General features: G+C 53.6%; 29 protein-coding genes, 1 rRNA gene and 1 riboswitch (1 of these 31 only partly in view). Of the genes, 9 read left to right on the top strand and 21 right to left on the bottom strand.

Features of this window, described 5'->3' with window-relative positions:
- Positions 1-169 (bottom strand): 16S ribosomal RNA (locus G497_RS0104750); the annotation flags it as partial.
- A gap of 515 nt (positions 170-684) precedes the next feature.
- Positions 685-1782 (bottom strand): response regulator, encoded by a 1098-nt coding sequence (locus tag G497_RS0104740; protein ID WP_027187289.1) that lies wholly within the window; start codon positions 1780-1782, stop codon positions 685-687.
- A gap of 396 nt (positions 1783-2178) precedes the next feature.
- Here G497_RS0104740 and surE point away from each other — a divergent pair, with 396 nt between their 5' ends.
- From surE to gap, 3 genes are all read left to right on the top strand, one after another.
- Positions 2179-2928, top strand: coding sequence for a 5'/3'-nucleotidase SurE (surE, locus tag G497_RS0104735; RefSeq protein WP_027187288.1), 750 nt, complete (start codon positions 2179-2181; stop codon positions 2926-2928).
- Between the two features lie 227 nt (positions 2929-3155).
- On the top strand, positions 3156-4079 hold the full coding sequence (fba, locus tag G497_RS0104730) for a class II fructose-1,6-bisphosphate aldolase (RefSeq protein WP_027187287.1): 924 nt from the start codon (positions 3156-3158) through the stop codon (positions 4077-4079).
- 17 nt (positions 4080-4096) lie between these two features.
- Positions 4097-5098, top strand: coding sequence for a type I glyceraldehyde-3-phosphate dehydrogenase (gene gap / locus G497_RS0104725; protein ID WP_027187286.1), 1002 nt, complete (start codon positions 4097-4099; stop codon positions 5096-5098).
- 134 nt (positions 5099-5232) lie between these two features.
- Here the strand turns inward: gap and gdhA are convergent, their stop codons facing one another.
- Positions 5233-6588, bottom strand: coding sequence for an NADP-specific glutamate dehydrogenase (gene gdhA / locus G497_RS0104715; RefSeq protein WP_027187285.1), 1356 nt, complete (start codon positions 6586-6588; stop codon positions 5233-5235).
- 187 nt (positions 6589-6775) lie between these two features.
- Positions 6776-7162 (bottom strand): 6-carboxytetrahydropterin synthase QueD, encoded by a 387-nt coding sequence (queD, locus tag G497_RS0104710; RefSeq protein ID WP_027187284.1) that lies wholly within the window; start codon positions 7160-7162, stop codon positions 6776-6778.
- A 222-nt stretch (positions 7163-7384) separates the two neighbouring features.
- Here queD and purU point away from each other — a divergent pair, with 222 nt between their 5' ends.
- The gene (purU, locus tag G497_RS0104705) at positions 7385-8236 is read left to right on the top strand and encodes a formyltetrahydrofolate deformylase (protein ID WP_027187283.1); all 852 of its coding nucleotides are present in this window, start codon (positions 7385-7387) and stop codon (positions 8234-8236) included.
- A 139-nt stretch (positions 8237-8375) separates the two neighbouring features.
- Here purU and G497_RS0104700 read toward each other — a convergent pair whose 3' ends face one another.
- The 5 genes from G497_RS0104700 to G497_RS0104675 all read right to left on the bottom strand — a co-directional run bounded on the left by G497_RS0104700 (position 8376) and on the right by G497_RS0104675 (position 14127).
- Positions 8376-9092 (bottom strand): OmpA/MotB family protein, encoded by a 717-nt coding sequence (locus tag G497_RS0104700; RefSeq protein WP_027187282.1) that lies wholly within the window; start codon positions 9090-9092, stop codon positions 8376-8378.
- A gap of 139 nt (positions 9093-9231) precedes the next feature.
- Positions 9232-9954 (bottom strand): OmpA/MotB family protein, encoded by a 723-nt coding sequence (locus G497_RS0104695; protein ID WP_027187281.1) that lies wholly within the window; start codon positions 9952-9954, stop codon positions 9232-9234.
- 167 nt (positions 9955-10121) lie between these two features.
- Positions 10122-10967, bottom strand: coding sequence for a flagellar motor stator protein MotA (gene motA / locus G497_RS0104685; RefSeq protein WP_027187280.1), 846 nt, complete (start codon positions 10965-10967; stop codon positions 10122-10124).
- Positions 10968-11055: 88 nt separating this feature from the next.
- Positions 11056-13041, bottom strand: a complete 1986-nt coding sequence (gene dxs, locus G497_RS0104680; RefSeq protein ID WP_084515986.1) for a 1-deoxy-D-xylulose-5-phosphate synthase — start codon at positions 13039-13041, stop codon at positions 11056-11058.
- Positions 13042-13209: 168 nt separating this feature from the next.
- Positions 13210-14127 carry a polyprenyl synthetase family protein gene (locus G497_RS0104675; protein ID WP_034636639.1) on the bottom strand — a complete coding sequence of 306 codons (918 nt, stop codon included), beginning with the start codon at positions 14125-14127 and terminating at the stop codon, positions 13210-13212.
- A 475-nt stretch (positions 14128-14602) separates the two neighbouring features.
- On the opposite strand from G497_RS0104675, the gene G497_RS0104670 reads away from it, so the two are divergent.
- The gene (locus G497_RS0104670) at positions 14603-15520 is read left to right on the top strand and encodes an ArsR/SmtB family transcription factor (protein WP_027187277.1); all 918 of its coding nucleotides are present in this window, start codon (positions 14603-14605) and stop codon (positions 15518-15520) included.
- A gap of 89 nt (positions 15521-15609) precedes the next feature.
- Positions 15610-17055: an adenosylhomocysteinase gene (gene ahcY, locus G497_RS0104665; protein ID WP_027187276.1), complete on the top strand. Its 1446-nt coding sequence runs from the start codon at positions 15610-15612 to the stop codon at positions 17053-17055.
- 506 nt (positions 17056-17561) lie between these two features.
- Here ahcY and G497_RS0104660 read toward each other — a convergent pair.
- Together G497_RS0104660 and thiC are read right to left on the bottom strand one after the other, a co-directional pair.
- Positions 17562-18992 (bottom strand): catalase, encoded by a 1431-nt coding sequence (locus G497_RS0104660; protein WP_027187275.1) that lies wholly within the window; start codon positions 18990-18992, stop codon positions 17562-17564.
- Between the two features lie 364 nt (positions 18993-19356).
- Entirely contained in the window at positions 19357-20628 is a 1272-nt protein-coding gene (thiC, locus tag G497_RS0104655) for a phosphomethylpyrimidine synthase ThiC (RefSeq protein WP_027187274.1), read from the bottom strand.
- 76 nt (positions 20629-20704) lie between these two features.
- A riboswitch (TPP riboswitch) is annotated at positions 20705-20829 on the bottom strand.
- A 111-nt stretch (positions 20830-20940) separates the two neighbouring features.
- Between thiC and G497_RS20760 the strand changes: the two genes are divergently transcribed.
- Positions 20941-21162, top strand: a complete 222-nt coding sequence (locus tag G497_RS20760; RefSeq protein WP_369327237.1) for a YHYH domain-containing protein — start codon at positions 20941-20943, stop codon at positions 21160-21162.
- Between the two features lie 40 nt (positions 21163-21202).
- Here G497_RS20760 and G497_RS18975 read toward each other — a convergent pair whose 3' ends face one another.
- On the bottom strand, positions 21203-21592 hold the full coding sequence (locus G497_RS18975; RefSeq protein WP_051257844.1) for a VOC family protein: 390 nt from the start codon (positions 21590-21592) through the stop codon (positions 21203-21205).
- 402 nt (positions 21593-21994) lie between these two features.
- Positions 21995-22882 carry a pyridoxal 5'-phosphate synthase lyase subunit PdxS gene (pdxS, locus tag G497_RS0104640; RefSeq protein ID WP_027187273.1) on the bottom strand — a complete coding sequence of 296 codons (888 nt, stop codon included), beginning with the start codon at positions 22880-22882 and terminating at the stop codon, positions 21995-21997.
- Between the two features lie 161 nt (positions 22883-23043).
- Between pdxS and G497_RS0104635 the strand changes: the two genes are divergently transcribed.
- Positions 23044-24447: an aminotransferase-like domain-containing protein gene (locus G497_RS0104635; protein ID WP_027187272.1), complete on the top strand. Its 1404-nt coding sequence runs from the start codon at positions 23044-23046 to the stop codon at positions 24445-24447.
- Positions 24448-24573: 126 nt separating this feature from the next.
- Here the strand turns inward: G497_RS0104635 and G497_RS20065 are convergent, their stop codons facing one another.
- The 6 genes from G497_RS20065 to G497_RS0104605 form a co-directional block, all read right to left on the bottom strand.
- The gene (locus G497_RS20065; RefSeq protein ID WP_051257843.1) at positions 24574-38706 is read right to left on the bottom strand and encodes a VCBS domain-containing protein; all 14133 of its coding nucleotides are present in this window, start codon (positions 38704-38706) and stop codon (positions 24574-24576) included.
- Between the two features lie 79 nt (positions 38707-38785).
- Positions 38786-40300: a PAS domain-containing protein gene (locus tag G497_RS0104625; protein ID WP_027187271.1), complete on the bottom strand. Its 1515-nt coding sequence runs from the start codon at positions 40298-40300 to the stop codon at positions 38786-38788.
- Between the two features lie 12 nt (positions 40301-40312).
- The gene (locus G497_RS0104620; protein ID WP_245576344.1) at positions 40313-41728 is read right to left on the bottom strand and encodes an HlyD family type I secretion periplasmic adaptor subunit; all 1416 of its coding nucleotides are present in this window, start codon (positions 41726-41728) and stop codon (positions 40313-40315) included.
- A complete protein-coding gene (locus tag G497_RS16760; protein WP_051257842.1) occupies positions 41721-43991 on the bottom strand; it encodes a type I secretion system permease/ATPase in 2271 nt (756 codons plus the stop codon). Before G497_RS16760 ends, G497_RS0104620 begins: the two co-directional genes overlap by 8 nt.
- 745 nt (positions 43992-44736) lie before the next feature.
- Entirely contained in the window at positions 44737-45039 is a 303-nt protein-coding gene (locus tag G497_RS0104610; protein WP_027187269.1) for a DUF6506 family protein, read from the bottom strand.
- A gap of 178 nt (positions 45040-45217) precedes the next feature.
- A complete protein-coding gene (locus G497_RS0104605) occupies positions 45218-50518 on the bottom strand; it encodes a beta strand repeat-containing protein (protein ID WP_027187268.1) in 5301 nt (1766 codons plus the stop codon).
- 337 nt (positions 50519-50855) lie between these two features.
- Here G497_RS0104605 and G497_RS0104600 point away from each other — a divergent pair, with 337 nt between their 5' ends.
- On the top strand, positions 50856-51608 hold the full coding sequence (locus tag G497_RS0104600) for a hypothetical protein (protein WP_027187267.1): 753 nt from the start codon (positions 50856-50858) through the stop codon (positions 51606-51608).
- A 224-nt stretch (positions 51609-51832) separates the two neighbouring features.
- Here the strand turns inward: G497_RS0104600 and G497_RS20685 are convergent, their stop codons facing one another.
- Positions 51833-52126, bottom strand: a complete 294-nt coding sequence (locus G497_RS20685) for a putative hemolysin (RefSeq protein ID WP_027187266.1) — start codon at positions 52124-52126, stop codon at positions 51833-51835.
- A 40-nt stretch (positions 52127-52166) separates the two neighbouring features.
- Positions 52167-53083, bottom strand: partial view of a cardiolipin synthase gene (gene cls, locus G497_RS0104590; protein WP_027187265.1) — the 3' portion only. It continues 658 nt past the right edge of the window; 917 of the gene's 1575 nt are visible here — the last part of the coding sequence; the start codon falls outside the window, past its right edge; it ends in the stop codon at positions 52167-52169.

The following is a 53083-nucleotide window of genomic DNA, read 5'->3' as shown; positions in this document are numbered from 1 at the left end:
GGTATTGTCAGCCGTTTCCAGCTGGTATCCCGATCTCGTGGGTAGATTATCCACGCGTTACTCACCCGTGCGCCGCTAATCCAGGAGCAAGCTCCCTTCATCGCTCGACTTGCATGTGTTAGGCACGCCGCCAGCGTTCAATCTGAGCCAGAATCAAACTCTCCAGTTAATAAAAACTGTAGCGTCGATCTTGCCGATCAACAAACTAGCTGAATCTCTGTTGAACTCCCAATTACTCGGGAATTCGTTTTTCCTTCCATTCGCTCTTCACTTGTCAATGAACCCCACGGTCAACCGTGGTTCATGCCGCTCGTGTTCCTTGCGGCGAAGCGGGAATATGCACCCACTCGGCCTTGTTGTCAACATCTTTTTTTTTAATTTCTTAAAAAACTTTTTCGACAACCTGCTGGAATCACTCCCGGCACGCCACCCGTTTCCGTGCGGCGAAATGAGAAGATGTATTGAAAACTTCAAAATGTCAAGTGGAAGTTTTCAATACATCAAAAAAAATGGCAATATCAAAGCCTTCCCGGCTTGAAGCTTTGGGGCAGCTAATAGATTTTGCTAACGAAGTTTTGCCAGTGCAGTGGTCTGCCTGCCATTTACAGGGATTTTTTTGACCCTTGCTGTGCGATGGAGGCACCACATGGAGCTAAGAAACCGTCGGTCCGTTAACGCAAAAACTTAGTTATCCTCACGGAATTGTTCTGCAATAGCGATGAACTGGCTATTGATTTTGACAAAGGCATCCACAACTTCTGGCTGGAAATGGGTTCCTCTGCCTTCAAGAATAATGTTCATGGCAGTTTCGTGGGGGATAGCGTCTTTGTAAATACGTTTGGTAATAAGGGCGTCGTACACGTCTACCAGGGCCATAATGCGGGCAGAAAGAGGAATTTCTTCACCTTTAAGAGCACATGGGTAGCCGTTTCCGTCCCATTTTTCATGGTGACAGTAGGCAATATCGCGTGCAGCCACAAGGAAACTTTCCGGCACGTCCAAGCTTTTTTCGGCAGCAATAATAGCATCCCTGCCATAAATGGTGTGCCGTTTCATTTCTTCAAATTCTTCTGGGGTCAGCCTGCCAGGTTTAAGCAGAATCCTGTCAGGCACACCCACTTTGCCAATGTCGTGGAGTGGGGCAGACTTGTAGAGTGTTGCCACATATTTATTGGTAATTTCCCCTGCAAATTTCACGTCACGTTGTAGTTCCAACGCCAAGGCTCGCGCATAATGCTGCGTGCGGCGAATGTGGAAGCCCGTGTCGTTGTCTCGCGTTTCAGCAAGGGAAGCCATGGCGATAATAATGGCGTCTTGCAGGGCGGCCAGTTCCTTGGTGCGCTGTTCCACCTGTTCTTCCAGCACTTCATTCTGCTTTTCCAGGCTTTTGTGGGCTTCCTGCAGAGCAATGTGTGTGCGTACCCTGGCCATAAGGATGGGCGGGTTGATGGGTTTTGTTATGTAGTCAACGGCACCGAGTTCGAACCCTTTGGTTTCATCCCCTTCCTGCGTTTTTGCTGTAAGGAAGATTATGGGAATATGTTTGGTGCGCGGGTCGGCCTTAAGCTGCCTGCACACTTCGTAGCCATCCATCTCAGGCATCATAATGTCGAGCAGAATGAGGTCAAGGTCTGGGTTGGTTTCAGCAATTTTCAGGGCTTTTGGCCCATTGGTGGCTACTTTGTTTTTATATTGTTCGCCAAGAAGGGAGCAGAGCAGAGTGATGTTGTCTGGGGTATCATCAACCACAAGAATAGTTGGTTTTTCCGGCTTTTGATCCACAGGGGTGCACCTTGGTTTCGATATCTTTTAGAGAAGCTGAACACGTTGTTGTTGGCCGTTTTTGAACACAGTCTTTTATATATAGGCATTATCTTTGTTCTTGGCAATGCTTTTTGTGCTGTCTCCCGTATAGGCCGATAAATAAGCAAAGCTACACTTGGCCTTGCCTTGACGCAAGCCATACGGAAGGCTATTTTGACCCGCACTTCCCAAATTGTATCGCCTGCGTTTGGCATAGGGGGGGGGCTTTGTCCTGATCATTTTTTTCTGTGCATATTTGTACCGTGCAAGTGCCTTTTGATCTAGCTCACTGCGCGTTAAGGAAATGCTATGTAATCAGTTGGTCTTTACGAAACTGATGGTGTTACCATTCATAATGATTCTATAGGAGGAACAATGCGTATTGCCTTGACCAATGATGATGGCATTTATGCCGTAGGCTTGCGTGCCATATACAAAGCCTTGCGTGAAGCAGGGCACGAAGTGCACGTAATTGCCCCCATGACAGAACAGTCGGCCGTGGGGCACTCAATAACTGTTCTTTCCCCGCTGCGTGTAAAGTATATTCAAGAATCCGAATTCAGCGGTTATGGAATTTTTGGCACCCCCACGGACTGTGTAAAGCTTGGCATAAGCGAACTGCTGCCGCAACGGCCCGATATTGTTGTTTCTGGCATAAATGCCGGGGCAAACGTGGGCCCGGATATTTTATATTCCGGCACGGTGGCTGCCGCAACAGAAGCTGCGCACCTGGGGTTCCCGGCGGTAGCTGTTTCTTATGACTGTTTTACAGCCACGGATGTGCTTGCCCCAGCTCAGTATGCTGTTTCTGTTATTGAACGGTTGCCATACCACTTGCTACCCCCACGCCGAGTTATGAACCTGAACCTGCCCCACCGCCCTGTGGCAGAGTATTTGGGGTTGAAGTTGTGTGTGCAAACTTCGGCTGTGTGGCGCGACTGGTACCATAAGCGCGAAGACCCCCGCGGGCGTGAGTACTGGTGGCTGAATGGTGATATTCCTCCTGAAGATGTTGTGCCAGAAAGCGACAAGGGGTATTTGACACAAGGGTATGCAACCCTGACGCCGTTGAAATTCGATTTTACGGATGCAGACACTTTGGCTGCCTTGCAGGGGCATATGTAGCCTGGCTGTCTCTAGGCTCTATTTTTCTGCATCTATTTCATCATGTGAGGGGAGAAATACCTCTCCTTTGCCATTCACAAACGATGCATTTTAGGGTATGATACACAAAGAAATTAATCAGCATTTTTTCTTTTTGTGAACTCTCTACACGGCTGTGGTCTGCGCATACGGTTTTATGTGCTTGGCTTTGGTACGTGTATGCACCTTTGATCTTGCGTGGAGGCCATATGCCATTAGTGAACCCCCGTGAAATGTTTGAGCGCGCATACCGTGAAGGGTATGCAGTGGGCGCTTTTAACGTGAATAATATGGAAATTATTCAGGGTATTATGCAGGCTGGTGCTGCAGAGCGCGCTCCGCTTGTGCTGCAAGTTTCTGCGGGTGCCCGCAAGTATGCAGGCCAGGCCTACATTGTGAAGCTTATTGAAGCTGCACTTATAGAGACAGACCTGCCTGTGGTGTTGCACCTGGACCATGGTGCTGATTTTGCCATTTGCAAAAGCTGCATTGATGGTGGTTTTACCTCTGTTATGATTGACGGGTCGCACCTGCCCTATGAAGAAAACATTGCCCTGACAAAGCAGGTGGTGGAATACGCCACGCCCAAAGGGGTGTGGGTTGAAGCAGAACTTGGCCGCCTTGAAGGCGTTGAAGATGATGTGGTTTCGGAAAAAACGGTGTACACCGACCCTGATCAGGCCGTGGATTTTGTGAAACGCACAGGGTGCAATTCTTTGGCCGTGGCCATTGGTACCAGCCATGGGGCCTATAAATTCAAGGGTGATGCAAAGCTGGACTTTGAACGCCTTGAAACCATCACCAACAAGCTTCCAGGCTTCCCCCTTGTTTTGCACGGTTCTTCCAGTGTTCCGCAAGAGTTTGTGGATATGGCCAACGCCTACGGAGGCAAAGTGGGCGCGGCACGCGGTGTTCCCGAAGAACTTTTGCGTAAAGCTGCCAGCTATGGCGTGTGCAAAATTAACATAGACACAGACATCCGCTTGGCGGTTACGGCGACCATTCGCAAATATTTTGCGGAAAAGCCGGAAGATTTTGACCCCCGCGCTTATTTAAAGCCAGCGAGGGACGCGGTGAAAAATATGGTGCAGCATAAAATTAAAAATGTGCTTGGCTGTTCAGGCAAAGCCTAAATGTGAGTGGAGGAAACATGGCAGTGCGCATAGGGCTTAATGGTTTTGGAAGGATTGGCAGATGTTTGCTGCGCCTTGCAGCTTCAGGGGCCGGGCTTGATATTGCTGTGGTGAACGCCAGGGCGGACAACGCTTCTCTGGCGCACCTGTTCAAATATGATTCTGTGCATGGCACGTTTCCTGGCGTGGTAGAGCCCAACGAAGCAGGCTTTCTTGTGAATGGCAAACAGGTTTTGGTGACCCGTTGCGCCACAGGCGAATGGAAGTGGGGTGAGCTTGGCGTTGACCTTGTGGTTGAATCCACAGGGACGTTAAAAGACCGTGCCGGGCTTGCACGCCACCTGGATTGCGGAGCAAAGAAAGTGGTTATCAGTGCGCCGGGCCAGAGTGTGGACCTTACTGTGGTTATGGGTGTGAACCATACCAGTTACGATTCGGCAACCCATCATGTCCTTTCTAATGCTTCTTGCACCACAAACTGCCTTGCCCCTGTGGCCAAAATACTGCAAGAAACCTTTGGTATCAGCCGCGGGCTTATGACCACCATTCACTCCTATACCATGAGCCAGCGCCTTCTGGACGGTTCCCATAAAGACTTGCGCCGTGGCCGTGCGGCGGCTCTTTCCATGCTGCCCACCACCACAGGGGCTGCAAAAGCTATTGCCCTGGTTATTCCGGAACTTGCAGGCAAGCTGGACGGCATGGCCGTGCGTGTGCCTACCCCCAACGTTTCCATTGTGGACCTGACATGTGACTTTGACCGTGATGTAACGGTGCAGGAAGTGAATGCGGTCTTGAAAAAGGCTTCTGAAACCACCATGAAGGATTTTATGGGGTACACGGAAGTGCCACTTGTTTCATGTGACTATGTGGGTAGCACCTATGGCGGTGTGGTAGACGGCCTGTGTACGACTGTAATTGATAAGCGCATGGGCAAAGTAATTATTTGGTACGATAATGAAGCAGGTTTCACCAACCAGCTTGTGCGTTTGCTGCGTATGATTAGTGCTTCACTGTAAGTAAGACGTATTGATGCCTTACGCATAAAAAAACCGGGGAATTTCCCCGGTTTTTTTATGCGCATTATTTTGTATGCGGTTTGGCAGGTGCAAAAGCACAATACCTCCTGCAAACACGTTGTCGTTACAGTGTTCTAGTAAGCACCTAGGGCAATCATGTTATCAGCCACTTTACGGAATGCAGCAATGTTACCACCCATAACCAGGTTGTGGGTAGCGCCAAATTCTTTGGCCGTGGTGCTGGCATTGGTAAAGATGTTGTGCATGATATTTTTCAGTTTGCCGTCTACCTCATCAAATGTCCACTGCTGCATGCTGGCGTTTTGGGCCATTTCAAGCTGGCTGGTGGCAACACCGCCTGCGTTGGCGCATTTTGCAGGGCCATAACAAATGCCGGCAGCCAGGAATGCTTCCACGGCATCCGGGGTGCTGGGCATGTTTGCCCCTTCAGAAATGCACAAGCAGCCGTTTTTCAGTAGTTCTTTGGCGTCTTCCAGGTTCAGTTCGTTCTGGGTAGCGCTGGGGAAGGCCGCCTGGCAAGGTACAGACCACACAAGGTTGCGGCCCTTGGCGTATTTTTCCACAGGGGTGTATTCTGCTTCAGGGCACAATTCGGCATAGCGGGTAAGGCGTGCGCCTTCCACTTCTTTTACCTGCTGCAGCACTTCAAGGTTAATGCCTTGCTTGTGGTAAATCATGCCGGTGGAATCGGAAACGGTGACTGCTTTGGCGCCCAGTTGATGTAGCTTTTCCACAGTATAAATGGCTACGTTGCCGGAACCGGAAACTGCACACGTTTTTCCCAGCAGGGAAGTGCCGCGTTCTGTCATCATATCTTCAGCAAAGTACACGGAACCGTAGCCTGTGGCTTCCTTACGGGCCAGTGAACCACCCCAGGTAACGCCCTTCCCGGTAAGCACGCCACAGTGTGAAGCGGTGAGGCGCTTATACTGGCCATACATAAAGCCCAGTTCACGTGCACCAACGCCAATGTCGCCAGCAGGAACGTCGATGGTGGGTCCAAGGTATTTATGCATTTCTGTCATAAATGCTTGGCAAAAGCGCATAATTTCGTTGTTGGATTTGCCTTTGGGGTTGAAGTTGGAACCACCCTTGCCGCCACCTATGGCCAGGCCCGTCAGGGAGTTTTTGAAAATTTGTTCAAATCCCAGGAACTTGATGATGCCGCTGTAAACGCTGGGGTGAAAGCGGAAACCACCTTTGTATGGCCCAATGGCAGAGTTGTACTGCACACGGTAGCCACGGTTAACCTGCACTTTGCCTGCATCGTCTATCCAGGCAACACGAAAGGTCACTTGGCGCTCAGGCTCCACAAGGCGTTCCAGCACACTGTGCTGCTGGTACTTGGAGTCGCGCTTCAGCAAGGGTTCCAAAGAAAGCAGCACTTCTTCAGCGGCTTGGTAGAACTCTGGCTCGCCAGGGTTGTTCTTCTTTACGGATTCAATCACTTCTTGCAAATACGTAGACATTTGCTGCCTCCTCACAGGGATTGGGTAAATGTGGCAGGCAGGTGCACTGCCACAGAACAATGGACAAAAAAAGTATATTCCGCCGGGCACTGCCATGCAAGATAAAAATACCAGACTGTCTCATCCTGCTATGTAAAAAACAAAGGAAGCTTTGCAACGAGTGGTAAAAATGAACAGGGGCAGTGGGTTATCCTTCGTAATACGTGGCGCATTGTCCTGGTTTTTCCCCCACGGTTACGCTGTAAACACGTACGCCAAATGTAGCCACCGGGGCTTTAAGCTGCCGGAAAATATGGCAGGCCATGTTTTCGGAAGAAGGATTGATGCGGTCAAAGGGGGCGGTGGTGTTCAGGTCTTTATGGTCAAGGGTGGCCAGTGTTTCCTTCAGCATTTTTTTGATATGACTGAAATCCATAAGGAATTCTGTGTCTTGGGTAAGGCGGTCGCCTTCAATGACAACTTCAACGGTGAAGTTGTGGCCGTGGATATGTTCGCACTTGCCCTGGTAGTTGCGTAACGCATGCGCGGCACTGAATTCAGACGCCACAGCAAGACGCCAAAAAGGTCTGGACATGAAGCCTTCCTCAATATAATTTATAGAGTTTGAATCAATGCGGGCTGGCTGGCCCGCGGGGCAGCATTGGGGCTATTTTATCTGAAATTAGCGCCTCAGAGCGTGTCGTTTGCCTTTAAAGTCACCGGGTTGCCTTTTACTTATGTGAAAGGCTTGCCATAGAACAAAAAATAGCCCGACAGCATTGAGTTTGCAGTATGAAACGAAGGAGCATCAGTCCCTATGAATGAATACATTCTTACTATTTCTTGCCCTGATAAGGTGGGAATAGTTGCTGCTGTAAGTATATTTCTTTCTGAGCAGCGTTGCAATATTTTTGATAGTGCCCAGTTTGGTGACAGAGAAACCCAGCTTTTTTTTATGAGGGTCCACTTTTTTGCGGAGCCAGATGCCCCGGCTGCAAAAGTGATACGCCAGCGCTTTGACGCTGTTGCGAAAGCCTATGCTATGGAATGGGAAATGGCGGCTGCCCATGAACCTTCACGCCTGCTGATTCTGGTTTCCCAGCATGGGCATTGCCTGAATGACCTGCTTTACCGCTACCGTACAGGCAGCCTCAAGGCAGATATTGCCTGCATCGTGTCAAATCATCAGGATTTTCGGCCATTGGCAGAATGGCATGGCGTTCCCTTCCATTACCTGCCCGTTACCCGTGAAAACAAGCAGCAGCAGGAACATGCCCTGCGTGAAATTATTGCCAGCGAACAGATAGAGCTTGTTGTGCTTGCCAGATACATGCAAATTCTTTCCCCTGAATTGTGCACAGACCTGAAAGGGCGCTGCATTAATATTCACCATTCATTTCTTCCCAGTTTCATTGGGGCGCAACCCTATAAACAGGCCTACGCCCGCGGAGTAAAACTTATTGGTGCCACCGCCCACTATGTTACCCCGCACCTGGATGAAGGCCCCATTATTGAACAAGGGGTGGAACGGGTTGACCATGCCCACACCCCGGAAGCGCTTACAGCCATAGGGCGCGACATTGAAAGCATGGTGCTTTCCCGTGCCATTCAATACCATGTGGAACGCCGGGTTTTCCTGAATGGGAATAAGACGGTTATTTTGCGGTAACGCGCTGTCCATAGTATACACAAAGCCCCCGCCCCTGGTGAACAGAGGTGGGGGCTTTGTGTTTTGCGTAAACGTTTACAGCGAAGCTGTTAAGCATAAATTCTGTTGATATGGCTTTTGGGAAACTGAGCGTTTCCTCCTAGTAGCCAACAACGGTGGACATAGCATCCGGCCTGTGGAAGTGGAACTCCACGCGGCTGTTCATTTGCTTCGCGTTGGGGGCGTCTGAGGCAACAGCAGGGCGGGTGTCGCCATAGGCCACGCTGCGTAAAAACTTTGGGTCGACATTGTGGGCAATAAGATAGCGAATGGCTGCGTTGGCCCTTGCGGCGGAGAGGTTCCAAAGGGACGTATAGCCTCCAATGCCAGCTTCGGAAGTGTCTGCATGGCCGCGCACCACAAGGTAGGCCTGGAACATGGATAAGACCCCCACAATCTGGTCCATGACCTTTTTCCCTTCAGCGGTAAATTCCACGGTGCCTGGGGAAAACAGCAGGTCTGGGGCAAGGTGCAACAGCACGCCTACTGAGTCGGAGGTAAGGCCACTGGCCCCCGAAGGGAAAGAATCTTGCAGCATGAACTGATTGAGTTTTTTCATCATTTCAATGTTCGTGCGTTCAGCTTCGTTAATTTTAACGTCTTCTTTTACCACTTTGCCCGCGTATTGAATAAGCGGGTTGTTGGAAACCCCCACTGCGCTAATTTGGTTGGTACTGAAAATGGCCTCTGCGCGGAATACGCCAGCAAGGCCTTGACGTGTTTCCTTATCGCTCATGGAAAGAATCCACATAAGCAGAAAAAACGCCATCATGGCTGTAACAAAGTCGGCATAAGCCACTTTCCATGCGCCGCCCATGAGGGTTCCTTTGGTCTGAGCCGGGTGGTGCCACCCGTGCGGTTAAGGGATACTGTGGAAACGCGGATTTATTCCGTTTTTAAAACACGTTCTTAGGGAAACGTAGAGTAAACGGTATGTTGGAAATGCTGAGTTTTCCCTAAAAATTGCTGATGGTGGACATCACTTCCGGTCTATGGAAGTTAAATTCAACCCTGCCATTGAGTTCTGCCGCATTGGCCACGGAAGGGGGCACCGCAGGCTGGGTACTGCCATAGGCAACGCTGCGCACCAGTTTTGGGTTAATGCCCTTTTGTATCAAATATTCCACAGCCGCATTGGCCCGTGCCGCGGAAAGTTCCCAGGCAGAAGGAAAGTTGGGGGCACCTGTTTCCGAAACATCCGTATGCCCGCGCACCACTAGGTAGGTCTGGAAACGCTTCATAATGTCGTACACCCTGTCCAGCATGGTCATGGCTGCGGGGGTAAGGTTTGTTGTGCCGGGCTGGAAAAAAATGTCTGGTACGACTTGAAGCATAACGCCATTGCCGCTGGTATTGAGCCCTGTGGTCACACGGCCCATGCTATCTTCGGCTATTTCAGCTTTTACTGAACGCAAAATGGCCAGGGTGTTGCGCTGTACTTCCTGCCGTTCCATTTGTTCTGTGGTCAGCTTGCCAGGGGTAAGCATAAGCGGGTTCACGTTCACAAGCCCCACGGGGGAAACCACGTTGGTTGTGCCTGTGGCTCCTTCAGTGAAAAATTGAGCCAGCCCGGCTTTTTGTTCATCCGTACTCATGTTCAGAATCCACATGAGCAGAAAAAACGCCATCATGGCTGTTACAAAGTCGGCGTAAGCCACTTTCCATGCGCTGCCGCCCATAGGGATGCTCCGTTTACTTAGAGTGCCGCAAGGGCACGGGTGTTATGAATAGCCAAAAATAAGGCCGCGCCTTGAGCGCGGCGCAAGACCGGGGCTGTAAGGCATTGCGCCCGCTGTGGCGGCAACACTAAGGTGCCGTAAGCGGGCGCTGTACCTTGTAAAAAGCATCAACTACCTTTGAGCTTTTGTTCCATTTCAAGGAAGGTGGGGCGAAATTCAAGGGGAATTGCTCTGCGGCCATATTCCAGTGCAACAATGGGGGAAGAGCCGCGTACGGCAGCGCCCACCGCTTCACGGATGCTTTGGAAGAACATGTGGCGTTCATTGGCAATGTTTTCCAGCTTGGCACCAAAGGGGCCAATAATACCGTAACACAAAAGAACCCCAAGGAAGGTACCGGCAAGGGCGGCACCAATGTGGTGGCCCAGTTCCGCTGGCGGTGCATCCAGGTGTGCCATGGTAAGAATAACCCCAAGAACGGCGGCCACAATACCCATGGCTGGCATGGATTCTGCCATATGGGTAATGTTGTGGGCCGGGGTCATTTCTACATGGTGCATGGTGTTCATGTCCACACCCATAAGTTTGTCCAGTTCCCCGGCGTTCCCTGTGGTCAGGTAAATGCGCAGGGTGTCGCCAACAAAAAAACAGGCTGCTTTGTCTTTTGCCATAAGCGGGAAACGTTGGAAAAGGGCACTGGAGTCTGGCTGTTCAATATCTTTTTCAATGCTAATAATACCTTCCCGTTGCATTTTGGCAAACAGGCCATAAAGAAGGGCTAGCATTTCAAGGTATTGGGTTTTAGAAGGGCCATTTTTAAGGGAATGCCCCATGCCTTTGGCACACAGCTTAAGGGAAAAGGAAGTGTTCGACATGATAAACGCGCCAAAAGCCGAACCGAAAATAATAACAAGTTCGGCGGGCTGCCAAAGCATGCCCAATGGCCCATTAACCATGGAATAGCCGCCTATAATGGAGGCGACAACGACGATTAAGCCAATAAAGATGAACATGCAGCCAATACCTTTCGTGGTGTGTTGTTACGTGTGAATGCACACTGTAGCACAGCTTTTGCGCTTGGGGAAGCGTTTAGCATGTGCCTTATTCTGTTGCGTTGCACCCGGTTGGAATTTTTGCAGCAAGTTGGCGAATGCGCTGGGCAATGCCCTGGGCGTGTAGCCCGTGCAGTTCTCGCAGTTTCATGGCAGAGCCATGTTCCACAAATGCATCGGGCAAACCAATGCGATCCACCAGGGGGACGCAGGGGAGTGCTGCGTCGGCAAAAAATTCCAAAACTGCGGAAGAAAAGCCCCCGGCAAGGGAGTGCTCTTCTACTATAAGTACTTTATCGTGCGTTGCGGCAATTTTCTTTAGGTCATTTTCCGGCAAGGGTTTAATCCACCTGGCGTTAATAACTGAGCAGTAAATGCCTTCTTCATGCAGGCTCTGTGCTGCTTGCAAAGTTGGTGCCACGCAGTTGCCAAGGGCCAGCAGGGCAATGCCCCCGTTGTGTTCTTCAAGCCATTCGGCTTCCCCCAGGGGCAAGGGCTGTAACGGTTCTGGCTGGGTTCCTGTACCTGCCCCGCGTGGGTAGCGCAGGGCAAAAGGACCGTTGTGGGCAAGGGCTGTGGCAAGGGCATGGCGTAATTCCTGTTCGTTTTTGGGGGCCACCATAGCCATGTTTGGTATGTGCCGCAGAAAAGAAATATCAAATACACCGTGGTGGGTGGCACCGTCTTCCCCCACCAGCCCGGCCCTGTCTAGGCACAGGGTAACAGGCAGGTTTTGTACGCACACGTCATGCACAATTTGGTCGTAGGCACGTTGCATAAAGGTGGAATACACGCACACAAATGGCTTAAACCCTTGGGTGGCAAGGCCAGCAGCAAAGGTTAGGGCATGCTGTTCACATATACCCACATCAAAAAAACGGTCTGGAAACTGCTGGGCAAACTGGCTAAGGCCTGTGCCTGCGGGCATGGCAGCCGTAATGGCCACCACGCGGGGGTCTTGTTCTGCCAGGGCACAGAGCGTTTTTCCAAAAACTGCGGTATAACTTTCCGGCTGTGTTGGCCCTGTTTCCATGGTGCCTGTTTCCGGGTCAAAGCGGCCTACGCCGTGGAATGCTTCCGGGCTGGCCTCTGCCGGGGCAAAGCCTTTTCCTTTTTGGGTAAGCACATGCACCAGCACGGGTTTTTCCAGGGTTTTGGCAAGGCGCAAAACTTTTTGCAAGGCTTCAATATCGTGGCCATCCACCGCGCCAATATAGTTGAAGTTTAAGGCTTCAAACAAAATACCGGGGGTGAAGAAGTTTTTGAAACTGTGTTTGCTGCGCCGGGCTATTTCGTACAGGTCTTCGCCAATGCCGGGCATGCTTTTCAAAAAGCCTTCCACTTCTTTTTTTACCCGGCGTACCCACCGGGCAGAAAGGTTGCGGCTCATGAACAGGGAAAGTGCCCCCACGTTTTTGCTGATGGACATTTCATTGTCGTTCAAAATAACAATGAACGGACGGCCCCTGGCCCCAACCTGGTTCATACCTTCAAAGGCAAGGCCTGCCGTCAGGGCACCGTCGCCAATAACCGAAACTACGTGGTGCTTTTCCCCTTTCATGTCTCGCGCCACAGCCATGCCCAAACCAGAGGAAATGGAGGTGGAAGAATGGCCAACGCCAAAATGGTCATACGGGCTTTCTTCCCGGCGGGGAAACCCGCTTATACCCCCCAACTGGCGCAGGGTGTGAAACTGGTCTTTTCGTCCTGTGAGCAGCTTGTAGGCATAGGCCTGGTGGCCGACGTCCCAAATAATTTTGTCCTGCTCCGGGTTAAATTCGGCAAGCATGGCAAGGGTAAGTTCCACCACGCCCAGGGAAGGCCCCACATGCCCCCCGTTGCGCGAGGTGGTGGTAATAATTTCAGTACGAATTTCTTGCGCCAATTTGTGCAGCTCTGGTAAGGAAAGCGTGGCCACCTGCGCCGGGTGCGTCAGGTTTGGCAGCACCACTCCAGTGGCTAGGCAGCATTCCGGTGCCTCTGCGCCAATGTCTTTGGTGGTGGCAAGTAAGGGTGGGGTAAGAGCCTTTTGCATGGTGCTCACTGTGGTGCTTCCTGCTGGGCCGCATGAACGCGGCAATTATTCTACATGTTTTTTGGTGCTCTTGGGGAGCTTGGGGGAACGCTAGGGTACCATTATTATAATGGATGTATTATGAGGCTGGGCAAGTTGCCCAGGGTGCCATGGCCCTGCGGAAAAAAATTATGATACCCTGTTTATAACATATTCCGCAAGCCCGCGTAAGAGCGCTGCCTCCGGCCCATGAAACGGGGCAAGAGCCTGGGTTGCTGCGGCAGCATGTTCTGCCGCAAGGCGTGTGCTGTGCTCAAGCCCAAGCAGGGAAGGGTAGGTTGTTTTGCCCATGTCTTTGTCGCTGCCCACAGGTTTGCCCAGGGTTTCTTCCGTGCCTGTTTCATCCAAAATATCATCGGTAATCTGGAAGGCCGCACCAAGGGAAGCCCCGTAGCGGCGCATAGCCTGCACAGCTTCTTCCGGCGCGCCTGCCAGCACTGCCCCAGCTTCACACGGGCAGCGGAGCAAGGCCCCAGTTTTCATGGCGTGCATGGTTGCCAGTTGTTCCAGGGAAACGGTTTTGCCTTGCAGGGCAGCGCCTGTGTAAAGCATGTCTAAAAATTGTCCCCCTACCATGCCACTTGAACCTGCGGCTTCTGCCACCAGGGCAAGGGCTCGTAGCACGCGGTGGGCGGGTATTTCCTGCACCCCAGCCATGAAGGCAAATGCGTCAGTAAGCAGGGCGTCCCCTGCCAAAATGGCGGTGGCTTCGTCAAACTGCTTGTGGTTTGAAGGCTTGCCCCGGCGCAGGTCGTCGTTGTCCATGGCAGGCAGGTCGTCGTGAATAAGGGAATAGGTATGAATGCACTCAATGGCCGCGGCAAACGGCAGGGCTGCTTCCCCTGCCAGGCCAAATAGACGCGCACTAACAAGGCAAAGAATGGGGCGTAGTCGTTTGCCCCCTGCCAGCAAGCTGTATTCCATGGCGCTGCGCAGGCCAGGCGGCAGGGCACCACCGTGTAGGCACTTTGCAAGCCATGCCTCAATAATTGTTCCTTGAAGGGCAACCGTCGTTTTTACTTCGGAAAGGGGGAGGATATTGGGCATGGGGGGTCCTGAATGTTGTAATGAAAAATAAGCACAAACAAGCATTTCATGGAGATAGCCAGTTCTGGCTACCACAGCCGTATTGCATGATGCTTTGGAAATGCGCCCGAGTCAAGTGGGAACGTGCCCACTGTGCCAGTAGCACGAGACAATAGTAATACTAGAAAGGGCATTGACAAGGCATGAGGCGCTGTGTAGGATATCAAGATAAATTGATTTATGGAAACGCTGATTTTTCCGCTTGGCTGCGTTACCGCGCTCATTTTGTGGAAGGGCAGGGCCAAAGAAGCCCACCCCTTCCACAAAATGAACTTGTGCCTTGCCAAACGAAAAACTGAGCGTTTCCATTGTGCGTTGAGGCTGATTTTTCCGCTTGGTTGCGTTACCCAATCCGTTCTCACGTCCTTTCATTCACACGGCTGCCCAGCCAATACCGTGGTGGCATTTTTCTTCCCATTGTTGGGGGGGTGTTTACATGCTTCAAGTGCTTCCTGCGTTTAAGGCCCTTGCCGACGAAACCCGCCTGCGTCTTGTACATATTTTGTGGCGGTTTGAACTGAATGTGAATGAACTTGTGCATATTATGGACATGGGGCAGTCGCGTATTTCCCGGCATTTAAAAATTTTGTCTGATGCCGGGTTGCTTGTTTCCCGGCGGGAAGGGCTATGGGTTTTCTATTCTGTGCCTGCCAAGGGGGCGCAGCGCGACTTTTTGCAGGCCGTTGTCCCCTTTTGGAGTGAAGAACCTGCCCTGGAAGCAGACCGCAGCATGGCCCAAACCTTATTGGACGAACGGGTAAACAACACCCGCCAGTTTTTTAATGCCATTGCTGAAGACTGGGACAAACTCTCCCGCGAGGTGCTGGGGGGCTTTCAACTGGCTGAAGCGGTAACGCGCCACCTGGAGCCGTGCGCTGTGGCAGCCGATTTTGGCTGTGGCACTGGGAATATGATTCCTGCGTTGCTGGAAATAGCCCAAACCGTGATTGGGGTAGACGGTTCCCTGCGTATGCTGGAACTGGCCCGCCGCCGGTTCACGGCAGAGCTGGACCGTGTTTCCCTGCGCATTGGCGACCTTTCCCACCTGCCCCTGCGCGACGGTGAAGCCGACTGCGCCTGCCTGAACATGGTGCTGCACCATTTGCCCACGCCCTTGGACGCGCTTATGGAAATGCGGCGGGTGTTGCGTACCGGTGGTACCCTGGTTTTAACCGATTTTGACCGCCATGAAGACGAAACCATGCGCCGCGATTATGGCGACCGCTGGCTTGGCTTTGAGGCAGAGACATTGAGGCAACTGTTTGCCCGCGCCGGGTTTACCGTAAAGGCAGCCGAACTTGCCCCGGTGGAGCGCGGCTTGCGCTTGCATATTATGGTTGCAACAGCAGAGTAATGCACGGAAACACGTCATGTTTCCAAAATTTTATTTAACCAGTGGACATTTGTTACCACTGCAAAAATTACCCAACACGGAGATGAGCCATGACAACAACAGCACTCCCCAAAGCCATGCCCCTGGACCTTTCCCTTCCTTATAAGGTTGCAGACATGAGCTTGGCCGAATTTGGCCACAAGGAAATGCAACTTTCTGAGCGGGAAATGCCCGGCCTGATGGAGTTGATTGCCAAGTTTGGCAAGGAACAGCCCCTGAAAGGGCTGAAAATTGCCGGTTCTTTGCACATGACCATTCAAACTGCCATGCTCATTAAAACCTTGCATGCCCTGGGGGCAAACCTGCGCTGGGCTTCCTGCAACATCTTTTCTACCCAGGACCATGCCGCCGCCGCCATTGCCGATTCCGGCATGGCCGCTGTGTTTGCCTGGAAAGGCGAAACCCTGGAAGAATACTGGTGGTGTACGGAAATGGCCCTTACCTGGCCTGATGGTTCCGGCCCCGACCTGATTGTGGATGATGGCGGCGACGCAACCCTGCTTATTCACAAGGGTGTAGATATTGAAAAAAATCCTTCCCTGCTCAATGAGCATGTAACCAACAAGGAACTGGCCATTGTTATGAGCCGCCTTGTGGCCAGCCACGCCGCTACCCCCGGCAAGTGGACTGCCGTTGCCAAAACCATGAAAGGCGTTTCCGAAGAAACCACCACAGGCGTACACCGTTTGTACCAAATGCAGCAGGAAGGCAAGTTGCTGTTCCCTGCCATTAACGTGAATGATGCCGTGACCAAGTCTAAGTTCGACAACCTGTACGGTTGCCGCGAGTCGTTGGCCGACGGCCTGAAGCGTGCCACAGACATTATGGTGGCAGGCAAGGTTGTGCTGGTGTGCGGGTATGGCGATGTGGGCAAAGGATGCGCCCAGAGCATGCGCGGTTTTGGTGCCCGTGTGCTGATTACGGAAATTGACCCCATTTGCGCTTTGCAGGCTGCCATGGAAGGGTATGAAGTAACCACCATGGAAGACGCCCTTGCCGAAGCCGACATTTTTGTCACCGCCACAGGCAACTACAAGGTGATTGAAGGCCGGCACATGCTGGGCATGAAAGATGAAGCCATTGTGTGTAATATTGGGCACTTTGATAACGAAATTGATGTGGAATACCTGGAAACCACCGCAGGCTGCGTGTGCACCAACATCAAGCCCCAGGTGGATAAATGGTTGCTGCCTTCTGGCCGTTCCATTGTGCTTCTTGCTGAAGGCCGCTTGATGAACCTTGGCTGCGCTACCGGGCACCCCAGCTTTGTGATGAGCGCCAGCTTCACCAACCAGGTGCTGGCCCAACTGGAACTTGCTTCCAACAAAGACCTCAAGCCCCAGGTATATACCCTGCCGAAACGCCTGGATGAAGAAGTGGCCCGCTTGCACCTTGGTCGCCTTGGGGCAAAGCTTTCCACCTTGAGTAAAGAACAGGCCGACTACATTAGCGTTCCGGTGGAAGGGCCCTACAAGTCTGAATGGTACCGCTATTAGAAAGCACTCTTTTTTTCCGTTTGGCGGCGTGACATTTCTCCGCTCGGGCTGCGTGGAGATGTGCGGGCAGCAAAGCTACCCGCACCCTCCGCCCTCGCTCCACGGCTCGCTACGCTCGCGACTGCCGTCGGCTTTAGGGAATGGGGGCAGGGCGGAAGAGTCGGTTTCTGTTTTAATGGCATATTAAGGATACCAAAAGCCCCCTGCTGCACGGCCTGAAAGGTCTTATGCGGCAGGGGGCTTATCATTTTGGGGAAGCACTGATTAAATGGCACTTTGGAAACGCGTAGTTATTTCGTTTGGCAAGGCGCGAACTTTTTTTGAAGCAGGAGTGGACTCTTCCGTCCAGGGCTGTTTCCTTAAAATCGACGGCAGTCGCGAGCGTAGCGAGCCGTGGAGCGAGGGCGGAGGGTGCGGGTGGCATTGCCACCTGCACATCACCACGCAGCCCGAGTGGAGAAAGAGAAGCAACGCCGCCAAACGGAATAAATCAGCGTTTCCTTAGGTTAACCCTTCATGGCCTTCACCACCCCTTCATAGTAGGCGGCGTCGACAAGGTGGAACAGGTCAAGCTGCCGTTTGAGAATCTTTTCCGGCACGCCGTGCAGGTCTTCCGCAATGTTTTGGAAGAATCGCTGGCGTTGGGGGGCATCCAGCAGGGCAAAGAGTTTGGCTGGCTGGATGAAGTAATCCGTATCGTCCCGCTGGTTCCATTGCCAGGCATCGCCGTGCAGTGGCAGCGGTGGTTCTTTATATTCCGGTTGTTCCTGGAACACGTTATGGCTGTTGGGTTCATAGGTTATGTCGCCGCTGTTGGCGTCCACCCGCATGGCTCCGTCGCGGTGGTAGGAAGTAACGGGGCAACGCGGGGCATTCACCGGAATTTGGAAGTGGTTTACCCCAAGGCGATAGCGTTGGGCGTCTCCGTAGGAGAACAGCCTGCCCTGGAGCATTTTGTCTGGTGAAAAACTGATGCCGGGCACAACGTTTGCCGGGTTAAAGGCCGCTTGTTCCACTTCGGAAAAATAGTTTACCGGGTTGCGGTTCAGTTCCAGCACGCCCACTTCCTGCAAGGGGGCATCCCCATGGAACCACACTTTGGTCAGGTCAAACGGGTTATAGGGCAGTGCGGCGGCCTTTTCTTCGGTCATTATTTGTACAAACAGTTTCCACTGAGGAAATTGTTTGTTTTCCATGGCGGTATATAAATCGCGCTGGGCGCTTTCCCTGTCGTGGGCAACAATGGCGGCAGCTTCCGCATTGGTCAGGCAGGCAATACCTTGCTGGCTTTTAAAGTGAAACTTGACCCACACGCGCTTGTTTTGGGCATTGATAAAGCTGAAGGTGTGGCTGCCAAAACCGTGCATGTGGCGGTAAGAGCGGGGCAACCCCCTGTCGGAAAAGTCTATGGTGAGCTGGTGCAAGGCTTCTGGCAGGTGGGAAAAGAAATCCCACTTGCGTTCTGCACTGCGCAGGTTGGTGCGCGGGTCACGTTTCACCACGTGGTTCAGGTCAGGAAATTTTAAGGGGTCGCGCAGGTAAAACACCGGGGTGTTATTGCCTACAAGGTCCCAGTTGCCTTCTTCCGTATAAAATTTCATGGCAAAACCGCGAATGTCGCGTTCGGCATCGGCTGCGCCCCGTTCCCCGGCAACGGTAGAAAACCGCACAAACACGTCTGTTTTTTTGCCGATTTCCGCAAACAGTTTTGCCCGTGTGAATTGGGTAATGTCGTGGGTTACCGTAAAGGTGCCGTACGCGCCGGAACCTTTGGCGTGCATGCGCCGCTCCGGAATGACTTCCCGGTCAAAATGGGCCAGCTTTTCCAAAAGCCAGATGTCTTGCAATAGCACAGGGCCGTGCGGGCCTGCGGTGACACTGTTATTATTGTCGGGCACAGGAACGCCAGCAGCGGTGGTGAGCTTGCGGTGGGCCATGGGAAACCTCCCTAAGGTTGCTATGTTGGTGTGACAAGAGAATGGAGACAGCGGGTTTTGAACTCTCCCCTTGTATTGCAGGGGATTACGGCAATTACGCTGTTCTCTGTAGGAAAATTTGTGGGGGGTACGAACTGGTGTACCACAAGAAGGAGGAGAGGGAGAGAGAGTGATACTGAAGAATGATTGCAGTGAAAAAGAAAAACTATTTATACTCTGTTTACTATAAAGCACAATTTGTGGCAAGAGGTATTCAACATTGCTGTAACGGACTGGTAGGCCAAGAAATTGTAATAAGCAACACGGCTTGCAGCGTTTATTGTGCAAGCCGTGTTTGTGTATCCGGTAATAATATTTACGTTATTTATGGTTGCATCATTTTCACTGCGCAAAACTTGCCGCACATGGCGCAGGCTTCTTCATGCTTATGGGGTTCACGCCGGGCGCGCACCATTTCCGGGTCGTAGGCAAGCTGGCTCATGCCCTCCCAGTCCAGGGCAACCCGGGCTTTGGAAATGGCATTTTCCCGCGCAATGGCCTGGGGCCTGCCCAGGGCCGTTTCCCCCGCCTGGGCCGCAATGCGCGAGGCAAGCACCCCGGCCCGCACGTCATGCACGTCTGGCAAGGTAAGGTGTTCTGCCGGGGTAAGGTAGCATAAAAAGTCTGCCCCTGCCTGCACAGCCGCTGCCCCGCCAATGGCCCCGGCAATGTGGTCGTAGCCGGGGGCAGTGTCTGTTACCAATGGGCCAAGCACATAGAGCGGAGCGTTGTTGGTAAGCCGTTTAATGGTTTGTATTTGGCTTGCAACTTCATGCAGGCGCACGTGGCCCGGCCCTTCTATCATGCACTGCACCCCACGGGAAAGGGCATGGCGGGCAAGCCTGCCATGGGTAAGCACTTCTTCAAATTGGGCGGCATCGCCTGCGTCGCACCCGGCACCAGGGCGCAGGCCGTCGCCCAGGGAAAGCGTTACGTTGTGGCGCAGGGCAATATCCACAATACGGTCGAAGTCGGTGAGCAGCGGGTTTTCCTTGCCGTTATGGCGCATCCAGCGGGCAAGCAGGGCCCCCCCGCGGGAAACAATGCCCATAAGGCGGCTACCGTCCATGGCCCATTCTACCCCGCGCTGGGTCAAGCCGCAGTGTACGGTGACAAAATCAACCCCTTGCTCTGCCTGCCTGGCTATTTCCTGAAACAGCAATTCCGGGTCCATTTCGGCAATATCGCGCTGGGCGTCAAGGTACACCTGGCCCACAGCATACATGGGCACGGTGCCAAGGGGGGCGCTGCACCGGGCAAGCATGCCCGTACGAATGGCTTCCAGGTTGCCTGCTATGGAAAGGTCCATAACGGTGTCTGCCCCTGCCTGAACCGCAGTGTCGATTTTTTGCAATTCTGTTTGCAGGCAATGGTTCAGCGGGGAAGTGCCAATGTTGGCGTTTACCTTAACCCGGCTGGGCTGGCCCACCACAATGGGCTGCACATGGGGGTGGGCCGGGTTACCCAGCAACACCATGCTGCCATCTTCAATAGCAGCGGCAATAGCTTCCGGGGCAAGGCCTTCTTCCAGGGCAAGGCGTTGTTTGTGAAGGGAAAATAACGAAGAAAGTGCGGCATTACGTGAAAAGACAGTCATAAGCTCCTCGAAAACGTAATGATGCGCGGCTGCGTTTGCGAGGCACCATAAAAAATGCCCACGCAGGTGGGCGAAGAGCGTATAACTCCAGCTTTCCTACGGCAGTTACTCCGGTACAATACCGGGCTACGCTGCATCAGGTTCAAAGGGTGGTGGGCTTTGCCCATCTCAGCCCGCATTCGGGCCCCCCTAGCTAGTAAAGAATGTAGTGCAAAGAACAGAAAGAGTAAAGGGTGCCGGGGGTATGCCGGCTGTGGGTGCCGGCGTGCAGACGTAGAAAAATGGTAGCCTTTTAATGTGTTATTCTATATTATGGTGACGTGTTGCAGTTGCTCTATGCGGTGTGCATATAATAAGCCAGGAGGGACTATGGAATTTGTAAGAACTTTGCGCAGGGTATTGTGCAGCAGGCGTATGCTGTGCTTGCTTACGCTTGTGTGTTTGCTGGCAATGTCTGCTTCAGCTTTTGGGCACAGTGGCAGAACTGATAAAAGTGGCTGCCATACCGATAGCAAAACAGGCCTACGCCACTGACACTAATCTTTGCGCCGCGGTGCGGTGCTTTTGTGTGGTTTTATTCTGCCAACGGGGTCAGCTTTTGTACAAGCTCCACCCGAATGTTTTCCGGCCCTTTCAAAAACGTGCACAAAAAATTTTCTGACTGGAATGGGGGAACAACCTGGGTTACCCCTGGGTGTTTGAGTATATGGGCGCACGCTGCTTCAAGGTCACCCACCACAAAGCCCAGGTGCTCAATGCAGGCATTGGCAATAGCCCCGTTCTGGCAAGGCACTTCTTTCAGGGCCAGGGGGGCGGAAGCGCCAATATCCAGAATTGCCCCTTTGGCCTCGCCGTAATTGCGGCGGCATACAAGGGTTGCCCCCATGGCTTGTGTCCAAAAGGCAATCATGGGTTCCAGGGCAGCGCATTGCAGGTGCATGTGGTCCAGTGCAGGCTTTATCATGGGGGCTCCTTGCTGAAAATGGATGTGAACAGTTGGGGGCGCACTCGTTGTGTTTTTTGATATAGCGTGCTGCTTGGCTCCCAGGCAATAGTAAATTTGGGAAAAGAAGTGGGCCTGCACGAGAACCCCCAGCCAGTTGCATTGCACTGGCTGGGGGTTCTCTTGTGCGCGTATTGAAGAATTGTCCTTTTGGAACCCGTATTAGCATGTAGGGTACCCCAGGAACGGTTCTGAATATATGATACTAGGGAAGCACTGAGTAAATGGCATTTTGGAAACGCTCAGTTATTTCGTTTGGCAAGGCACGAGCTTTTTTTGAAGCAGGAGTGGACTCTTCCGTCCTCGACTGTTTCAAAAAAAGCGAAGCAACGCAGCCAAACGGAATAAATCAGCGTTTCCCGTTTACCAGCCGCGTTCCTGCATACGTTGCTGCGGCGGCAGGCTGCCAATTTCCAGGCCAGCCATGGCAGGCCCAAGGTTTTTGGAAAGAGCCACCAGGGTGGGGGCATCTTCATAATGCTCTACTGCCTGCACAATGGCCTTGGCGAATTTTTCCGGGTTGCTGGAAGTGAAAATACCGGAACCTACAAACACGCCATCTACCCCAAGGTGCATCATCAGGGCGGCATCTGCCGGGGTGGCAACGCCCCCTGCGGCAAAGTTCACTACAGGCAGCCTGCCAAGGCGTTTTACTTCTTGGAGCAAGGCAAAGGGTGCCCCAATTTCCTTGGCATAGGTCATGAGTTCATCATTGGGCTTTGACTGTACCACGCGAATTTGGCTATTTACCCGGCGAATGTGGCGCACAGCTTCCACAATATTGCCCGTGCCTGCTTCGCCTTTGGTACGCAGCATGGCGGCCCCTTCCCCCAGGCGGCGCAACGCTTCACCAAGGTCACGGCACCCGCACACAAATGGCACGCGGAAATCGTATTTGTATACATGGAACTCTTCGTCCGCCGGGGTAAGCACTTCGCTTTCATCAACGCAGCCAATGTTCATGGCTTCCAGAATGCGTGCTTCGGCAATGTGCCCTATGCGTGCCTTGGCCATAACAGGAATGCTGACGGCCTGCATAACTCCTTCCACCAGGGCTGGGTCTGTCATGCGGGCTACCCCGCCAGCGGAACGGATTTGCGAAGGAACACGTTCCAGGGCCATAACAGCCACAGCCCCGGCCTGTTCCGCAATTTTTGCTTGTTCCACGTTTACGACGTCCATAATAACGCCGCCGCACAGGTGTTGCATGGGGTTGCCAAGGGGTGGGGAATAGAAAGTGTGCTGTTGCATGAGATGCCTCCATCTTGTTTTTTTGCAGTATCCATGAGAAGGAGGTAGCACGCCACTTCCAATTGGCATGTATTTTTACCGACCACTTTTTCCGCTCGGGCGAGCGATTCTTAAATGCCATGTAAGTAGTGGTTCCCTTAACAACAGCACAGGAGTAACCCATGTGGGATATTGCAAAACAGGAACTCGCCCATTTGCCCCTGTACAAGCGGGTTATCCGGCTTATTGAAGAGGCCGTGGAGCAAGGCCACCTGCACGGCGGGGAGCGCCTGCCAGCGGAGCGCGTGCTGGCAAAAACCATGGGGGTAAACCGTTCCACGGTGATTCTGGCCCTGGAAAACCTGACGGAGCGGGGCATATTGGTGCGCAAGCACGGCAGCGGCACCTATGTGAACGCAGAAAAGTGGGGGGTGCAGGGTTTTGCAGAATTGCATTGGCACCGTGCCACATTGTTTCGCAACAGGCAGGCCACAGACCCGTACCGTCTACAGGTGGCAGAGCTCACCAACAAGGCAAAACAGAAAGGGTTTGCCCTGCGGGATTTGGCCCAAGACGCACTGCCCAACGATTTACTGCCGTATATGACTGTGCCGCAATGGCCGTGGCACGACCTTATTCAGGCGGAGCAGGAAGAAGAAGGCACGCGCTTTGGCCTTGCTTCTTTTCGTGTTGCGGTGCAGGCTTTTTTGCGCCAGCACAGGGGGCTTGACCTGCCCCTTTCCCAAATTCTCATTACATCCGGCTCACAACAGTCCATTTTTTTGCTCACCCAGTGTCTGCTTGCCCCAGGGGATTGTGTGGGGGTGGAAATGCCCTCGTACTTTTATTCCCTCCCGGTGTTTCAGGCCGCAGGGCTGCGGCTGTGCCCCCTGCCCATGGACGCACACGGTATTACCGTGGAAGGGCTGGAAGCGGTTATGCAACGGCGCACCCTGAAACTTGTTTTTTTGAACCCGGTGTTCCACAACCCCACAGGGGGGTGCCTTGGGCAGGCCCGCAAAGCACAATTGCTGGAATATTGCGCTGCAAAGCATATTCCCATTGTGGAAGACGATGCCTATGGACTGCTTTCATTCACCGCGGCAAGCAATACCCTGCCTTTGAAGGTAACGGGCCGAGACCAGGTTATTGGCATTGGTTCCCTTTCCAGCTATGTGGGAAGCAGTTTGCGGGCCGGGTGGATTACGGCACCAGAGCCAATAATTACCCAACTGGCAGAAGTACGCCAGCACATGGATGCCCGGTTGAGCGTGCTGCCCCAAGTGCTGGCAGGCCATTACCTGAATGCCATAGCCCCAGACCATGTGCACACGTTGCGGCAGGTGTTGCCTGAGCGGGCCGCGGCCCTTGCCCGGTTTGTTCGCCAGCAGTGGGGGCAGGCGCTGTCCTTTACCCTGCCTGACGGGGGGCTGTACATGTATGCCAAACTGCATGAACGCACCCAGGCTGCAGAAACAGCCATGCTGCGCGACCTGCTTGAACAACGGGTTATTGTTGCGCGTGGCGCGGAGTTTGGCGATACCCCAGGGGCATTTCGCATGAACTTCAGCTGGTTCACGGGGTAGCGCTGTACTGGTAACAGCCCCAAAAATATGGGCGGGGATGGTATCCATCCCCGCCCGGTAAGCGCTCTATTTCATGGCATGTTTGCAGTAACGTTCACCAATTCTTGTTGGTGAACGATTCCAGTTTTAGCTGGAATGATACTTTGTAAGGTTTTGATCAATTTCCTGTTGCAGTTTGTTTTCTTCATCCAGTGTTGTGCTTTGGCCAACAGGTTCTATAAAGGCAGGGTGCTCTTCCTGTACAGGGGAACCCTCTGTTTGGGGAGGACTTGCTTCCTGATGTGAGAACAGGTCATCCATGGTTTTATCCGCTACCAGCAGGTCATGCAGGGCGGGCATTTCAGAGCTGTCTTCCCCTGCATGGGGGGGCTGCGCGGGTTCCTGTGCGGCCAGTTCCGGGTTCAGGGTGACCCCCAGAATGCCTTCAGGTGGCAGGGTGGGTTCGCGGCCTGCTTCATGCAGTATGTTCCCCTCACCCCCGGCAAGCAAAGGATGGCTGCCATAGGCACCTTCGGGGTGGAGCGAACCATTGCTGAGCACCTGGTCGCGCACTTCCTGGTCAAGGTTGTTGTTCTGGGGCTCTTCAGCCACCAGCGGCTCTGAGAACGCAGCGGCATCGAACAGGGTGGGGGCAGCAAAGGCGCTTATGGCCATAAGTGGCACAGCTTCTGCCCCGTGTACTGTAATGTCAATGCTGCTGGTGGCTGTTGCCCCCTGGCTGTCTGTTACGGTGTAGGTGAATGTGTCTGTTGCGGTTTCCCCCACGCCCAGCGCAAGTACCGCAGGGGAAGCGTTGTTAAGGGTGTAGGTATATTGTCCATCGGCCCCCAGGGTAAGGGTGCCATAGGTCCCTTCCTGCCCGGCAATGGGGGTAATGGCCAGGGTATCGTGCATGTCTGCATCTGTGGGTGCAGGCACGGTGCCTGTGGCTATCAGGTTGGTGTCTTGGGTCACATCATTGCTGGCAGCAAAAGCCAGCGGTGCATCGTTCACCCCGTGTATGGTTATGGAAATAGTGGCTGTGCTGCTTGCTCCATGGTTGTCCGTTACCGTGTAGGTAAAGGTGTCTGCTGCTGTTTCGCCAACTCCCAGCCCTTGCACGGCAGGGGATGTATTATTCAGGGTGTAGGTATACTGCCCGTTTGCCCCCAGGCTAAGGGTGCCATAGGTGCCAGCCTGCCCGGCAATGGGGGTAATGGTGAGGGTGTCGTTGCCGTCCGGGTCGGTTGGGGCAGGCACCGTACCTGTAGTGGTTATGGCGGTGTCTTCTGTTACCACAGCCGTGGCTGCCACCACCACCGGGGCGTCATTGGTACCATGCACAGTAATGGAAATGGTGGCTGTGCTGGTTGCCCCCTGGTTGTCTGTTACGGTGTAGGTGAACACGTCGGTGGCGGTTTCCCCAACTCCCAGTGCTTGCACGGCGGGTGTTTCGTTATTCAGGGTATACGTGTAGTGCCCGTCCGCATCCAGGGTAAGGCTGCCATAAGTGCCAGCCCGGGCGGCAATGGGTATAATACCCAGTATATCGTGAATATCTGCATCTGTTGGGCTTGGCACTGTGCCCATTACCGTCAGTCCGGTATCTTCTGTGGCATGACCAACGGAGGCAAAGGCCACAGGGGTATCGTTGGTGCCGTTAATGGTAATGGTCAGGGTGTTGGTGGCGGTTGCCCCCCGGTTGTCTGTTACCGTGTAGGTAAAGATGTCTGTGGCTGTTTCGCCAACGCCCAGCCCTTGCACCGCAGCGGAGGCATTGTTCAGGGTGTAGGTATAGTTGCCTGCCGTATTCAGGCTGAGGGAGCCGTAGCTGCCCACTGTACCTGTTTGGGCAATGAAGGATTTTGTATCCGATGCATCCACGTCTGTAGGGGTGGGGAGCACGCCGGAAGCGGTAGCAACACCTTCATTGATGCTTTTGGTGCTGGCCCCTACCACCGGGGCATCGTTGGTGCCGTTAATGGTAATGGTCAGGGTGTTGGTGGCAAAGCCGCCGTTGCCATCCCCCACCACATAACTGAATTGCTCGGTTCGTGTTTGGCCTACCCCAAGGCTTTGCACGGAAAGAAGGCTGTTGTTCAGGGTATAGCTGTAATTACCACCCGCATCCAGGGTCAGGCTGCCATAGGTGCCTGTCTGGTTGCTGATGGGGGTAAAGGTGAGCACATCGTGCACGTCTATGTCTGTGGGGGTAGGTAACACGCCGCTTATGGCTGCCGTGTCTTCGGCAATGGAAGCGGTTGTGGCCCCCACCACGGGCACATCATTGGTGCCGTTAATGGTAATGGTCAGGGTGTTGGTTGCGGTGCCACCCTGGTTGTCTGTTACGGTGTACGTCAGGGTTTCTGTCAGGGTTTCCCCTACGCCAAGCTGCTGCACTGCCGCAAGGGTATTATTCAGCACATAGGTATAGCCGCCCTGTACCCCAAGGGTAAACGTGCCATAGGTGCCAGCAGTGTTGCTTTGGGCAATAAAGCTGGGGGTGTCGTTGGCGTCTACATCTGTGGGGGCAGGCAGGGTGCCGCTTGTGGTTGTTTGGGTGTCTTCCCGTACACTGGCAACGGCAGGGGCTACCACCGGGGCATCGTTGGTGCCACTAATGGTAATGGTAAGCACGTTGGTTGCGGTGCCACCATGCCCGTCGTTTACCGTATAGGTGAAGGTTTCCAGCAGTTGCTCACCGCGCTGCAACGACTGCACTGCCGTGAGGCTGTTATTCAGCGTGTAGGTGTAGTTGCCTGCTGCGTCCAGGGTAAGCGCCCCATAGGTGCCTGCTGCGCCGCTTTGTGGTGTGTAGGTGAGCACATCGTTGGCGTCTGTATCTGCCGGGGTTGGCAACACGCCGCTTACTGTGGGGGTGTCTTCCGCAATGGAAGCTGTGGAAGGAGCCACCGTAGGCAGGTCGTTGGTGCCGTTAATGGTTATGGTAAAGGTGCTGGTTACCGTGGCGCCGCTGCTGTCCTTTGCGGTGTACGCAAAGTTTTCCGTAAGGGTTTCCCCCACGCCCAGGGCTTGCACCGCAGTGGCTGTGTTGTTCAGCACATAGGTGTAAAAACCGTTGGGTGTAACCGTAAAGGTGCCATACTGTCCGGCCTGGTTGCTCAGGGTGAACGAGTGGGTGTCGTGGGTGTCTACATCCACAGGCTTTGGCAGCATGCCCATGAGGTATTGGGTACCATCTTCCGTAACAGAACCCGTTGCCGAGGCCAACGTGGGCACGTCGTTGGTGCCCTGAATGCTGAGGGTAACGGTATTGCTGGCAGGCACTCCCTGGCTGTCATATATGGTGAAGCTGAAGGAGTCGGAAAGGCGTTCGCCTGTCCCTAGGGCCTGCACTGCAGGCAGGGTATTGTTCAGCACATAGGTGTATGTACCATTGGCATTCAGGGTGAATGTGCCATATTGCCCGGCCACGTTGGTTTGGGGAACCACGGTGAAGGTGTCGTTGGCATCAATGTCTACGGGGGCCGGAATGCTGCCAGTTACCGTGGTGATCAGATCTTCTTTTACGGTTGAGGAAGCGCCACCCACTGTGGGGGCATCGTTGGTGCCATTAACCACAATGGTCAGGGTAGAGGTGGTGGTGGCTCCGTTCAGGTCGTGCGCGGTTATGGTGAATACGTCGGTGGCGGTTTCACCAGGGGCAAGAGCCTGCACAGCCGTGGAGCTGTTGTTCAGAATATAGGCGTAGGTGCCGTTGCTGTTGAGAATAAGCAGCCCATAGGTGCCGTTTTCCCCTGTTTTTGGCTCATACATGACCAGGTCATCTGTATCTATATCTGTGCCACTCATATGCCCGGTGGCAACATACACGTTGTCTTCCGTTACCGTGTTGGTTACCGGGGTAACCACCGGGGCATCGTTGGTGCCATTAATGGTAATGGTAAAGGTGCCAGTGTCGCTGTCGTTGTTGTCATGTACTTCATAAGGGAAGGTTTCATGCAGGCTTGTGCCTGCATTCAGGGCCTGCACCACTGCCAAGGAGTTGTTCAGGGTATACACATATTCGCCGTCTTCGTTCAGCGTAAGTGTGCCATACATGCCCTGTATGCTTTGTGGTGTGTATTCCACCTGGGAGCTACTGTTGCCAGGGGTTGGCAAGTCTCCGCTGGCGGTCAGTTTTACGTCTTCCTGTACAGAATCGCCTGCAGAAACGGCATGGAAGTGTGGGTTGCCGTTGCCGTCTCTTGGGAACAGGGTAATGGTCAGGGTATTGCTGGCGGTGCCGCCATGCCCGTCGCTTACTGTATAGGTGAAGTGTTCGTAGTAGGTTATGCCGTCATTGGGGTGGGCCACAATGCTGTGCCCCTGGTCTACCTTGTAGGTATAGGTGCCGTCTGCATTCAGGGTAAGGGTGCCATATTCACCCTGTATTTCCCCGGCGTTAAAGGTCAGGGTGTCGCCCCGGTCAATATCGCTTGGGGGTGGCAAGTGCCCTTCCAGCTGCACGTCCGGGAAGTACAGTTCATCGTAGGCTGCCCCCACTGTGGGCGCATCGTTGGTGCCTTGTACCGTAATGGTCAGGGTGTTGTACCCCACACCGCCGTGACCGTCTTGCACCACATAGGTAAACGTTTCCGTAAGCGTTTGCCCAACCCCAAGTTGCTGCACCTGGGGCATGCTGTTGTTCAGGCTATAGGTGTACGTGCCATTGGCCCCAATGCTGAGTGTGCCATACAGGCCCGGTTCATTGGTCATGGGGGTAAACACCGGGTGGTCGTGAATGTCTGCATCCACAGGAACAGGCAGTTGCCCGTTGGCTACTGTGGTGGTGTCTTCCTTCAGGGTAACGCCCATGGCCCCTATGGTGGGGGCGTCGTTGGTGCCACGAATAACAATGGTGAGCGTGCCAGGAACATTTGGGCTGTGGCCATCGGTTACGGCTGTGGCAAAGCTTTCCTGGAGTGTTTCCCCAAAGCCCAGGCCTTGCACGGCTGCCAGGCTGTTGTTCAGGGTGTAAGTATAGGTGCCGTTGGCATTTATGTTCAGGGTGCCATACAGGCCTACAAGGTTTACCACTGGCGTGTAGGTAAGGGTATCGTGGGCGTCAATATCTGTTCCGCCCAACGAGCCGGAAGCCACAAGGTGGGTGTCCTCCGTAACACTGGCAACGCGGGTGCCAAGCACGGGGGCATCGTTACTGCCTTGAATGGTCACCGTGAGGGTGGCGGAGCTGGCTGCTCCCTTCGAATCCACCACGGTGTACACAAAGCTGTCTGTAAGCGTGTCGCCAATGCTCAGTTTTTGTACGGCGCTCAGGCTGTTGTTCAGTACATACGAATAGGTGCCATTGGCATTCACTTGCAGGGTGCCATAAAGGCCAGCTTCCCCGGCTTTTGGCACAAAGTTGACGGTGTCCAACACGTCAATATCCACCGGGGTGCTCAGGCTGCCGTTTACGGTGGTAAGGATGTCTTCAATGGCCGTGGTATTGGTGGGGGCCACTGTTGGCCTGTCGTTGGTGCCGTTTACCGTAATGGTCAGGGTATTGGTGGTGGTGCCACCGTGCCCGTCTGTTACGGTGTAGGTAAACACATCGTGCACGGCTTGCCCCTGGCTTAACCCCTGCACCGCGCTGGAAGCGTTGTTAAGCTGGTAGGTGTAGGCACCGGAAGCCGACAGAGTAAGGGTGCCATAGCTGCCTGCCTGGTTTGCCATGGGAGTAAAGGTGGGGGTGTCGTGGGCATCTTTGTCGTAAGGTTGCGGCAATTGCCCGGCAGCAGTCAGAATGCGGTCTTCCGTCACCCTGTTGCTGGCAGAACCCACCACAGGCACGTCGTTGGTGCCGTTAATGGTAATGGTCATGGTGTTGCTGGCGGTGCCGCCTTTGCCGTCACTTACCGTGTACACGAAGGTGTCGGTAACGTGTTCGCCCACACCAAGGCTTTGAATGGCAGAGGAGTTGTTGTTCAGCACGTACACGTAGTTGCCGGAAGCATCTACGGAAAGCTTGCCATACACGCCACCCACATTGGTCATGGTGTTAAAGGTAAGGGTGTCGTGAATGTCTATGTCTGTGGGCTGGCTTAACACGCCGCTGGCGGTTATGGCGGTGTCTTCACTTACCGTTGCAGTACTTGCGGCTACATAGGGGGCGTCGTTGGTGCCCTTCACCGTAATGGTCAGGGTGTTGGTGGCTGTGCCACCCTTATTGTCTGTAACCGTATAGGTAAAGGTTTCCGTAAGGGTTTCCCCCACGCCCAGGGCCTGCACCACTGGCAGGGAGTTGTTCAGGGTGTAGGTATAGCTGCCGTTAGCCATCAAGGTCATGCTGCCGTAAGTTCCGGCAGTGCCCGCCTGGGGAATGAAGGCGAGTGTGTCGCGCACATCCACGTCTGTGGGGGTGGGCAGGGTGCCTGTGGCGGTGGTTTTTGTGTCTTCGGTTACCGTTGCCGTGGCAGCAGCCACCACCGGATTGTCGTTGGTGCCGTTAATGGTCACGGAAAGGGTGTTGGTGCCCGTACCGCCCTGGCTGTCGCGTGCGGTGTAGGTGAATACGTCTGTCACCTTTTCCCCTACGCCAAGGGATTGCACGGAAGCAAGGTTATTGTTCAGCGTGTACACATAGGTGCCACTGGCAGTGTAGGTGAGGGTGCCATAGGTACCCACCACGTTGCTGCGCGGCACAAAGGCCACGGTGTCCCCTGTGTCTACATCTGTAGGGGTGGGGAAGGTGCCGCTGGCGGAAAGGGTTGTGTCTTCCGTCACGTTTGCCGTGCAGGCAGCCACCACCGGGTTGTCGTTTCTTCCCTGAATGGTCACGGTGAGGGTGTTCACCGCAACGCCGCCCTTGCCGTCGTTCACGGTGTAGGTGAACACGTCTGTCAGGGTTTGGCCCACGGCAAGTTGCTGCACAGTGGGCAAGGCGTTGTTGAGCTTGTAAGTGTAGCCACCAGCACTGTTCACCGTAAGAGTACCATAGGCACCCGGTGCGTTGGTTTGGGCAACAAATACCAGCACATCACGTATATCAATATCGGAAGGGGCAGGCAGGCTGCCGCTTTTGGTGGAAGTGTCTTCCACAATGGAAGTGGTGGCAGCGGCAACGGTGGGAATGTCGTTGGTGCCGTTAATGGTAATGGTAAGGGTATTGGTGCCTGTGCCGCCTTTGCCATCGCTTACGGTGTAGGTGATGGTATCAGTCAGCTTTTCCCCAACGCCCAAGGCCTGCACCACAGCCAGGGTATTATTCAGCGTGTAAGTGTAAATGCCGTTGCTGTTGAGGATAAAGGTGCCATAGGTGGCAGCTGTACCCGCTTGGGCCACAAAGCTTGGGGTGTCGTGAATGTCTATGTCTGAAGGTGTGGGCAATGTGCCTGTGGCGGTGGGCTGAATGTCTTCTGCCACAGCATTGGCGGCGGCGCTTACCACCGGGTTGTCGTTGGTGCCGTTAATGGTAATGGTGAGGGTGTTGGTGGCTGTGCCGCCTTTGCCATCGCTTACGGTGTAGGTAATGGTGTCTGTTAGTTTTTCGCCCACACCAAGGCCCTGTACCACGGCCAAGGAGTTGTTCAGGGTGTAGCTATACACGCCACTGCTGTTCACCGTGAAAGAGCCATACGTGGCAGGCGTGCCCGTTTGCGGCACATAGCTGAGTGTGTCGTGGGCGTCCACGTCTGCCGGGGTGGGCAGGGTGCCTGTGGCGGTAAGCCGTGTGTCTTCTGTTACATAGTTTGTGGCAGCGGCCACGGTGGGAATGTCGTTGGTGCCATTAATGGTAATGGTAAGGGTGTTGGTGCCTGTGCCGCCTTTGCCATCGCTTACGGTGTAGGTAATGGTGTCAGTCAGCTTGTCGCCCACGCTTAATGCCTGCACTGCTGCCAGGGCGCTATTCAGGGTGTAGGTGTACACGCCACTGCTGTTAACGCTAAAGGTGCCATAGGTGGCTGCCGTGCCGCTTTGGGCCACAAAGCTTGGGGTGTCGTGAATGTCAATATCTGTGGGGGTGGGCAGGGTGCCTGTGGCGGTGGGCTGGGTGTCTTCTGAAACCGCATTGGCTGCGGCGCTCACCACCGGGTTGTCGTTGGTGCCGTTAATGGTCACAGTAAGGGTGTTGGTGGCTGTGCCGCCCTTGCCATCGCTTACGGTGTAGGTAATGGTGTCGGTCAGTTTTTCACCCACACCAAGGCCCTGCACCGCTGCCAAAGAGTTGTTCAGGGTGTAGGTGTACACGCCATTGCTATTCACCGTGAAGGAGCCATAGGTGGCGGCGGTGTTCGTTTGTGGCACGTAAGTAAAGCTGTCGTGTGAATCGATATCCGTTGGGGTTGGCAAGGTGCCCGTGGCGGTAAGCCCTGTGTCTTCCGTTACGCTGGCCGTTGCCGCTCCTACAGAAGGTGCGTCGTTGGTGCCGTTAATGGTAATGGTGAGGGTGTTGGTGGTGGTGCCACCTTCGCCATCACTTACGGTGTACGTAAACGTTTCTGTAAGATGTTCGCCAGTGCCTAATGCCTGCACGGCAGCCAGAGCGTTGTTCAGGGTATAGCTATAATGCCCGTTTGGTTGCAGGCTAAGTGTGCCATAGGCCCCTGCTGTATTCTGCTGCTGTATGAATGTCAGGTGGTCGTGCACGTCCGCATCTGTCGGGTTTGGCAAAAAGCCGGATGCCGTGATGTTTGTGTCTTCCTGCACGTTGGCAGTGGCTGGCCCAACAGCGGGAATATCGTTGGTGCCATTAATGGTTATGGTAATGGTGTTGCTGTCGGTGCCGCCTTTGCCATCGCTCACTGTGTAGGTAAACGTTTCCGTAAGCTGTTCACCCACGCCAAGCCCCTGCACCACAGGCAGTGTATTGTTCAGGGTGTATGTATAGCTGCCGTTGGCCGCAAGGGTGAAGGTGCCATACGTGCCTGCGCTGTTGGTTTGCGGCAGGAAGGCAAGGACATCGTGGGTGTCCACGTCTGTTGGGGGGGGCAACATGCCGGAAGCCAGCACGTGTGTGTCTTCCGTTACGCTGTCTGTGGTGGCACCCACAACAGGCGCATCGTTGGTGCCCAGCACAACAATAGTAAGGGTGGTTTGGGAAATGGCCCCGTGTTCATCCATCACTTCGTAGGTGAACACATCCAACACCTGTTCCCCTGCTCCAAGGGCTTGCACCAGCGGGGAGTTGTTATTCAGCGTATACTTGTAGTGCCCGTTGGGTTCAATGTTCAGTGAACCGTACACCCCTGGTGTATCCTGCTGGTGCACAAAGGTCAGGTGGGCATTGCCGTCCAAATCTTCCGGGTCTGGCAAAAAGCCCATAGCCCGAATGTCGATGTCTTCTATCACCGTATCTGTAAAGGGGTGAACAATGGGGCCGTCGTTGGTGCCATTAATAGTGATGGTAATGGTGTTGGTGGCGGTGCCACCGTGCCCGTCGCTTACCGAATAGGTAATAACATCGGTCAGGGTGTCGCCCACGCCCAGGGCCTGCACAGTGGGAAGTGCGTTGTTCAGGGTGTAAATGTATTGCCCTGCGGTGTTGACGCTGAAAGAACCGTATGTTGCCGCTGTGCCGGTTTGGGCCACAAAGGTGGGGGTGTCGTGAATGTCGATATCTGCCGGGGCAGGCAAGGAGCCCGTGGCTGTGAGGTCGGTGTCTTCTGTAACGTTGTCTGCGGCAGCGGCCACAGTGGGGGCGTCATTGGTGCCATTAATGGTAATGGTAAGGGTGTTGGTGGCCGTGCCCCCGTGCCCGTCTGAAACGGTGTAGGAAACTGTTTCCGTCAGGGTTTCCCCCACGCCAAGGCCTTGCACCACAGGCAGGGTGTTGTTCAGGCTGTAGGTATAATGGCCTCCTGCATTCACCGTGAACGTTCCATACACAGTAGGGGTGTTGAGCTGCGGCACAAATGTTGGGTGGTCATGCACGTCAATATCTGCCGGGGAGGGTAGGTTGCCTGTGGCGGTAATATCCGTGTCTTCCTTTACACTGTCTGTGGCAGCGCCCACAGTGGGGGCGTCGTTGGTGCCATTAATGGTAATGGTCAAGGTGTTGGTGGCAGTACCGCCGTGCCCGTCGGAAACCGTGTAGGTGAAGGTTTCTGTAAGGCGCTCGCCAACGCCAAGGCCCTGTATGGCAGGCATGCTGTTGTTCAGGCTGTAGGTGTAAGAGCCGGAGGCATTCAGCGTGAGGGTGCCATAGGTGCCAGCGGTACCTGTTTGAGGAATAAAGGTTAGGTGGTCGTGCCTGTCTATGTCCGTTGGGGCAGGCAAGGTGCCATGGGCTGTGGTGTGTGTGTCTTCGGTTACCGTTGCGGTGGCTGCGCCAACTCGTGGGGCATCGTTGGTACCATTAATGGTAATGGTAAGGGTATTTGTGGCAAAGCCACCGTGCCCATCGGAAACAGTGTACTGGAATGTATCGGTAAGACGTTCTCCCACACCAAGCTGTTGTACCGCAGTACGGCTGTTGTTCAGCGTGTACACATAGGCACCCGTTGCGGTGAAGCTGAGTGTGCCATAGTCCCCATTAACGTTGCTGCGCGGAATGAACATCGGGATGTCGTGGGCATCTACATCTGTAGGGGTGGCAAGCATGCCTATGGCTGTCAGGTCTGTGTCTTCTGTCACGGAATCTGTTGTTGCGCCAACGCAAGGCCAGTCGTTGGTGCCATGAATAACGATGGTTAGGGTATTGGTGGTGGTTCCCCCGTGCCCGTCCGTTACAGTATAAATGAAGACATCGGTAACTTCTTCCCCTACGCCCAAAGCCTGTACCGCAGGCAGGCTATTGTTCAGGCGGTAAACATAGTCGCCGTCTGCATCAATGCTCAACCTGCCATAAGCCCCTGCGGTATTGATTTGGGGCACAAAGGTGGGGTGGTCATGAATGTCCACGTCACGTGGGTGTGGCAGGTCACCGTGGGCCACCAGGTCAATGTCTTCCCGCACGCAATCTGTTGCAGGGCTTACTGTAGGAATATCGTTGGTGCCATTAATGGTAACGGTAAGGGTATTGGTGGCGGTGCCACCGTGCCCATCGTTTACAGTGTAGGTGAAGGTGTCTGTAAGGTGTTCCCCTACGCCAAGCCCCTGCACCGCTGCCATGGAGTTATTCAGGGTGTAAGTGTAGGTGCCGTTTGCATTCAGGGTAAGGCTGCCATAACTACCGTTGGTACCTGTTTGGGGAATAAATGCGGGGGTATCGTGTATGTCCACATCAACAGGGGGGGGCAGGGTACCATTGACAACCACAAGAATGTCTTCCGTTGCGGTGGCTGTGGCTGCACCCACAGTGGGAATGTCGTTTGTGCCATTAATGGTAATGGTGAGGGTGTTGGTGGCGGTGCCGCCGTGCCCGTCAGTGACAGTGTAGGTGAAGGCTTCTGTAAGGTGTTCCCCTACGCCAAGCGCCTGCACCGCAGGCATGCTGTTATTCAGGGTGTACGTGTATGCGCCGCTCGCATTCAAGGTAAGGTTGCCATAAGTGCCACTTGTACCTGTTTGCGGCATAAAGGTGGGGGTATCGTGAATGTCGATATCCGTTGGAGCAGGCAGGGTGCCTGTGGCGGTAATATCGGTGTCTTCTTTCACGCTGTCTGTGGCAGCGGCCACAGTGGGGGCGTCGTTGGTGCCGTTAATGGTAATGGTCAGGGTGTTGGTGGCCGTGCCACCGTGTCCGTCGGAAACGGTGTAGGTAAAGGTTTCCGTAAGGTGTTCACCCACGCCAAGGCCCTGTATGGCAGGCATGCTGTTGTTCAGGCTGTAGGTATATGTGCCGTTTGCGTTCAGGGTAAGGCTGCCATAGGTGCCAGCGGTACCTGTTTGGGGAATGAACGTTGGGTGGTCGTGCCTGTCTACATCAGTTGGGGCAGGCAAGGTGCCGTGCGCCGTGGTATGCGTGTCTTCCGTAACCGTTGCAGTGGCTGCGCCAACCCGCGGGGCATCGTTTGTACCATTAATGGTAATGGTCAAGGTGTTTATGGCAAAGCCGCCGTGCCCGTCGGAAACGGTGTACAGGAACGTGTCGGTTCGGTGTTCCCCCACGCCAAGCTGTTGCACTGCGGTACGGCTGTTGTTCAGCGTGTACACATAGGCACCCGTTGCGGTGAAGCTGAGTGTGCCATAGTCCCCATTAACGTTGCTGCGTGGAATGAACACCGGGGTGTCGTGGGCGTCTACGTCTGTAGGGGTGGCAAGCATGCCTATGGCTGTCAGGTCTGTGTCTTCCGTTACTGTGTCGGTTGTTGCGCCAACACAGGGCCAGTCGTTGGTGCCATGAATGACAATGGTCAGGGTATTGGTGGTTGTTCCCCCATGCCCATCTGTGACTGTATAGATGAAGACGTCGGTAATTTCTTCCCCGTGACCCAGGGCTTGTACTGCGGGCAGGCTGTTGTTCAGGCGGTAAACGTAGTCGCCGTCGGCATCAATGCTTAACCTGCCGTAGGCTCCCGCCGTATTGGTTTGGGGCACAAACGTTGGGTGGTCATTAACGTCTATGTCATGCGGGTGGGGCAGATCGCCGCGTGCAATCAAATCAATATCTTCTCGTACACAATCTGTTGCCGGGCTTACTGTGGGAATGTCGTTGGTACCATTAATGGTAATGGTTAGGGTGTTGGTGGCTGTGCCGCCTTGCCCATCTTCCACTGTGTAGGTGAAGGTGTCTGTAAGGTGTTCCCCAACGCCAAGCCCCTGCACCGCTGCCATACTGTTATTCAGGGTGTAGGTATAGGTGCCATTTGCATTTAGGGTAAGGCTGCCATAACTGCCGCTGGTATTTGGCTGGGGGATAAAGGCAAGAATATCATGAACATCCACATCCGCTGGGGCAGGCAATGTACCTGTGGCAACAGTGAGGGTATCTTCTGTTACCGTGTCTGTGGCGGCTGCCACGGTAGGAATATCTTCTGTACCATTAATAGTAATGGTGATGGTGTTGGTGGCAGTGCCGCCATGCCCGTCGTCTACGGTGTAGCTAATAACGTCGGTAAGGGTTTCCCCCACAGCAAGGCCCTGTACTGCCGCCAGGGAGTTGTTGAGCACATAAGTATAGTTGCCCGCACTATCCACACTGAATGTGCCATAGGTAGCAATGGTGCCAGTTTGCGGAACAAATGTCAGAATATCATTAATATCAATATCTTGCGGTGTTGGCAAGGTGCCTGTGGTGATGGTTTCAGTGTCTTCGCTCAGGGCGTCTGTGGTGGCTGCCACAGTGGGGAAGTCTTCTGAGCCATTAATGGTAATGGTAATGGTGTTGGTGGCTGTGCCGCCGTGCCCGTCTGAAACTGTGTAGGTAAACGTTTCAGTAAGGGTTTCTTCAACCCCCAATGCCTGGATGGCAGGCAGGGAATTATTCAATGTATAGATGTAGTTGCCCGCCGCATCCACACTGAACGAGCCGTAGGTGCCCGCAGTATTTGTTTGAGGCACAAATGTAGGCGTGTCATTGCTGTCGGTATCTGCCGGGGTGGGCAGGGTGCCTGTGGCGGTAATCTGGGTGTCTTCTGTAACGCTGGCCGCCGTTGCTTCCACACTTGGGGCGTCGTTTGTGCCATTAATGGTTATGGTCAGCACGCTGCGTACTGTGTCGCCGTTACCGTCTGTGTAGGAGTAAAAGAACTGTTCGGTAAGGGTTTCCCCCACTCCCAAAGCCTGTACAGAAGGTAGTTCGTTGTTCAGCGTGTAGGAAAATGTGCCATTTGGCTGGCGAATAAGGGTGCCGTAAAGGGCAGGCTGGCCTGCTCCTTCCCATGAAAAACCGCCGCCTGGGTCGCCCTGCGAGCTGCCAGCAAGCACATTCCCTTGAATAAGAAAGGTGCCGGGCACATCTTCGGTTGCTGCAAAAGAGAAGGGAAGCAATGAAGGCTGAAGATTAACGGCAAGCGGGGGGGACAGAATGATTTCTTGCGTTGGCCGTATTTGCCCAAACTGGTCAGTACCTAATGCTCCCAGGCGGTTTACCCCGTTAAGCAGGTCGCCTGAGTCGTAGTTGTTTTGGGAAGTGCCGCCACCCCGTGGTGCCGCTGCTGCCGCGGTACTTAATTCGTTGCCCTGGCTGTTTAGCACCGCCTCTACCACCTGGGTAGCGCTGAAAACGGTACCGTCCACAAGAATGGAAGGAGCTTGGGGAGCTTCCGCCATCACAAAGAAATTCTTGATGACAATTGTGCCTTCATCATTGGTGATGAGCACAAGGTCGTCTTCCCTTTGGGTCATTACGATGTCGTTCAGGGAGAAGTTGAACTGGAGAGTATCGCCAGGCTCAATGTTTTGCACAATCTGGGTCTGGCCACGTGCTGCGAGGGGAACAAGCTTGATTGCCATGGTAATTCTCCTGTAAGCGCTGCTTAAAGGTGCGAGTACATTTTTCAGCGCATGAATTTGTTTATTGGGTTAGAGGGTGTCAGTTTTTAGGATTTGTTTCCTGAGAGAGAGCAAAAATAGTAATGACGCCATAGGCAGTGCCTTCCTGTCCACGAAGTGGTATTTTATACACGGTGTATTTTTGTTGTATATATGTATGTGTGTGTGTCCAGATGTCTGTAAATGGTGTCACCTGCTTGCCATGCAGCACCGTCATGTCTGCATCTTTATGCACTCGTACTTGAGGTGTGCGGAGTAGGCTATACAGTTCTTTCCCAATAATGCTCCCTTCGGGGAGTTCCAGCATGGCAGCACATGCCGGGTTCACATACAATATAATACCTTTATTGTTAATTGCACATACCCCTTCACTAACAAATGCAGAAATAGTCGCAAGAACCTGCTGGTGCAAGGAAAGATGGCTATGTGCTTTTAGGAGCAGCTTTTGAGTATTTTTCTGCCGTCTTCCATCAAGCCACCACCAGCGCATAACAAGCATCACAAACAGAAATAAACCCGCCGCAATAGAAGCAAAAATTGTTTGTATGGCAATTGCTTTAAGGCTTGCGTCTACGGGTTGGGACGGAATTTTTTTGACAATAAACCAAGAGTTCATTTGCGGAATACGCATGGCAGCGGCAAATTGGTCTTGTTCTAGGTTGCCTTGGGCTGCGGGGGCAGTGCGCCAAAAGGTAGCAAGTGTATTGCCTGCAAAATCGGTAAGAAAGGAAGTTTTTGAAGACGAAGGCTGTGGGCTGTCTCCCCCCGGCAGTGCAACATCGTACAGTGTTGCCAAGGGGGAAGTTCCTGTTGGGGTAAGGGAAACCAGCTCATCGTGGTGGCGTTCAAGAATGAGGGTTTCTATTTGCTGGTTTTTTGGGGTTTCAAGCCATTGCTGCAGGGGGGCCGCAAGGTTGAATGTTAACAGCAACCCACCTGCCAGAGGCAAGCTGCCATCTGCGCTTCCGGCAGCGTATACAGGAAATACGACATCAAGGAGTGGCCCGGTGCTTCCCATACGCACAGGCATGTCAAAAGGCACACCTTCTGTCAGTTTTGCCGCCAATAACGTGGTGTTAAACTGCGTGTCCACTGCGGTTTGTGTATTATCATTTGTTGGCGTCACCCCGCTGGCGGCCACCTTACCTTCAAGGGTAACAAGCAGGGCTTGCGTTGCCTGCACCCTGGTGGCAAACCGCTGTAAATACACCGCCATGGCCTGGCGCTGTGCATCATTTACTGGCAGTGTTATTTCTGTGGCTGAACCGGCAGAAGGCCCGGCATGGGTCATGAAAATCTTTACTATGTCCATGGCTGCAAACACTTCCCCTTGCTGGTGAATGGGGGCATGCCACAAGGCAACCTGGTTTACTACGGCGCGTGTTTCTGACCATAAGCGTACCTTGGTGTCTTGGATCAGTGCATCGCGCTCGCCTGTAAAAAAGAACCAGCCGCCAACGGCAACATATGTTGCAATAATAACGCAAAGAGTGAACGCGCGTTTGGCAATGCCGGGGGGGGGCATAATACTGTGGTGTGCCTGTTGGGTATTCATGCGGTCCCCTTCTTAGCGTTCATGCAAGGCGTTCTGGCTGGCCTTGAGAATCGGTTTCAGTATATAATCCATAACGGTTTTCTGCCCTGTCAGAATATCTACAGAGGCAATCATGCCAGGAATAATGGGTAGCGATTTGCCCTGGTAAACAATGGAGTTTTCCGTGGTGCGCACTTGCACAAGGTAATACGTTTCGCCACGTTTATCCTCAATGGTATCGGCACTGATGCGTTCCACCTGCCCGGCAAGGGATCCGTATATGGAAGAATCATAGGCCGTAATTTTTACTGTAGCCTGTTGCTGTGGCCTGATGAAGGCGATGTCGGAAGGTTTGATGCGCGCTTCAATAATGAGGGAGTCGTCCAGGGGAACCACTTCCATAATGGTTTCCCCGGGTTTGATAACCCCGCCCACGGTATTGTTCATGATTTGCTTGACAATGCCCCGCACTGGGGCGCGCACTTCCTTGCGTACAACCCTGTCTGAACCTGCGGCCAGGGTTTGCTGCAACGAGGCCAGTTCGGAGTTCCGCTTGGCCAGTTCTTCTGCGGCAAAGCTATCAAGTTCAGCCCGGCGCACCGCTGTTTTTTGTTCTGCCTCATGGGCGGCAGCTTGGGCTTTGGGAATGGCCACTGCTACGGAATCAATGCTGCCTTGCAGGGTAATGAGTTTTTGTTGCAGGTCCAGGTAGGTCATTTCTGCAAAGTTTTTTTGGTCCAAAAGCCCCTTGGCAATACCCACCTGACGTTGTTGCACCACCAGGGCAGACTCCAGTTCATGCTTTTTCGCCATAAGGTCTGCCACCTCATGCTGGCGTTGCTGGTGCTGAAATTCCAGCATGTTCAGTTCCGCCTGGCGCTGGTTTTGGCGGCTTACGAACAGTGTTTTTTGCCCTTCCACAATGTGGGGGGCCTTTGCCACAAGGTCTGTAGGGAATACGGGGGGGGTTCCTTGCAGTTCTGCTTCCAGCCGGACAATGGCGGCCTTGTTTTCCAGTATTTTATTGCCAGCATCGCGGAAGACGCTTTCAGCCATTTCGTTGCTCAGGCGCATAAGCACCTGGTCTTTTTGTACTGTTTGTCCTTCACGTACCAATATTTCCTGAACAATGCCGCCTTCCAGGTTGCTGATAACTTGGGTGCGTTGTGAGGCAATAACCTGCCCTTGGCCGCGTGCCACTTCGTCTATTTGTGCCAAAGAGGCCCATAGAATAAAGACAAAAAGCGCCGCACATGTGGCAATGGAAAGCAGCAACGGGCCAAAGCGGGGCTTGCGCAGCATGGCGGCGTCTACCCGGTTCATGTAGGGCAGTTGTTCTTCCTGCTTGTTGCGGGAAAAGAACCCTCCAGTTGTTTTTTTTCCGGTAGGGGGCATGTGGGCATTTTTGATGAGCTCTTCCATTTCTTGGGGGGAAAGGGGGTTAGGCATGGCTGGCTCCTTCATGTGGCTCACGAACCGGGGGCGGTGTGTGGGACAATAGTTGCAACACATCCTGCTTGGGGCCATCCGCCATAATTTTTCCACCTTCCACAACAATCAGCCTGTCCACCAGGTCCAAAAGGCTCAGCCTGTGGGTAATAAGGATCAGGGTTTTTCCTGCGAGAACCTTGCCAAGGCGCTGCTTGATAATGGCCTCTGTGGCATTGTCCATGTTGCTGGTGGGTTCATCCAGCACAAGCACATCGGGGTCAAGCAACAATGCCCTTGCCAGGGCAATGGACTGGCGCTGCCCCCCGGAAAGGTTCATGCCCCGTTCCCCCACCCTGCCGCCAAACCCTGCGGGGTTGGACTGGATAAATTCCAGCGCTCCGGAAAGGTAGGCTGCCCGCATAATAAGCCTGTCGCTTACAGAAGGCATGCCAAGGGCAATATTATTGCGTATGGTATCGTGGAATAACACCACGTCTTGCGGCAGAACGCCCAGCCTGCTGCGCAGGTCTGAAGGATCAATTTGGCGCAAATCAACCCCGCCAAAACGCACTGCCCCTTCAGCAGGGGGGTAAAACCCCATAAGAAGCTTGCCCAAAGTTGACTTGCCTGCCCCCATGCGCCCAATAATGGCAACACGTTCACCAGGGGTAATGTGCAGGTTCACTTCCTTCAGCCCGGCAACCGTACTGCCGGGATAGAAAAACGTGACTCCTTCCAGGGTATAAGCGGGTTGGATGTGACCAAAATCCACGTGGGCCTGGCCTTCATCATTTTCGCTGGGCAGCTCCATGAGCTTGTCTAGCACTTGCAAGGTAAGGCGGGAATGTTGCAGCCGGTTGAGCATGGAGGCAATTTGCATAAGCGGGGCCATGGCCCTGCCCACCAGAATGTTGGAAGCTATGAGGCCGCCCATGGTGAGTTCGCCAGTGCTGATGCGGTATACCCCCCACACAATCATGGCCACGGTGACCATTTGGGAAATACCGCTGGAAACGGTGGTGGAGAGGGTGGCGTAGCGCTTTGAACGGCTGGAAGCCTCGGCAGAGTCGTCCACCACCAGTTCCCATTTACGCAGCATGTGGGCTTCGGCGGAGCAGCTTTTGACGGTTTCAAGGCCATTCACAATTTCATTGAGCAATGCCCCTTTTTGCATGGTCTGGGCGTAGCTGCGTTCTGCTTCACGCTTGGCAATACGCTGAATGACAAACCCGGAAATAATCATAAGGGGTATGGCCACAAGGGGAACAAGCACCATGGGGCCAGCAATAAAGGAAATGAGCCACAAGAAGAGTAAGAGGAAAGGCAAGTCTACCAAAACAAGCAGCGAGCTGGAGCTGAAAAACTCCCTGAGTGACTCAAATTCCTTGATATTGCTAATGAGCGCCCCGGTGGATTCAGGCCTTACGCTCATGCGCATGGTAAGAATTTTGCTCACCAGCTTGCTGGAAAGCACCACGTCGGCATTGTGCCCGGCAACGTCCACAAAATACCCGCGCAAATTGCGCAGCAGCCAGTCAAAAAAGTAGGCAAGGCATACCCCGGCAGCCAGCACCCACAGGGTGTCAAAGGCACTGTTGGGCACAACCCTGTCATACACGTTCATGGCAAACAGGGAAGAAGCAATGCCCAGCAGGTTAATAAGCACGCTTGCCAGGGCCACATGTTTATATATGGGCAGGTAGTGAGTAAAGACGTCCCAAAACCAGCGGCGTTCTTTGTTTGGGGTAAGGGGGCTTATGCGGGTGTCTGGCTGTTCTTCCAGGCTGACGAATATACAGTACCCCGTATAATCGTCATTCAGTTGCTGGGCCAGCAGCTTGCGGGGGGTGGGGTAGTCGGATTCGCCGCGAATGCAGTCTTCAGGGAAAATGGCTTCCACCATTTCCCCCTGAATGCGGGTAACCACACAGCTTCTGTCATTTTTGAGCAGTAAAATGCAGGGCAGGGTAAGGGGTGAAATGCTTTGTATGTTTTCACGTTCCGCCACATGGCTTTTTAACCCGGCACGGCCTGCGGCGCGCAAACATTCTGCCACAGAAGGTGTTGTTCTGTTCTCCCCGGAGGTGCCCATACCCGCCATAAGCCAGCCAATGGAAACACCCTTGCCCAAAAGATGCAGGGCAATGCGGGTGGCATGCACAAGGGGCGGGGCGAAATCCACATCCGCAGGGGCAAGACCTTCCAGGCTTGCCGCACGTTGAGGAGTGACTTCAGGTGAAGGGGCCACCTCAGTGGGGGGTGGGGTGGGGGTTTGGGTCATGGTTCTTCCTTATGCATGGTCACCGTGGCGTAACACGATGAAAATGTTCAGTTACCTTATCGTCTAGCCTGTATCTTATCAAGAGTAAAGCTTTTTCGTATGGGACATGTCGCTGTGTTGGGGGCAGTATATGAAACCAGGGAGAGTGCCCGTGCAGCGCAAGAAAAGCCAGTGCAACTTGGCAATTACGGTGCAAGGGAAAGGAGAATGCGCCAAGGCGAGGAGGATTACCCTTCTGTAATAGAGGCCCAGGTGGCACCACTGTAGAGTAATTTGGGAAGGGGAGAGGAGAGATCCCCAACCGAACATGCACTACAGAAGGAGGCAAGCTGGTGAAGAGGAATGGCTTGAGAGTAATGCAGGGGAAAGCTGGGGGGGGGAAAGCCGGCCACCCATGGCACAGGAGCAAGTAAATGCGGTATGCATAAAGCGTTTATGCTTTCTTACCTAACATTATACTGATGCAACGCTAACACGTTTTAATATCGTTGTGAAGTATTGAATGATTGAAACTTTACATATATGAGTACGGGCAACACGCAATAGCCAGTATTAGAGCATTTTAACTTTGAAAACAATGCTGTCCGGCTTTTTAGCCGGACAGCATTGTTTTCAAAGTTAAAATGCTCTAAGGGTAGTATAACTATAGGGTGTGTTGCAGTTTGCATCTGCCATGCGGTTCATACACAAATAAAGGAGTATTGTTGTGTTGCTTTAAGAAAAAATGGAATAACTCAGCGTTTCCCTAAAACAGGGTGTCGCCGCTTTTAAACCCAAGCCCTGGGTGGGCGTCAAACCGTACAACCCCAACGGCAGCCTTTCCGGCAACAGCCTTGCTCACAAGGCCCACCCCTTCATTGCCAAACCCGGCGCACAGTTCTAGGGCCGTAACCCCTTGCTCCACCAGTTGCACAGCCACCTTCTGGGCTTCTGCATAGTTTTTTACCCCCACCGTTGTCAGGGTTATTACTGGGGTGTCTACCACGGTACGGTGTGTTTTGGGGTTTGCCTCTGGCGCAATAAACAGAAATGCCGCTTGAATTTTCATGCTTAATCCCTTTTTAATACGGTGCAGCTTATCGCTAGAACCTGTGTTAATTTTTCTTGCCAATACCATAGCCTTGAAACTCTGTATAGTGCCTTGAGAGGAGGGCGATACACATGGCAGAAGCCTGCAACCAAGGGGTACTTTGTGTAAAGTACCCCTTGGTGTTTTAGTAATGCTCTTAGTTGTTTTGGCTGTGCAGCAGAATCTGCTGCGCCAGTTCTGCCTGGCTCAGGCTGCTGTTTTCCAGAACAATAACCTGGTCGAAGTGCCCTTCATTGCTTTGCCCGGAAGTGCTGATTTGGACAATGGTGTTCGTTCCGTCGCTGGTCACGTTCAGGTAGTTATCCAGGTTGCCACTGGTGGCGTCGTCGCCCAAAAGGTTGCTCAGGTCCAGTTTGTCGTCTTTGCCAAAGTCGGTAATCACATCACGGGCAGGGGCATCTGTTGTGCCCTGGTCGCCCATGCGCCATACAAAGGTGTCTGCACCCGCGCCTCCTGTAAGCACGTCGTCTCCTGCGCCACCAACAAGAATGTTGTTGCCGGAGTTGCCAATGAGCGTGTCATTGGCGTTGCCGCCGCCAAGTCCTTCAAAGTTGAGGATGCTGGCCTTCATGTAGCTGGCTTGGTTGTCAATGCTTACCGTGCCTGTTTCACTCAAGCTCAGGGTATGCCCTGTGCTGCTGTTGTAAGTAAACAGGTCATCACCCAGGCCACCGTCAATGGTTTTTGCCCCTGCGCCGGAGAACATGTCTACGGTAATGGTGTCGTTACCACCCACCTCAACGCCAGCCGCCAGTTTGCCGTCGCCATAAACGGTGCCGCCGCTCATGGTGCCAATGTGTATGGCGTCATCGCCTGCCACCACGCTGTTGCTGGTAATGTTGGGGGCATCTCCGGCAAGGGTTCCGCCGCTCATGGTGGTTACGGTAATAATGTCATCACCACCAATGCTGTTGTCTGTCATGTTGGTGCTGGCATCGCCGCCAAGGGTGCCGCCGCTCATGGTGTTAACATGCATGGTGTCGTTTCCGCCCACCATGTCCACACCAAGGGCAATAGCGTCGCCCCCCATGGAACCATAGGTGCCGGAAAGGGTGCTTGCTGTCATGCTGTCGTCGCCCAGGCCACCAGCCAGTTTCCCCTGTACGTTGCCAATAACCAGGGTGTCGTTACCAGCGCCTGCGTCCACATTGCCGTATTGGTTGATGGTGCCTTTTACTTCAATACTGTCATTTCCGGCCCCGGCGTTTATGCTGCCGCTGCCGGAGTTAAAGCTTCCCGCAATGGTAATGGTGTCGTTGCCGCTGCCAAGGTTGGCATTGGCGGTGAAGTTGCCACCAACGGTAATCAGGTTATTGCCGCCGTTTGTTACCAGGGTGCCATTATCTCCCCAGCTGCCATCCACAGTAATGATGTTGTTGCCACTTCCCACGGTAACACTTGTTTTTCCAGCACCACCAGTAATGTGTATATTGTTTTCACCTTCGCCGAGGTTGAATTTGGTATCCATTACACTGCCAGTTACAGTGACTGTGTCATCGCCGCTTCCGGTAACTACCTGAGAGGCACTGCTAATACCACTTTGCAGCTCCACTTTGTTATTACCATTGCCCAGGTTGATATTCGCCAAGTCTGCCTTGCCATGAATTATGAGGGTGTCATCCCCTTCTCCTGTTTTTATACCAGCACGAATAGCCTTGCCTCCACCGCCCGTCCTTCCTTGGAACGATCCATCAATCACGATGGTGTTGTCGGCATCCGCAGTGGTGCCCATGGCGGTAATATAGTCGCGGTCACCGTCACCTTGCAGAACCACGCTGCCGCGCACATGAATGTCGTTGGCCCCGTCGCCAGCATTCATGGTGCCGCCGCCCATGTTGCCTACAGTAATGGTGTCGTTGTCTTTCCCTGTGCTAATGTATCCGCCCGTGAAATCAGCTTCCACTGTCACCAGGTTTGCGCCATTGCCAAGGTTCATGCTGCTCTTGGAATTTCCAAGAACGGTAACGGTGTCGTCACCCCCGGCAGCAATAATAGAGCCACCCGCCTCATTTTCAATAAGGAGTGTGTTTTGCCCGTCACCAAGGTTAAGGGTGCCTGCTGTTGTGGCTCCTTTAATGGTAACGCTGTCGTCGCCAGCGCCTGTAAGAATGGTGTTGTAGGTATACAGCCCACCGTTCAGTGTCAGGGTGTCGGCCCCATCGCCAAGGTCAATATCGCCGCTCACATTGCCAGTACCACCAATGGTAACAGAATCGTTCCCTGTGCCAGAGGTAATTTTTGCCCAAGAGTTGCCACCAATGTCCAGGGTGTTGTCGCCGTTGCCCAGGTCAATGGTGCCTTGGGCGCTGCCGCCAATGGTCACGCTGTCGCTGCCTTCCCCTGTGGTGAGGGTGGCATTAATGCCGCCTGCAATATGCAGGGTGTCGTCACCTGCGCCAAGGTCAATGGTGTTGGTTACCGTGCCAGAACCACCAATGGTGACAGAATCGTTGCCAGTGCCAGCGGTGATTTTTGCGGAAGAATTGCCTGCAATGTTCAGAATGTTGGTGCCGTTGCCAAGGTTAATGGTGCCTGTGGCAGTGCCTGCCACGGCCACGCTGTCATCACCTTCGCCCGCGTTCAGGGTGCCACCTGTCATGCTGCCAAGGGCAATGGAATCATTACCTGCACCAGCATCAACCGTACCGGAAGCGAGGGAGGCAATGTTCAGGCTGTCATTGCCGCTGCCTGTGGTGACGTTGGCTTTAACTGTGCCTTTTATGGTAAGCTGGTTTGCGCCGTCCCCTAGGTTCATGCTGCCTGTGGTGATGCCTTCGCCAAAAATGGTAACGGAATCGTTGCCGCTGCCGCTGGTTATGGACCCGGTGGAAACACCTGTAATGCTGGCCCCTCTACCAATGTTCAACGTATTGTTGCCTTCACCCAGGGTAATGACATTGCTGGAAGAGCCGCTGATATCCACCGAATCATTGCCCATTCCCGTAGTGATGTTGGCACTGCTATTGCCAGACATGCTCAACGTGTTTTCGCCGTCACCCAGGTTGATGGTGCCTGAGGTGTTGCCGGTGGCAATATATACTTTGTCGTTGCCACTGCCTGCGGTAATTGTGCCAGTGGAAGCGGTGTATACATAGAGTTCGTTGTTGCCTTCACCAAGGTTAACGGTGCCTTGGTTGTAGGCGCTTACCACAACGGTATCATTACCAGCCCCGGCATTAATGGTGCCAGTGTTGTTATAGACCTTAATGTTGTCACTACCGCTGCCAGTGGTGACGGCACCAGTAGAACTGCCACCAATGGTTAGTGTGTTGTTCCCGTTGCCAAGGTCAATAGTAGAAGTGGCTTTTGTAACACTACCAAGAATCGTTACAGTGTCGTCACCTTCCAGGGCGGTGATATTTGTTTTGGAATCTTTTTTCATAAGCAGGGTGTTGTCACCATTGCCAAGGTCAATGGTGCCACCATAAGAAATGCCAGCTACGGTTACGCTGTCATTTCCTTCTCCTGCTTTGAGTGTGGCACCGGGAAATATATCTGTAATAGATATTGCATCGTCTCCAGCCCCGGTGTTCACCACTCCAGTGCTTAACACGGCAAGAGTAAGAGTGTCTTTCCCTGTTCCAGTTGTGATGTCGTCAGAGACAGAACCAGTAACGGTAATTTGGTTGTCTCCGTCGCCAAGGTTCATGATGTTGCCGGAGTAACCCTGAATGGTAACAGAATCATTATCTGTGCCAGCGATGATTGCTGCAACGGAGTTGCCTCCAATGGTCAGGGCGTTATCTCCATTGCCAAGGTTAATGGTGCCTGCGGCAGTTCCTGCTATGGTAACACTGTCAGCCCCTTCCCCTGTGTTGAGGCTGCCGCCTGTTGTGCTGCCAAGAGTAATGGAGTCGTCACCTGCGCCAGAATTGACAGTGCCAGAATTGAGGGTGGTAATGTTCAGGGCATCGTTGCCGCTGCCAGCGGTGATGGTGCCGCTGGAAATGCCGCCAACTGTCAGGGCGTTGTTTCCTTCGCCAAGAGTAACCCTGGAAAGTTTGTCCAGGTCGCCTGTAATGGAAACCGTGTCGTTGCCTGCATCGGCTTTTATGGCAGAGCTGGCAAGCACTGCACCGTTTATGGTCAGGGAGTTGTCGCCAGCGCCAAGGTCCACGGTGCTGGTATTGACACTGCCTGTAATATCCACAACATCAGCGCCTGCACCAGCTTTTATGGCAGAGCTGGCAAGCACTGCACCGTTTATGGTCAGGGAGTTGTCGCCAGCGCCAAGGTCCACGGTGCTGGTATTGACACTGCCTGTAATATCCACAACATCAGCGCCTGCACCAGCAGTAATAGATGCGTCTTGCAGGGCTTTGTCGTTGCCTTGAATGTGAATGGAGTCTGCACCGTCGCCCGTGTTCAGTGTGCCCTGAAACACCAGGGCGTCGCCTGCTTTTGCGGAATACCAAATTTCGTTAGCGCCTGCGCTGTCTGCGCGGGTGCCGGAACCTTTACCGCCGGATTCAGTTTGCCATTCCCGGCTGGAGTCTGCCATGGTGTACCCTTCGGGCAGCAGGGCGTCTTCGGTGGCAGAATCGTATTGGCCGTCCTGGTTTACCACAACCTGCATGGTGTAAGTGTGGCCGTCTACAGTAATGGTCAGGTAGTCATAAATGTTGGCACCGCCGGAAGCTGCAAGGGCCGCAATACCAGCCGGAGAAAGGCTCAGGGTAAGGCTGCCGTCTGCGTTCATGGTCGGGGGCAGAATGAAATAGCCGTTTTTGTCGGTAATGGTCACCGCGGCATTGGGGTCCACTGTATTCCCGTTTTCTCCAACCAGGCGGAAGTTTACGCTTTCTCCTGCGTCGGCATCTGTTTTAAACAGCACGGCGCGGCCTTCAATGGCAGGTGGGGGGGGCACTGGTGTAGGGCCGGGTGTCGGGCCGGGTGTAGGGCCGGGTGTAGGGCCGGGTGTAGGGCCTGGTGTAGGGGTTGGTGCATCTTCTGTTGTGGCAGTTGGCTGTAACAACCCTTCGCCTGTGGCGGTTGCAAGGCGTGCGCTGGCGGTGGCATCCGTTTGCCCGGTAAGGCTGCCCAGGCGGTCTACACCGGAAAGCAGGTTGCCAGCATCAGCATCATAGTCGCCAAGGCCGCTGCTTTGGGAAGCAGCCGAAGGGCCTGCGGCTGTTGCAATGTCCATGTCAGGCGACTGTGCCCGCAAAAAATCACTGCCAGCTACGGTTTGTCCGTCTGCAAGCACAAAATCTGGCAACTGGCTTCCCTCACCCACCACAAAGTAATCGGTAAGAGTAACTTTGCCGCCCTGGTCAGTTTCAATAACAAGGTTATTTTCGCTGCGCACAAAGCTGGCAGAGGTAAAGTCCATAGCCAATTTATAGGTATGTGTTTGGGGGCGTTCCAAAACAACATTTTCGCCCGCCTTGGGGGCAGTAACAAGAACGAAAGATGCCGAGTTTGTTTGGGCTTCCATGATAATCTCACTTGGATAGTAAAATGTGCATATACATCTGTATAGTTTTTATAAGCACATTTAATTTTTTTTGCAATAGATTTGTAGAAAAGTGTGTCAATAAAATTTGGGACAACAAGGCAGTTTCAAGCCTATCTGCGGCGATAGTATGTGCTGCAAGCCCATTACCTGCATGAGACATTTGCCATGCGGGTTGAATTGCTATAGATTTACACCATGGCGGCGCAAGCTTACTGTGGCAGCCTTGCCATGCCATGAGTGTGCACAGGTTCATTGCTGTTACCCTCAAGTAGTAGCCAGGGCAATAACGGCTACACCCCCCCATAAAGGAATAAACATGCGTTTTACACTTCAAGCCTTAGTGGCACTTGCTGTTCTTTCTACGCTGATGCTGGCTGGTGCAGCCATGGCAGCACCGGCAAATGGTATGCGTTACAAAACCATTGCCGATGAACTGGACACAATATTGCGTACCAAAGATTTGGCCTGGCTTAAAAAAACGTTTGGTGCGCCAGTTGACACGGTAACAACATACCCAGGCTACACTGTTCTGCGCTGGAAGGCCCCTAAGGAAACCACAGATTGTAAAGTGGCCTTTGCCTTTGCCAACAGCGCCCCCAATGTTATTGAAGGCTGGTCCACCAACTGCCCCGCAGGCGTGGGCAACAAAGCCTATGGCGAAGTGGCTGCCTCTGCTCCTGTACCTAACCATGTGATTCCCGCAGCTTTTGCCCGTGTTGTCAACCAAATCAAGCCGCAGGGCAAAGCCGCAAGCGGGATGAGGCGCAAAGCCTCTTTTGCAGACTGGCTGTCTACTTACGTTGGGAAGACGGAAGAACAAGTGTATGTAGACATGAAAAAACTCACAAGCAGTGAAACGCTGCATAATGGCAAGGTCATAAAAACCTATTCGCGCACTGTGCTGCGCAGTGAAGCTCTTGATGATTATTATTACACGTGCCATTACAGCCTGTCTTTTCTCAAAGGGATTGTTGTTGGCTACGACCAGGGCAATTGCAGCACCGGGTATTTTGAAAATGACGTTTTTGTCCCTGCGGAGACCCCCGTTGCCCCGGAGAGTGCGCTATAGGGAAGGTATAGCCGAGGCCGCTGCCCTGGAAGAATTAGAGCGCAAGGCGCAAGGGGATGTTGGCAGTGGTACTGACGAGAGCAAGAACAAGAAAGACGAGCCCCCGCAGGGTGGAGTGTACGCGGTAGTAGAGGTGGAGCAAAGATGTGGCGGCGTAGGGCCTGTGCGGTGCTGCGCCGCAATTTTTGATGAGTGCCAAAGGCTGCGGCGGCGAGTGCGGAAACTTACTGCGTTGTGCCATTGGTGGCAGGGTGGTTGCGGCGGTACAGAACCCACTCTTCAATAATTTCACCGCTGGGCAGGCGGCATTTGCTATAAATGCCTTCGGGTGTTTCCACCGGAATGGAGGTGCCCCCTAGCTGCTGGCAATACACGGAAGCCGGGTTGGCAAGCCCTGCTTGCTGCTGGGCCGGTGCATTTTCCCGGTTTTGCATTGAACTGGTAGCGTTTTGGGGAGCCGGGGAACATGCTGCAAGCAACAGAAGCGTGCTGCATAGAATGAGAAAGAACTGACGCATAGAACCTTCTTTATAGTAACAGTGGAGTCTGGCCCATTGGTTACGCCATGGGCGAAATGAGCTTGCCAATGTTTTCCAGAACTTTGTGCCATAACGGGCGTTTTGTCCACTGGGCAAAGTGCAGTTGTTTGGCGTTGGCAATATCTGCAAGAAAAAGCTGTTCCCCTTGTTTGGCAAGGTCTGCATCGTACATGAATGTTTGTGATTCGAAGTTAATGCTCAGGCTGCGTGTGTCAAGGTTCGCTGTGCCAACAGAGTACACGGCAGAATCACATACAATTGTTTTGGCGTGAATAAAGCGGTTGGGGGGATATTGGTAAATGCGCACCCCGGCCCGCAACAGTTCTTCGCAGGAATGCAGGCTGGCCCAGAACACCATGGGGTGGTCGGGTTCGCCGGGAATAAGAATGCGCACGTCCACCCCGCGTAAGGCGGCAGTACACAACGCTTCTTGCAAGGCTGTACCGGGAATAAGGTAGGGGGATGTTATCCATAAATTTTTTGTGGCACTGGTAAACAGGGAAAAATAGGCTTTTTTAATACAATCCCAATGGCTATTGGGGCCACTGTGGGCTATTTGCACCTGGCTTGTACCGGGGGTGTTGTTTTGCTGGCGCTGCGTGCTTTGGGTAATTTTCTTGAGCAGGGCAGGGGGGGCACCGCACAGGGTAAGGTCTTCCACAAAGGTTTCCACAAGGTTGTGCACCGCGGTGCCTTGCAGCATACAGTGCGTATCCCGCCAGGGCAGTTGCCCCCCATTGTTTTGCAGGTAATATTCACGAATATTGACGCCGCCCATAAAGCCAAATTCATTGTCCACCAGCAGTGTTTTACGGTGGTTTCGGTAGTTGGCTCCGCGCAGCATGGGGAAGGCCACAGGCAGAAAGGCCTGCACAAACACCCCAACCTTGCGCAGTTCTTCCACCGACTTGCGGCTAATTTTCCAACTGCCCACAG

Origin of the sequence: Desulfovibrio cuneatus DSM 11391, assembly GCF_000430005.1 — a bacterium.
GTDB lineage: Bacteria > Desulfobacterota > Desulfovibrionia > Desulfovibrionales > Desulfovibrionaceae > Frigididesulfovibrio > Frigididesulfovibrio cuneatus.
Note: the sequence above shows the minus strand (reverse complement) of the source record. Positions and strands in the feature narration are given on the sequence as shown.

Bases quoted from the DNA above. Each gene is read 5' to 3' on its own strand.
- G497_RS0104620 (WP_245576344.1), bottom strand. From the start codon at position 41,728: ATGCCTAACCCCCTTTCCCCCCAAGAAATGGAAGAGCTCATCAAAAAT.
- G497_RS20760 (WP_369327237.1), top strand. From the start codon at position 20,941: ATGGTGACGTGTTGCAGTTGCTCTATGCGGTGTGCATATAATAAGCCA.
- G497_RS18975 (WP_051257844.1), bottom strand. From the start codon at position 21,592: ATGATAAAGCCTGCACTGGACCACATGCACCTGCAATGCGCTGCCCTG.
- gap (WP_027187286.1), top strand. From the start codon at position 4,097: ATGGCAGTGCGCATAGGGCTTAATGGTTTTGGAAGGATTGGCAGATGT.
- G497_RS0104700 (WP_027187282.1), bottom strand. From the start codon at position 9,092: ATGGGCGGCGCATGGAAAGTGGCTTATGCCGACTTTGTTACAGCCATG.
- G497_RS20685 (WP_027187266.1), bottom strand. From the start codon at position 52,126: ATGCGTCAGTTCTTTCTCATTCTATGCAGCACGCTTCTGTTGCTTGCA.
- G497_RS0104660 (WP_027187275.1), bottom strand. From the start codon at position 18,992: ATGGCCCACCGCAAGCTCACCACCGCTGCTGGCGTTCCTGTGCCCGAC.
- G497_RS16760 (WP_051257842.1), bottom strand. From the start codon at position 43,991: ATGACCCAAACCCCCACCCCACCCCCCACTGAGGTGGCCCCTTCACCT.
- queD (WP_027187284.1), bottom strand. From the start codon at position 7,162: ATGTCCAGACCTTTTTGGCGTCTTGCTGTGGCGTCTGAATTCAGTGCC.
- G497_RS0104670 (WP_027187277.1), top strand. From the start codon at position 14,603: ATGCTTCAAGTGCTTCCTGCGTTTAAGGCCCTTGCCGACGAAACCCGC.
- pdxS (WP_027187273.1), bottom strand. From the start codon at position 22,882: ATGCAACAGCACACTTTCTATTCCCCACCCCTTGGCAACCCCATGCAA.
- fba (WP_027187287.1), top strand. From the start codon at position 3,156: ATGCCATTAGTGAACCCCCGTGAAATGTTTGAGCGCGCATACCGTGAA.
- G497_RS0104695 (WP_027187281.1), bottom strand. From the start codon at position 9,954: ATGGGCGGCAGCGCATGGAAAGTGGCTTACGCCGACTTTGTAACAGCC.
- purU (WP_027187283.1), top strand. From the start codon at position 7,385: ATGAATGAATACATTCTTACTATTTCTTGCCCTGATAAGGTGGGAATA.
- G497_RS20065 (WP_051257843.1), bottom strand. From the start codon at position 38,706: ATGGCAATCAAGCTTGTTCCCCTCGCAGCACGTGGCCAGACCCAGATT.
- G497_RS0104605 (WP_027187268.1), bottom strand. From the start codon at position 50,518: ATGGAAGCCCAAACAAACTCGGCATCTTTCGTTCTTGTTACTGCCCCC.
- G497_RS0104600 (WP_027187267.1), top strand. From the start codon at position 50,856: ATGCGTTTTACACTTCAAGCCTTAGTGGCACTTGCTGTTCTTTCTACG.
- ahcY (WP_027187276.1), top strand. From the start codon at position 15,610: ATGACAACAACAGCACTCCCCAAAGCCATGCCCCTGGACCTTTCCCTT.
- gdhA (WP_027187285.1), bottom strand. From the start codon at position 6,588: ATGTCTACGTATTTGCAAGAAGTGATTGAATCCGTAAAGAAGAACAAC.
- G497_RS0104625 (WP_027187271.1), bottom strand. From the start codon at position 40,300: ATGAATACCCAACAGGCACACCACAGTATTATGCCCCCCCCCGGCATT.
- surE (WP_027187288.1), top strand. From the start codon at position 2,179: ATGCGTATTGCCTTGACCAATGATGATGGCATTTATGCCGTAGGCTTG.
- G497_RS0104635 (WP_027187272.1), top strand. From the start codon at position 23,044: ATGTGGGATATTGCAAAACAGGAACTCGCCCATTTGCCCCTGTACAAG.
- dxs (WP_084515986.1), bottom strand. From the start codon at position 13,041: ATGCAAAAGGCTCTTACCCCACCCTTACTTGCCACCACCAAAGACATT.
- thiC (WP_027187274.1), bottom strand. From the start codon at position 20,628: ATGACTGTCTTTTCACGTAATGCCGCACTTTCTTCGTTATTTTCCCTT.
- G497_RS0104675 (WP_034636639.1), bottom strand. From the start codon at position 14,127: ATGCCCAATATCCTCCCCCTTTCCGAAGTAAAAACGACGGTTGCCCTT.
- motA (WP_027187280.1), bottom strand. From the start codon at position 10,967: ATGTTCATCTTTATTGGCTTAATCGTCGTTGTCGCCTCCATTATAGGC.
- G497_RS0104610 (WP_027187269.1), bottom strand. From the start codon at position 45,039: ATGAAAATTCAAGCGGCATTTCTGTTTATTGCGCCAGAGGCAAACCCC.